This window comes from Alloalcanivorax mobilis (assembly GCF_002864685.1).
In the GTDB taxonomy this organism is placed as follows: domain Bacteria; phylum Pseudomonadota; class Gammaproteobacteria; order Pseudomonadales; family Alcanivoracaceae; genus Alloalcanivorax; species Alloalcanivorax mobilis.
In genome coordinates, this window is record NZ_NMQZ01000025.1 from 1 (window position 1) to 57,163 (window position 57,163).

General features: G+C 64.0%; 49 protein-coding genes and 1 other RNA gene. 33 read left to right on the forward strand and 17 right to left on the reverse strand.

Annotated features, from left to right (window positions below; genetic code table 11):
- Nucleotides 1-73 precede the first annotated feature (73 nt).
- The 7 genes from CGS25_RS12905 to CGS25_RS12935 all read left to right on the forward strand — a co-directional run bounded on the left by CGS25_RS12905 (nucleotide 74) and on the right by CGS25_RS12935 (nucleotide 7,415).
- Entirely contained in the window at nucleotides 74-1,054 is a 981-nt protein-coding gene (locus tag CGS25_RS12905; protein WP_101675732.1) for a calcium/sodium antiporter, read from the forward strand.
- Nucleotides 1,055-1,093: 39 nt separating this feature from the next.
- Nucleotides 1,094-2,206, forward strand: coding sequence for an AI-2E family transporter (locus CGS25_RS12910; protein WP_089034073.1), 1,113 nt, complete (start codon nucleotides 1,094-1,096; stop codon nucleotides 2,204-2,206).
- Between the two features lie 27 nt (nucleotides 2,207-2,233).
- Nucleotides 2,234-3,007 carry a hypothetical protein gene (locus CGS25_RS12915; RefSeq protein ID WP_101675733.1) on the forward strand — a complete coding sequence of 258 codons (774 nt, stop codon included), beginning with the start codon at nucleotides 2,234-2,236 and terminating at the stop codon, nucleotides 3,005-3,007.
- A 113-nt stretch (nucleotides 3,008-3,120) separates the two neighbouring features.
- Nucleotides 3,121-4,200: a hypothetical protein gene (locus tag CGS25_RS12920; RefSeq protein WP_101675734.1), complete on the forward strand. Its 1,080-nt coding sequence runs from the start codon at nucleotides 3,121-3,123 to the stop codon at nucleotides 4,198-4,200.
- Between the two features lie 66 nt (nucleotides 4,201-4,266).
- Nucleotides 4,267-4,566 (forward strand): YrhK family protein, encoded by a 300-nt coding sequence (locus CGS25_RS12925; RefSeq protein ID WP_101675735.1) that lies wholly within the window; start codon nucleotides 4,267-4,269, stop codon nucleotides 4,564-4,566.
- A gap of 118 nt (nucleotides 4,567-4,684) precedes the next feature.
- A complete protein-coding gene (locus CGS25_RS12930; RefSeq protein ID WP_101675768.1) occupies nucleotides 4,685-5,968 on the forward strand; it encodes an MATE family efflux transporter in 1,284 nt (427 codons plus the stop codon).
- A gap of 103 nt (nucleotides 5,969-6,071) precedes the next feature.
- Nucleotides 6,072-7,415, forward strand: coding sequence for an amidohydrolase (locus CGS25_RS12935; protein WP_101675736.1), 1,344 nt, complete (start codon nucleotides 6,072-6,074; stop codon nucleotides 7,413-7,415).
- A gap of 371 nt (nucleotides 7,416-7,786) precedes the next feature.
- On the opposite strand, the gene fghA is transcribed toward CGS25_RS12935, so the two are convergent.
- Together fghA and CGS25_RS12945 are read right to left on the reverse strand one after the other, a co-directional pair.
- On the reverse strand, nucleotides 7,787-8,644 hold the full coding sequence (gene fghA / locus CGS25_RS12940) for an S-formylglutathione hydrolase (protein ID WP_101675737.1): 858 nt from the start codon (nucleotides 8,642-8,644) through the stop codon (nucleotides 7,787-7,789).
- A gap of 128 nt (nucleotides 8,645-8,772) precedes the next feature.
- Nucleotides 8,773-9,882, reverse strand: coding sequence for an S-(hydroxymethyl)glutathione dehydrogenase/class III alcohol dehydrogenase (locus CGS25_RS12945; RefSeq protein ID WP_101675738.1), 1,110 nt, complete (start codon nucleotides 9,880-9,882; stop codon nucleotides 8,773-8,775).
- Nucleotides 9,883-10,178: 296 nt separating this feature from the next.
- Here CGS25_RS12945 and CGS25_RS12950 point away from each other — a divergent pair, with 296 nt between their 5' ends.
- From CGS25_RS12950 to CGS25_RS12960, 3 genes are all read left to right on the forward strand, one after another.
- Nucleotides 10,179-11,063, forward strand: a complete 885-nt coding sequence (locus CGS25_RS12950; protein WP_101675739.1) for a LysR family transcriptional regulator — start codon at nucleotides 10,179-10,181, stop codon at nucleotides 11,061-11,063.
- 99 nt (nucleotides 11,064-11,162) lie between these two features.
- A complete protein-coding gene (dkgB, locus tag CGS25_RS12955; RefSeq protein ID WP_101675740.1) occupies nucleotides 11,163-11,972 on the forward strand; it encodes a 2,5-didehydrogluconate reductase DkgB in 810 nt (269 codons plus the stop codon).
- 193 nt (nucleotides 11,973-12,165) lie between these two features.
- Complete coding sequence (locus CGS25_RS12960; RefSeq protein WP_101675741.1) at nucleotides 12,166-13,230, forward strand: helix-turn-helix domain-containing protein; 1,065 nt, start codon at nucleotides 12,166-12,168, stop codon at nucleotides 13,228-13,230.
- Between the two features lie 390 nt (nucleotides 13,231-13,620).
- Here CGS25_RS12960 and CGS25_RS12965 read toward each other — a convergent pair whose 3' ends face one another.
- The 7 genes from CGS25_RS12965 to CGS25_RS12995 form a co-directional block, all read right to left on the reverse strand.
- Nucleotides 13,621-14,517 carry an alpha/beta hydrolase gene (locus CGS25_RS12965; protein ID WP_101675742.1) on the reverse strand — a complete coding sequence of 299 codons (897 nt, stop codon included), beginning with the start codon at nucleotides 14,515-14,517 and terminating at the stop codon, nucleotides 13,621-13,623.
- Nucleotides 14,518-14,934: 417 nt separating this feature from the next.
- On the reverse strand, nucleotides 14,935-15,876 hold the full coding sequence (locus tag CGS25_RS12970; protein ID WP_101675743.1) for a DegV family protein: 942 nt from the start codon (nucleotides 15,874-15,876) through the stop codon (nucleotides 14,935-14,937).
- A gap of 283 nt (nucleotides 15,877-16,159) precedes the next feature.
- Nucleotides 16,160-16,927: a methylenetetrahydrofolate reductase gene (locus CGS25_RS12975; RefSeq protein ID WP_232802402.1), complete on the reverse strand. Its 768-nt coding sequence runs from the start codon at nucleotides 16,925-16,927 to the stop codon at nucleotides 16,160-16,162.
- Between the two features lie 165 nt (nucleotides 16,928-17,092).
- Nucleotides 17,093-18,481, reverse strand: a complete 1,389-nt coding sequence (gene ahcY / locus CGS25_RS12980; RefSeq protein ID WP_101675745.1) for an adenosylhomocysteinase — start codon at nucleotides 18,479-18,481, stop codon at nucleotides 17,093-17,095.
- Between the two features lie 10 nt (nucleotides 18,482-18,491).
- Nucleotides 18,492-18,887 carry a four helix bundle protein gene (locus CGS25_RS12985; RefSeq protein WP_089034088.1) on the reverse strand — a complete coding sequence of 132 codons (396 nt, stop codon included), beginning with the start codon at nucleotides 18,885-18,887 and terminating at the stop codon, nucleotides 18,492-18,494.
- A gap of 47 nt (nucleotides 18,888-18,934) precedes the next feature.
- On the reverse strand, nucleotides 18,935-20,083 hold the full coding sequence (gene metK / locus CGS25_RS12990; RefSeq protein WP_089034089.1) for a methionine adenosyltransferase: 1,149 nt from the start codon (nucleotides 20,081-20,083) through the stop codon (nucleotides 18,935-18,937).
- Nucleotides 20,084-20,235: 152 nt separating this feature from the next.
- Nucleotides 20,236-21,213, reverse strand: a complete 978-nt coding sequence (locus tag CGS25_RS12995; protein ID WP_089034090.1) for an ArsR/SmtB family transcription factor — start codon at nucleotides 21,211-21,213, stop codon at nucleotides 20,236-20,238.
- A 329-nt stretch (nucleotides 21,214-21,542) separates the two neighbouring features.
- Here CGS25_RS12995 and tkt point away from each other — a divergent pair, with 329 nt between their 5' ends.
- From tkt to CGS25_RS13040, 9 genes are all read left to right on the forward strand, one after another.
- On the forward strand, nucleotides 21,543-23,552 hold the full coding sequence (gene tkt / locus CGS25_RS13000; RefSeq protein ID WP_101675746.1) for a transketolase: 2,010 nt from the start codon (nucleotides 21,543-21,545) through the stop codon (nucleotides 23,550-23,552).
- A gap of 87 nt (nucleotides 23,553-23,639) precedes the next feature.
- A complete protein-coding gene (locus tag CGS25_RS13005; RefSeq protein ID WP_101675747.1) occupies nucleotides 23,640-24,671 on the forward strand; it encodes a type I glyceraldehyde-3-phosphate dehydrogenase in 1,032 nt (343 codons plus the stop codon).
- 66 nt (nucleotides 24,672-24,737) lie between these two features.
- Nucleotides 24,738-25,901 carry a phosphoglycerate kinase gene (locus tag CGS25_RS13010; RefSeq protein WP_101675748.1) on the forward strand — a complete coding sequence of 388 codons (1,164 nt, stop codon included), beginning with the start codon at nucleotides 24,738-24,740 and terminating at the stop codon, nucleotides 25,899-25,901.
- 206 nt (nucleotides 25,902-26,107) lie between these two features.
- A complete protein-coding gene (gene fba, locus CGS25_RS13015; RefSeq protein WP_089034094.1) occupies nucleotides 26,108-27,172 on the forward strand; it encodes a class II fructose-bisphosphate aldolase in 1,065 nt (354 codons plus the stop codon).
- Nucleotides 27,173-27,675: 503 nt separating this feature from the next.
- Nucleotides 27,676-28,299 carry a TetR/AcrR family transcriptional regulator gene (locus CGS25_RS13020; protein ID WP_101675749.1) on the forward strand — a complete coding sequence of 208 codons (624 nt, stop codon included), beginning with the start codon at nucleotides 27,676-27,678 and terminating at the stop codon, nucleotides 28,297-28,299.
- A 316-nt stretch (nucleotides 28,300-28,615) separates the two neighbouring features.
- Nucleotides 28,616-29,032, forward strand: a complete 417-nt coding sequence (locus CGS25_RS13025; protein WP_089034097.1) for a hypothetical protein — start codon at nucleotides 28,616-28,618, stop codon at nucleotides 29,030-29,032.
- A gap of 154 nt (nucleotides 29,033-29,186) precedes the next feature.
- Nucleotides 29,187-30,140 (forward strand): alpha/beta hydrolase, encoded by a 954-nt coding sequence (locus CGS25_RS13030; protein ID WP_101675750.1) that lies wholly within the window; start codon nucleotides 29,187-29,189, stop codon nucleotides 30,138-30,140.
- A 137-nt stretch (nucleotides 30,141-30,277) separates the two neighbouring features.
- Complete coding sequence (locus tag CGS25_RS13035; RefSeq protein WP_101675751.1) at nucleotides 30,278-30,607, forward strand: hypothetical protein; 330 nt, start codon at nucleotides 30,278-30,280, stop codon at nucleotides 30,605-30,607.
- A gap of 149 nt (nucleotides 30,608-30,756) precedes the next feature.
- Entirely contained in the window at nucleotides 30,757-31,149 is a 393-nt protein-coding gene (locus CGS25_RS13040) for a hypothetical protein (RefSeq protein ID WP_101675752.1), read from the forward strand.
- Between the two features lie 207 nt (nucleotides 31,150-31,356).
- On the opposite strand, the gene CGS25_RS13045 is transcribed toward CGS25_RS13040, so the two are convergent.
- On the reverse strand, nucleotides 31,357-34,593 hold the full coding sequence (locus tag CGS25_RS13045; RefSeq protein WP_101675753.1) for an Ig-like domain-containing protein: 3,237 nt from the start codon (nucleotides 34,591-34,593) through the stop codon (nucleotides 31,357-31,359).
- A 10-nt stretch (nucleotides 34,594-34,603) separates the two neighbouring features.
- Nucleotides 34,604-35,947, reverse strand: a complete 1,344-nt coding sequence (locus CGS25_RS13050) for an outer membrane protein transport protein (RefSeq protein ID WP_232802400.1) — start codon at nucleotides 35,945-35,947, stop codon at nucleotides 34,604-34,606.
- Nucleotides 35,948-36,142: 195 nt separating this feature from the next.
- On the opposite strand from CGS25_RS13050, the gene CGS25_RS19225 reads away from it, so the two are divergent.
- On the forward strand, nucleotides 36,143-36,283 hold the full coding sequence (locus tag CGS25_RS19225; protein ID WP_157933827.1) for a hypothetical protein: 141 nt from the start codon (nucleotides 36,143-36,145) through the stop codon (nucleotides 36,281-36,283).
- Between the two features lie 150 nt (nucleotides 36,284-36,433).
- Here CGS25_RS19225 and rpiA read toward each other — a convergent pair whose 3' ends face one another.
- The gene (gene rpiA, locus CGS25_RS13055; protein ID WP_101675755.1) at nucleotides 36,434-37,087 is read right to left on the reverse strand and encodes a ribose-5-phosphate isomerase RpiA; all 654 of its coding nucleotides are present in this window, start codon (nucleotides 37,085-37,087) and stop codon (nucleotides 36,434-36,436) included.
- Nucleotides 37,088-37,295: 208 nt separating this feature from the next.
- Between rpiA and ilvA the strand changes: the two genes are divergently transcribed.
- Together ilvA and CGS25_RS19040 are read left to right on the forward strand one after the other, a co-directional pair.
- Entirely contained in the window at nucleotides 37,296-38,813 is a 1,518-nt protein-coding gene (gene ilvA, locus CGS25_RS13060; protein ID WP_101675756.1) for a threonine ammonia-lyase, biosynthetic, read from the forward strand.
- A 377-nt stretch (nucleotides 38,814-39,190) separates the two neighbouring features.
- Nucleotides 39,191-39,343 (forward strand): hypothetical protein, encoded by a 153-nt coding sequence (locus CGS25_RS19040; RefSeq protein ID WP_157933828.1) that lies wholly within the window; start codon nucleotides 39,191-39,193, stop codon nucleotides 39,341-39,343.
- On the opposite strand, the gene CGS25_RS13065 is transcribed toward CGS25_RS19040, so the two are convergent.
- The 4 genes from CGS25_RS13065 to CGS25_RS13085 form a co-directional block, all read right to left on the reverse strand.
- Nucleotides 39,321-39,842 carry a 5-formyltetrahydrofolate cyclo-ligase gene (locus tag CGS25_RS13065; protein ID WP_232802401.1) on the reverse strand — a complete coding sequence of 174 codons (522 nt, stop codon included), beginning with the start codon at nucleotides 39,840-39,842 and terminating at the stop codon, nucleotides 39,321-39,323. The genes CGS25_RS19040 and CGS25_RS13065 overlap by 23 nt on opposite strands.
- 276 nt (nucleotides 39,843-40,118) lie before the next feature.
- Nucleotides 40,119-40,303, reverse strand: a non-coding RNA gene (gene ssrS, locus CGS25_RS13075) — 6S RNA.
- A 35-nt stretch (nucleotides 40,304-40,338) separates the two neighbouring features.
- A complete protein-coding gene (locus tag CGS25_RS13080) occupies nucleotides 40,339-40,662 on the reverse strand; it encodes a cell division protein ZapA (protein ID WP_089034106.1) in 324 nt (107 codons plus the stop codon).
- The gene (locus CGS25_RS13085; RefSeq protein ID WP_089034107.1) at nucleotides 40,659-40,874 is read right to left on the reverse strand and encodes a TIGR02449 family protein; all 216 of its coding nucleotides are present in this window, start codon (nucleotides 40,872-40,874) and stop codon (nucleotides 40,659-40,661) included. The genes CGS25_RS13080 and CGS25_RS13085 overlap by 4 nt, the downstream gene beginning before the upstream one ends.
- 238 nt (nucleotides 40,875-41,112) lie before the next feature.
- Between CGS25_RS13085 and CGS25_RS13090 the strand changes: the two genes are divergently transcribed.
- The 7 genes from CGS25_RS13090 (at nucleotide 41,113) to CGS25_RS13115 (ending at nucleotide 50,762) form a co-directional block, all read left to right on the forward strand.
- Entirely contained in the window at nucleotides 41,113-41,703 is a 591-nt protein-coding gene (locus CGS25_RS13090) for a UPF0149 family protein (RefSeq protein ID WP_101675758.1), read from the forward strand.
- Between the two features lie 45 nt (nucleotides 41,704-41,748).
- Complete coding sequence (gene pepP, locus CGS25_RS13095) at nucleotides 41,749-43,071, forward strand: Xaa-Pro aminopeptidase (RefSeq protein WP_101675759.1); 1,323 nt, start codon at nucleotides 41,749-41,751, stop codon at nucleotides 43,069-43,071.
- A gap of 126 nt (nucleotides 43,072-43,197) precedes the next feature.
- On the forward strand, nucleotides 43,198-44,403 hold the full coding sequence (locus CGS25_RS13100) for an FAD-dependent monooxygenase (RefSeq protein ID WP_101675760.1): 1,206 nt from the start codon (nucleotides 43,198-43,200) through the stop codon (nucleotides 44,401-44,403).
- A complete protein-coding gene (locus CGS25_RS19230) occupies nucleotides 44,400-44,573 on the forward strand; it encodes a hypothetical protein (RefSeq protein WP_157933829.1) in 174 nt (57 codons plus the stop codon). Before CGS25_RS13100 ends, CGS25_RS19230 begins: the two co-directional genes overlap by 4 nt.
- Nucleotides 44,570-45,838, forward strand: a complete 1,269-nt coding sequence (locus CGS25_RS13105; RefSeq protein ID WP_101675761.1) for an FAD-dependent monooxygenase — start codon at nucleotides 44,570-44,572, stop codon at nucleotides 45,836-45,838. The genes CGS25_RS19230 and CGS25_RS13105 overlap by 4 nt, the downstream gene beginning before the upstream one ends.
- Before the next feature lie 427 nt (nucleotides 45,839-46,265).
- Entirely contained in the window at nucleotides 46,266-47,627 is a 1,362-nt protein-coding gene (locus CGS25_RS13110) for an OmpP1/FadL family transporter (RefSeq protein WP_089034112.1), read from the forward strand.
- Between the two features lie 12 nt (nucleotides 47,628-47,639).
- Complete coding sequence (locus tag CGS25_RS13115; RefSeq protein WP_101675762.1) at nucleotides 47,640-50,762, forward strand: Ig-like domain-containing protein; 3,123 nt, start codon at nucleotides 47,640-47,642, stop codon at nucleotides 50,760-50,762.
- Between the two features lie 199 nt (nucleotides 50,763-50,961).
- Here CGS25_RS13115 and CGS25_RS13120 read toward each other — a convergent pair whose 3' ends face one another.
- Nucleotides 50,962-52,590 (reverse strand): L-lactate MFS transporter, encoded by a 1,629-nt coding sequence (locus tag CGS25_RS13120; RefSeq protein WP_101675763.1) that lies wholly within the window; start codon nucleotides 52,588-52,590, stop codon nucleotides 50,962-50,964.
- 335 nt (nucleotides 52,591-52,925) lie between these two features.
- Here CGS25_RS13120 and gcvT point away from each other — a divergent pair, with 335 nt between their 5' ends.
- The 4 genes from gcvT to gcvPB all read left to right on the forward strand — a co-directional run.
- Entirely contained in the window at nucleotides 52,926-54,020 is a 1,095-nt protein-coding gene (gcvT, locus tag CGS25_RS13125; RefSeq protein WP_101675764.1) for a glycine cleavage system aminomethyltransferase GcvT, read from the forward strand.
- Between the two features lie 95 nt (nucleotides 54,021-54,115).
- Entirely contained in the window at nucleotides 54,116-54,502 is a 387-nt protein-coding gene (gcvH, locus tag CGS25_RS13130; RefSeq protein ID WP_101675765.1) for a glycine cleavage system protein GcvH, read from the forward strand.
- A 176-nt stretch (nucleotides 54,503-54,678) separates the two neighbouring features.
- Complete coding sequence (gene gcvPA, locus CGS25_RS13135) at nucleotides 54,679-56,055, forward strand: aminomethyl-transferring glycine dehydrogenase subunit GcvPA (RefSeq protein ID WP_101675766.1); 1,377 nt, start codon at nucleotides 54,679-54,681, stop codon at nucleotides 56,053-56,055.
- Nucleotides 56,052-57,163, forward strand: a 1,112-nt coding sequence (gene gcvPB / locus CGS25_RS13140; protein ID WP_101675767.1) for an aminomethyl-transferring glycine dehydrogenase subunit GcvPB, incomplete at its 3' end; no start/stop codon positions are given. The genes gcvPA and gcvPB, both read left to right, overlap by 4 nt.

Here is a 57,163-nt window from a genome sequence, read left to right on the forward strand (position 1 = left end):
CCTCGGCGGCCAAGGCCCTGCCCGCGCTTTTCACTTTTAACTTTTCACTTTGAACTGGTTTTGGAGGTATGTTTTGGGACTTGCCATAGGGGCGGTGATCGCCGGGCTGGTTATTTTGGTGTGGAGTGCCGACCGCTTCGTGGACGGTGCTTCGGCGACCGCCCGTTACGCCGGCATGCCACCGTTGCTGATCGGCATGCTGGTGATTGGCTTTGGCACCTCGGCGCCGGAAATGGTGGTCTCGGCGCTGGCCGCCAGCGACGGCAACCCGGGGCTGGCATTGGGCAACGCCTACGGCTCCAACATCACCAACATCGCCTTGATTCTTGGCGTGGTGGCCTTGATCAGCCCGATCGCGGTGCACTCCTCGATTCTGCGCAAGGAGCTGCCGGTATTAAGCGTGGTCACGCTGCTGGCCGCCTGGCAGCTGCACGACGGCCTGATCAGCCGCAACGATGCGCTGGTCTTGCTGGGGGTGTTCGCGCTGCTGATCGGCTGGTCGGTGTGGCAGGGCATGCGTGGCCAGAGCGACACCCTCACCGGCGAGGTGGAGCAGCAACTCCAGGCCGACGCCCTGCCGTTGCGCCGCGCCCTGTTCTGGCTGGTGCTGGGGCTGGTTCTGCTGATCGCCAGTTCGCGGCTGCTGGTGTGGGGCGCGGTCAGTATCGCCCAGGACCTGGGTGTCAGTGATCTGATCATCGGCCTGACCGTGGTGGCGGTGGGCACGTCGCTGCCGGAGCTGGCCTCCAGCCTGGTGGCGGTGCGCAAGAACCAGCACGATCTGGCTCTGGGCAATGTGCTAGGCTCGAACCTGTTCAATACCCTGGCGGTGGTGGGCATCGCCGGCGTGATTCATCCGGTGACGGCGGAACCGCTGGTGCTGTGGCGGGACTGGGCGGTGATGGCCGCGCTCACCCTGGCGTTGTTCGTGGTGGGTTACGGTTTCCGGGGCGCCGGGACAGGACGCATCAATCGGGTCGAGGGCGGTGCTCTGGTGATCGCCTGGCTGGGTTACACCGGCTATCTGGTTTCCACCATGGTCACCGCCGGTTAACGGAACCGCCCGGCGATGTTGCCCAATTAAGGAGAGAGCATGCGCGCACCTTTGGAGCAAAACTCCTTTCTGGTCCTGCTGGTGGTGGTCACGCTGGCCTTTCTGATGCTGCTGCAGCCTTTCTACGCGCCGATCTTCTGGGCCGCGGCGGTGGCGCTGATCTTCTACCCCATGCATCTGCGCCTGCTGGCGCGCTGGCCGGGCAAGCCGACCCTGGTGGCGATTGCCTCGTTGCTGATCTGTACCGTGGTGGTGGTGATCCCGGTGCTGGCGGTGAGCGCATCGTTCATTACCGAAGGCGTGGCGGTGTATCAGAAAATTCAGGAGGGCCAGCTCAACCCCGGCGACTACCTGGAAAAATTCCGCACCGGCTTTCCCACCGCTTACCACGGCCTGGAGCGGCTGGGCGTGGACTTCTCCAATCTCGGCGATCAAATCATGGCCGGGCTGAAAAGCGCCGGTCAGTATCTGGGTAAGCGCGCGTTGGATGTGGGGCAGAACACCTTCCGGTTTTTCATTGACCTGGGTTTGATGCTTTATCTCACCTTCTTCCTGCTGCGTGACGGCCCCAAGCTGGTCAATATGCTGATCCGCGCCCTGCCCCTGGGCGATGACCGCGAGCGTCTGCTGTTCAATAAATTCGCCGAGGTCACCCGCGCCACCATCAAAGGCAACCTGGTGGTGGCGGCGGTGCAGGGTGCCCTGGGTGGCTTGATCTTCTGGATTCTGGGTATCCCCGCGGCGCTACTGTGGGGCGTGGTAATGGCGCTGTTGTCGCTGATTCCGGCGGTGGGCGCCGGGCTGATCTGGCTGCCGGTGGGGTTGTATCTGTACGCGGTCGGCGACACCGTCGAAGCCACGGTGCTGATTCTGTTCGGCGTGCTGGTGATTGGTCTGGTGGACAACCTGCTGCGACCGATTCTGGTGGGCCGGGACACCAAACTGCCCGATTATCTGGTGCTGTTCTCCACCCTGGGCGGGCTGGCTCTGTTCGGCATCACCGGCTTTGCCCTGGGGCCTTTGCTGGCCGGGCTGTTCGTGGCGTTCTGGCAGATTTTCATTGAAGAGTTCAACATGGAATCCGCGTCCCCGGAACCGGCAGCCCCCGAGGCCGGTCAACAAAGGCAGGGCCGACCGCGAAAGGCCGACTGAAATAACAAGCACAGTCAGGAGAGGGTCATGAAAACCGTATACATTTCCATGCTGGGTGTCGCCACCCTGCTGGGCGGTTGTGGCGGGGAAGACGGCGTCTTTGATTCGCTGAAACCGCGTGCCTCCGTGTTTTATTACAACCAGATCACCAGCAACGGCGCCGCCGATCAGAACGCCCTGACCGTGGATTTCTACGTGGAAGCGGACGACGACGACAGCGCCCTGAATCAAGGCTACTCCCGCGACGACGACGCCGATGAATTGGAAGTGCGCATCGACGACAACGAAGACAACAACAGCGTGAGCCTGCGTGGCGAAAGCCAGACCGGCGCCACCCTGTTCACGGAACGGGCCCGGTTCACCAACGAGAGCACCTACACCGCGGTCTCCTACGGCGACACCAGTGTGGGCGGCGTCAAGCTCGGGGTGTTCCAGCAGGATATCAGCGATGTGCCCACTGGCACGGCGCGATTCCGGGTGATCAACACCGTCGATCCGGTGCAGTACAACCGTTTTGGCATCGCCTTGCGGTACAACAGCGACCAGACGCCGTTCGCGGACGAACTGCGTGTGGGCGAGGCCACGGATTACCAGACCATGAACAGCGGTCTGCTTAATCTGGTGGTGGCGGACAGCGAAGAGGACCCCGAGGAAGTGCTGGATCGGGTCGACTGTACCCTCAGCGGCGGCAAGGCCTACGACGTGATTCTCGCCTTTGAAGACCCGCTCAATCTGCCCACCAACGCCGGCGATGTGGACGGGGAGTTGGTGTTGTACTGCCATGAACAGGATGAGCCTTGAGGTTTTCAGTTTTCAGTAAGAGCTTAGTGTTTTGGGGGCATGGCTGCTCCCGCTGTCTTTCCGTTGCGCCGCCACGGCGTTAGCATGCTCCGGTGCATACCGGGGGAAAACCATTGCCTGCCATTCATACTCGCGGTCCGGCGCTGACGTTGCGTGCCGGCGCGGACGCGCGCCGCCATCTTCTTGAGCACGGCCTTCGTGCCGGCGACATCAGCGTGATCCCCGGCGCCGCCGGTGGCCCCAAGGCGCTTGGCATCGCCGGGCTGGATCAGGCGGTGTTTGGCGAGTTCCTGCCCTCCGCGCCACGGCCGCGCACTCTGATCGGTGCGTCCATCGGCAGCTGGCGCTTTGCCGCCGTGGCGGGAGGCGACCCGGTGGCCGGGCTGGAACGTCTCGCCGACCTCTACAGCCGCCAGCGGTTTCCCAAGGGCATCACCGCCCGCGAGGTCACGCAACGCTGCGCGCGCATGCTGGCGGATCTGCTCGAAGACCGTGATGCCGCCATCCTGGATAACCCGCACTACCGGCTGGTGGTGGTGGTGATTCGCAGCCGCGCGCTGATCGCCGGTGAAGGCCGGTTCGGTCTGGGGCTCGGGCTGGCCGGGGTGATCGGCGGCAATCTGCTCAGCCGCCGGGCGCTGGGCGCCTTTATGGAACGCGGGCTGGTGCACGCCGGTGACGGGCCGCTGCCGTTGGGACCGCTCGACGATTTCGCCACCCATCACATTCCCCTGGATCGCGCCAACCTGCGCGCTGCCCTGCTGGCCAGTGCCGCCATTCCCATGGTGTTGGAAGGGGTGCGCGATCTGCCCGGCGCGCCGCCGGGCGTGTACCGCGACGGCGGCCTGCTCGATTATCATCTCGACCTGCCCTATCAGACCGACGATCTGGTGCTGTACCCGCACTTCACCGACCGGGTGATCCCGGGCTGGTTCGACAAACCGCTGCGTTGGCGCAACGGCAACGCCGGGCGCCTTTCGCGCACCGTGCTGTTGGCGCCGTCGGCGGACTATCTGGCCAGCCTGCCGCGCGGCAAATTGCCGGACCGCACCGATTTCAAGTACTACCAGAACGACGACGCCGGCCGGGAGCGCTATTGGCGTCAGGCCATCGGCGAGAGCCGGCGCCTCGGCGATGAGTTCCTGGAATTGGTGCACAGCGGCCGGTTCGCGCAGCGTGTGGCGGCCCTGTAGCGGCCCTGTAGCGGCATTGTAGCGGCGCTGGTAGGCTGGCCCACCGAGATTCTTCCAGGAGAGTGTATGGCCGACGCTGAACCCCTGCGCAGCCGTTCGCAGCGGGCCCATTCCGGGTGGGCGCTGACCCGCGCGCTGGTTCATCAGTACCAGTGGTTCCACGTCACCACCGGGCTGATTGGCAACACCACCTTCGTGATTGGCAGCGTGTTTTTCCTGTGGAAATCCTGGATGCTGCCCGGCACCTGGCTGTTCATTATCGGGTCGCTGGGCATGTTGATCGGCAGTCTTGGCAACGCCATCGTCACCTACGAACGTGCCAAGGGGCGGGTACCCGGCGACGTGCAGGAGCATCCCGAGCCTTGAGCCTTAACCCGAGGCCGTAGCCAACCAAAGGGCCTGACCAGGGCCGCAACCAAAGAGAGCCGCGTTGAAACAGTCTTCCCCCGCCCTGGGCCGGGACATCTGGCGCCAGACCTGGCCAATGACGGTGGGCGTCACCTCGCTGCTGGGCTTTAACCTGGTGGACAGTGTGTTCGTGGCCCGTCTTGGCACCGAGCCGCTGGCGGCGCAGTCGTTCAGCTTTCCCCTGGTGTTCCTCACCATCGGCATTCAGGTGGGCATGGGGATCGCCATCGCCGCGTTGATCTCCCGCGCCATCGGCGCCGGCCAGGGGCACCGCGCCGGGCGCCTGGGTGTGCTGGTGCTGGCCGGCGGCGGGGCCGTTATGGCGCTGCTGTTGATGCTGCTCTGGCTGCTGCAGGACAGCGCTTTCGCCCTGCTCGGCGCCAGCCCCGAGATTCGCGCGGTGATCCGGCCGTTCTGGGCGGTGCAGGTGTGCGCCGGCTGGGTCGGCGCCATGGTGTATTTCGGTTACAGCCTGTTCCGCGCCCATGGCAACACCCGCTTTCCTGGCACCATGATGCTGCTCACCAGCCTGATCAACCTGGTGCTGGACCCGATCCTGATCTTTGGCCTGGGGCCGGTGCCGGCGCTGGGGTTGCCCGGTGCCGCCTGGGCCACCCTGGCGGCGTTCTCCTGCGGCGGCCTGGTGCTGGCCTGGGCGCTGCGTGGGCGCGGCTGGCTGGAGCGCCAGGACGTGATGCAGGAAGCGCGGATGTCCGCCGGACCGTTTGCGCGCATCGCCGGCCCGGCCATGATCAGCCAACTGATGCCGCCACTGGCCGCCATGCTCGCCACCGGCCTGGTGGCCGGCATGGGCGAATCGGCGGTGGCCGCCTGGGGGCTGACCAGCCGCCTGGAAGGCTTTTCCATCGTGCTGGTGCTGGGCATGACCATGGCGCTGCCGCCGTGGTTGGGGCGCTGTTACGGCGCCGGCGACTGGCCGCAGGTGGAGCAATTGATGCGCACCGCCGCGCGCATGATCCTGATCTGGCAGGTACTGATCGGGCTGGTGCTCACGGTGCTGGCACGGCCGCTGGCGTCACTGCTGGTGGAAAGCCCGCAGGTGCGCGATCACCTGGCCACGCTGATCCATTTTCTGCCGCCCAGCTATGGCCTGCTCGGGGTGTGCATGCTGGTGGTGTCGGCCAGCAACGCGCTGGGCTGGCCGATGCGCGCCATGGCGATCTCGTTCCTGCGCCTGTTCGCCTGCTATTTGCCGTTTTTGTGGCTGGGGTCGCAACTGGCGGGGTTCACCGGCCTGGCGGCGGGCGCCGCCATCGGTAACCTGTTCGCTGGCGCCATGGCCTGGCGGGGGTACCGGCTTGCGCTGCGCGCACGAATGGCGCAAATCGCACCTGACTGAGCGTGGCCTGAGCCGACCAGCGGCGCTATCTTGTTGGTCATGGCGTTTTTCGAAGCCACCGGCTTCGGCAAAGGCCAGCAAAAAAACAACTCAGGGAGAGACCATGTCTTTATTGTCCACGCTTCGCGCACCGCTGGCCGGTGCTCTACTGGTGTCCGCCACTCTCGCGCAGGCCGCCGCCACCGACATCAACGAACGCATCGCCACGCTCGCCGAGGCCCAGCGCCCGGCGCTGCTGAAAGTCTTCAAGCAGTTGCACGCCCATCCGGAGCTGGGGTTTCAGGAAACCGAAACCTCGAAGATGATCGCGAAACACTTGAAGAAACTGGGCTACCAGGTGCACACCGGCATTGGCGGCACCGGCATCGCCGCGGTATTGAAAAACGGCGATGGCCCGACGGTGATGTTCCGCAGCGACATGGACGCGCTGCCGCTCAAGGAAGACACCGACCTGGATTACGCCAGCCACACCCAGGTGACCCTGCCCGACGGCAGCAAAACCTACGTGGCCCATGCCTGTGGTCATGACTCCCATGTGAGCTGGCTGTTGGGCATCGCCGATGTCATGAAACAGACCCGGGACGCCTGGTCCGGCACCCTGGTTCTGGTGGCCCAGCCCGCCGAGGAGCTGATCGAAGGGGCCCAGGCGATGGTCGATGATGGCCTCTACGATCAGGTTCCCGAGCCGGACATGCTGATCGCCGCCCACGTGTTCCCGGTGTGGCCCTCCGGCACGGTGGCGGTGCGCGCCGGGCGCCGCATGGCCGGCAGCGACGCCATGGATGTGACCCTGCATGGCATCGGCAGCCACGGTTCCGCGCCGCAAAATGGTATTGATCCAGTAGTGCTCGGCGCCCGTTCGATCATGGCCTACCAGACCATCGTCAGCCGCAACATCGACCCGCAACAACCTGCGGTGCTGACGGTCGGCGCGGTCGCCATTGGCGAGGCCAACAACGTGATCCCCGACAACGGGGCTCTGCGCCTCAATCTGCGCTGGTACCAGGAGCCGGTGCGCGAACAGATGCTCAAAGCGATCAAACGGGAAACCAACGGCATCGCCCAGGCCGCCGGCGTGCCCGAGGACCGCATGCCGGAATACACCATGAAAGGCCACGCCGAACCGGTCTACAACGATGAGGCCCTGGTTGAACAGGCGCAGCCGGCGCTGATCGCCGCCCTCGGCAAGGACAAGCTGATGCCCGGCTTCCCGCCGGTCATGGGCTCCGAGGACTTTCCGCTGCTGGTGTCCGGGGTCGAAAACGCCAAGACCCTGTTCGTGGAAGTGGGCGGCGGCCCGGCGGACGTGGTGAAAAAGTACATGGCCACCGGCGAATTGCCGCCGATCAACCACAACCCCAAATTCGAGATCGTCGACCCGGGCCTGGCCATCACCACCGCCATCAAAGCCAACAGCGCCTTGCTGATGACGTTTTTGAAGCAGTAAAAGAGTAGAGCGCGCCGGCGCGCGAGCGGAAGGGGAACAAGGAACAGGATGAAGGGAACAGGCGGCGTTGTAGCAGGCCGCGCCAGCGACGGTGTTGATTTGGTGTGTTTCGTCGCCTGCGAATATCCACAACGCCGCTGTGGGAGCAGTCCGTGGCCGCGAACCGAGCCTCAAAGGCGAGGCCGGTCTGACAAAGCCGATTCGCGGTCAAGGACCGCTCCCACAGGAAAATCCAAACCTGGCGCGAACCGGGCTGTTCCCTTTAATTCAGATCTCGTTCCCCGCTTTGCTACAACGCCGCGTGGGAGCGGTCCTTGACCGCGAACCGCCCGCAGGGCGGAGCTTTGAGTTCCGCCTCGCATTGAGCAAGCCTACCGCTGCCCCAAATGATGCGCGTGGTAGCGCAGGTGATCCTCGATAAAGCTGGCGATAAAGAAATAGGAATGGTCGTAGCCGGGGTGCAGCCGCAGGGTCAATGGCACGCCGGTCTGTTCGCAGACCTGTTGCAGCGCCTCCGGTTGGAGCTGGCCGTCCTGGTAAAAATTGTCCGCCTCGCCCTGGTCCACCATTAGCGCCTGGCTGCCGCCCTGAGCGCGGATCAGCTCACAGGCATCCCACTCCTTCCAGCTTTCCCGGTCTTCGCCCAGGTAACCGCTGAACGCCTTTTCCCCCCAGGGGCACTGGCTGGGGTGGGCAATCGGCGCGAACGCCGACACCGAGGTGTAGCGCCGTGGGTTTTTCAGCGCGCAAATCAGCGCGCCATGACCGCCCATGGAATGACCGCTGATCGCCTCGCGACCGTTAAGCGGAAAATGCGCCTGCACCAGCGCCGGCAATTCGGTGGTGACGTAATCGTACATCCGGTAATGCTGGCTCCAGGGTGCCTGTGTGGCATTGAGGTAGAAGCCGGCGCCGGAGCCGAAGTCGTAGCTGTCGTGCTCGCCGGGCAGGTCGGTGCCGCGTGGGCTGGTGTCCGGGCAAACGATGGCGATGCCCAGCTCCGCGGCCACCCGATGCGCGCCAGCTTTCTGCATGAAGTTTTCATCGGTGCAGGTCAGCCCCGACAACCACCACAGCAACGGCACCGGCTTCTCTTCCGCCGCCGGCGGCAGATAAATCGCGAACACCATCTCGCAATGCAGGCTGTCACTGCGGTGTTTATAGCGTTTCAACCAGCCGCCGAAGGATTTGGTGGCGGACAGGAGTTCCAGGTCGTGGGAGGCGGACATGGGGCGGGTCCTTTGGTCTGTTCAAAGTGTTAAAAGTTAAAAGTTAAAAGTTAAACGCGGTCCAGGCTTTACCGGTAGCACGGCCGAGCCCGCGCCTTTTAACGTTTAACCTTCAACTTTCAACTTGTTCAATAAAGAATCACCGAACGAATACTCTTACCTTCATGCAACAGATCGAAGGCGGTATTGATCTCGTCCAGACCCATGGTGTGGGTGACGAATTCGTCGATTTTGATGTGGCCGTTCATGTAGCGCTCCACGTAGCCGGGCAGCTCGGTGCGGCCCTTGACGCCGCCGAAGGCGGAGCCTTTCCAGACCCGGCCGGTGACCAGTTGAAACGGGCGGGTGGAAATTTCTTCGCCGGCACCGGCGACGCCGATGATGATCGACTCGCCCCAACCCTTATGGCAGCACTCCAGCGCCGAGCGCATCACGTTCACATTGCCGATGCACTCGAACGAATAATCCACGCCGCCGTCGGTGAGTTCGACGATCACGTCCTGGATCGCGTCGTTGTATTTCTTCGGGTTGATAAAGTCGGTGGCGCCGAACTGCCGGGCCAGGGCTTCTTTGCTGTCGTTGACGTCGATGGCGATGATGCGTTCCGCCTTGGCCATCACCGCGCCCTGAATCACCGACAGGCCGATGCCACCCAGGCCGAACACCGCCACCGTGGAGCCGGGCTCCACTTTCGCCGTGTTCAGCACCGCGCCGATGCCGGTGGTGACGCCACAGCCGAGCAGGCAGATCTTATCCAGCGGCGCTTCCTTGCTGACCTTGGCCAGCGACACCTCGGGCACCACGGTGAATTCCGAGAAGGTGCTGGTGCCCATGTAGTGGTTGATGTCCTGGCCGTTCAGCGAGAAGCGGCGGGTGCCATCGGGCATCAGGCCCTTGCCCTGGGTGGCGCGCACCGCGGAGCACAGGTTGGTTTTGCCGGACAGGCAGAACTTGCACTGGCGGCATTCGGCGGTGTACAGCGGAATCACATGGTCGCCGGGTTTGACGCTGGTCACCCCTTCGCCCACCTCCTGCACGATGCCGGCGCCCTCATGGCCGAAGATCGACGGAAACAGGCCTTCCGGGTCCTTGCCCGACAACGTGTAGGCGTCGGTGTGACAAACGCCGGTGGCAACGATCTGCACCAGCACTTCCCCGGCCTTGGGGCCGGCCACGTCCACTTCTTCGATGCTCAGGGGTTTGCCGGCCTCCCAGGCCACGGCGGCTCTTGATTTCATGCGTTGCTCCTTGGGGAAAATAGGGCGCCGGACGCTAGACGCTGGACGCCGGACGCCGGACGCCGGACGCCAGACGCTTAACCCTGACTCTGGAAGGTGCGGTGTGTTTGCTGCCAGGCGCAGCAGAAAACACGCCAACCATCTCAGCACCGGGTTTAGCGTCCGGCGTCCGGCGTCTGGCGTCTGGCGTCTGGCGCCCAGCGCCCAGCGCCGAGCCCTTTCTACCGCCAGTGTACTGGTGCCACGCCGCCCCCTTAAGGCATCATCCCACAATAGATTATTGCTCAGGAACAACAATGCAGCACTGGGACCGTATAGAAGCTTTTGTTGAGGTGGTGCGGCACCAATCCTTTGCCGGGGCGGCCCGCGATCTGGGCGTGTCCGGTTCCCATGTGAGCCGGCTGGTGGCGCGGCTGGAAACCCAGCTGGGCACCCAGCTTCTCTACCGCACCACCCGGCGGCTGCGGCTCACCGACGCCGGCGCCGTTTATTTCGAATACTGCTCCCAGCTGTTCGATGGCTTTCAAGAGGCACGCAACGCCATCGGCGACTATCAGCAGCAGCCCACCGGCGTGCTGAAACTGACCTGCGCCACCACCTTCGGCGAGCAATTCATCGCCCCGCTGGTGAACGATTTTCTGGCCCTGCACCCGCAGCTCTCGGTGCGCATGGAGTTCACCAATCGGCGGGTGGACATCGTTGACGAAGGCTTTGATGTGGCGATTCGCACCGGCGCCTTGCCGGATTCGTCGCTGATCGCCCGCAAGCTGTGCCCACGGCGCGAGTATCTGGTCGGCTCGGCGGCTTATTTCGAGCAGCACCCGCACCCGCACACCCTGGGTGAGCTGGCCAGCCACAACTGCCTGCTCGGCTCCATGGATCACTGGAGTTTTGATGTGCAGGGCCAGCATCGAACCTGGCGGGTTCAGGGGCGCTGGCGCGCCAACTCCGGGCTGGCGCTGCTGGACGCGGTGCGCAAGGGTCTGGGGCTGGCCCAATTGCCCGACTATTACGTGGAAACGCACCTGGCCAGCGGTGAGCTGGTGGCGGTGCTCGACCAATACGCCTGCACCCACACGGCGGTGTGGGTGGTTTACCCCCGTCACCGCCATTTGTCGCCGAAAGTGCGGCAGTTCGTGGATTTCCTGGTGGCCGGCATGCAGCGGCGCGGCCCGGGCTGAGCCGGTGGCGCGGCAATGGGCCCGAAACGCCCGGCCTTGAAAGCCCGCCCGGCTGGCATCAGGTAACAGGGTATTCGAGCACACCGACAAGGAGAGATCATGAGCACAGGGATCATTCCACCGCTCGGGCTGGGTACCTTCCGGCTTAAGGGCGAGCCGCTGATGGGCAGCATCCACAAGGCGTTGGACCTGGGTTACCGGCACATCGATACCGCCCAGATGTATGAAAACGAAGAGACCGTCGGGGCGGCGGTGGACGCGCACGGGTTACCCCGCGAAGAGATTTTCCTGACCACCAAAATCTGGCATGACCGGCTGCGCCACGATGATCTGCTGGAAAGCCTGCAGCAAAGCGTCAACCGCCTGCGTTCCGATTATGTGGATCTGGCCCTGATTCACTGGCCCAGCCCCAACGACGAAGTGCCCATGGAGGAATACATCGGCGCGCTGGTGGAAGCCAAACAGCAGGGCCTGGCGAAGCACGTCGGCGTTTCCAACTTCACCGTGGCGCAGTTGGAGCAGGCGCGCGCTCTGCCTGGCGGCGATCAGTTGATCACCAATCAGGTGGAAGTCCACCCGTTCCTCACCAACCGTAAGGTGGTCGAGGCGATCCGTAAGCAGGGGATGACGGTCACCGCCTATATGCCGTTGGCGGTGGGTAAGGTAATGGAAGACGCCACCTTGAAGGAGATCGCCGCCCGTCACGACGCCAGCCCCGCCCAGGTGGTGTTGGCATGGCTGCATCAACAGGAGGCGGTGGTGATTCCCTCCTCAACCAAAGAGGCACATCTGAAAGCCAATCTGCAAGCGCTGGATCTGACCCTGAGCGACGACGACGTGCGTGCCATCGAGAGCCTGGACCGGGGCGAACGCATCGCCGACCCGGATTTCTCGCCGCGCTGGGACTGACTTTTTACTGACGTTTTCCGATCCCTCCCCCGCGGGCGGCGCCAAGCCGCCCGCTTGTTCCTGACCGCCATTCCGTGATATTGGTCACATGAAAAAAGTGGCAGGGCCGTCGTTCCGTTGGCTTTCCTTCCTCAACCCTGCCGCACCAATAATCGACTGACGCCGCTGGCGTCCGGCCTTTCACGGAGGCTTTATGAGTGTTGACGTTCCGGCCCGTTGCCGGGTGCCCCACGAGGTGTTCCGTGCCGAGGTGTTCGCGGCCCACGAACGCTTCGATGTCTGGCGCGAAAGCGTCATGCCCCTGTTTGAATCACGCCTCGACGCGCAACCAGCGCCCGCCGGCTTCCAGGCCCATGTGGAGAGCTTCAACCTGCAGGCGTTGTTTTTCTGCATCAGCGGCTTTTCGCCGCTGAGTTTTCATCGCGCCGCCAATCACGCGGCGCGGCTGGACCCGGACGGTGGCGACCACCTGCTGGTGCAGCTTTATCTGAAAGGGGGCTACGCGGGTTACAACGGTGCCAGTGCGTTGCGCGTCGGCCCCGGCGACATCAGCCTGCTGGATCTGGGGCGGGCCCTGGAAACGCGGGCGCCGGCCTCCGAGGTGCTCTCGCTGGTAGTGCCACGGGACGCCCTGACGCCGCTGCTGGACCCGACGCGGCTGCGCCCGGGCACGGTGCTCAAGGCCGGCTCGCCGCTGGCGACCATTCTGAGCAGCCACCTGCGCACCGTGTGGCGCAGCCTGCCCTCGGTGACCATGGACGAAGTGCCCGCCATCAACGCCACCCTGCTGGGCACGCTGGCCGGTGCTTTCGGCGGCGCCCCCGGGCGCCGCGATGAGCTGGCCGACGCCATGGAAATGGCGACCCTGCAAGCGGTGCGCGACTACATTCACCATCACCTGGACGATGAAGGGCTTTCTCCGGCGGCCCTGTGCCGCCGCTTCGCCTGTTCGCGCAGCCGCCTGTACCGGTTATTCGAGCCCCTGGGCGGGATTGCCGCCTATATCCGCGAGCAGCGCCTGCGGCGTTGTTTCGAAGCGCTGACCCGGCCGGACGGCCCGCGCCCACGCATCATCGACGTGGCCATGCAGTGGGGGTTCGACAGCCAGAGCCACTTTTCCCGTCTGTTCCGGCAGCAATTCGGCATCACCCCCAGCGACGCCCACCAACGGGCCCGCGACCAATGGCGCCAGCAGGCCGCCCGGGAGCGCGCCGCCGACGCAACGCCCCAATTCCGCGACTGGCTGCGGCGGCTGTGAGCGCACATCCGGTGGGACGAATCGGCAACAAAACCGGGGACGCCACGGCAAGAGTGCTTTACGATGGATATGCACAATCTTTCCTGATGGCGGCATGCCATCAATCTTGTGCGTTGTGAGTGATGTAAGTGATGTAAGTGATGTAAGTGACATAAGCGACGTAAGCAAAGTCAGTGAAGTGAAAGCGTTACCGCAAGCCGCCGGCTGTGCCATCAAGCGAGTGCCCGATACGAGTGGGGGGCGTGCTGTTCGCCGGCGGTGGTAACCACCCGCATCGGGGTCCCCATCCGGTAAGTCGTTGGCGCGAAAGGGGGTTGCGCCGGCGGCTGGGGACTCCCGGTGAACGGGTGCCTGCCTATACCCTTCTCCCGCCGCCCCGTTAACCGGTTCTTACCGCGTACCCGCCTCCGGCAGCGCCAGCTCCCGGGCAAGAAATTCCATCGCGGCCCGTTCGGCGCTGCCGCCCAGCAGGAACGTGGCGATATGGCCACGGCCTCTTAGCAGGAACAATTCATTTCGCACGCCATTGGCTTGCAGCGCGGCGCGGAAATCCTCCGCGTGGTCCACCGGCACCACATGATCCAGGGTGCCGTGATAGAGGAAGAACGGCGGCGTAGCGGCGGTGACATGGGTAATCGGCGAGGCGCTGGCGTACACATCCGGGCGCTCCGCCTGGCTGCCACCGAGAAATTGCGGCACCAGCTTGCCGCCCTGAAATTTGCGCAAATCGGTGGGCGTGCCCCCGGCCACCACCGCCCGGGGAAGAGTGACCGGCCCGCCGTAAGGCTGGTTCAACGGGCTGCCGCCGTCGCTGGCCACGGTGGCCAGCAGCGCCACCAGATGCGCCCCGGAGGAATACCCCCACGCGCCCACCCGGCCGCGATCAATGCCGAATTCGGCGGCGTGCACGTGCAACCAGCGCATCGCCATTTGCAGGTCCTGCAATTGCGCCGGGAAGGTGTACTCCGGCGCGAACCGGTAACCGATGTTGACCGCCACGAAGCCGTGCTCCGCGAGAGCCCGGGCAATGCCTTCCATGTCCTGCGGCGAGCGCCGCTCCCAGCCGCCACCGTGTACCACTAGCACCGCTGGCCTTGGCCCCTGGGCGCGTGGCAGATAGACATCGGCTTGCAGCTCCTGGGGCCAGTCCGGCGGCGTATAAATTCGATGCTCCACGCCGCCAAGGGCGTAATCCGGCAACGCCGGCGCGGGCTCCGTGGGCGCGCCGAGGTGACGCACGCAGCCGCTGAGCAGGGCAGCGCACAGCAATAACAGGATAAAACGCATCCGGGGCTCCTTCAGGCGGAATCGCGACCCTACCTTATAGCCTGGATCGCATCAAAGCCGGGTGAGCGGTGATCAGGGAACGGCGATCAGGGAGCGGCGAACAGGTTGAAGGGAACAGGGAACAGCGCGGGTGGCGCCGGGGTTGGGTGGCTGGCCGTTGCTCCTGCAGATAAACACTCAACCCTGCTACAACGCCGCGTAGGAGAGGCTGGGCGGCACCCCGCCATGCCAGCGACGTCTTTCGGCCGAATGGCACAGAGCCGTTGCCCCGAACCTTACGAGGTCGGGGTGGTCAGCGCATGTGTTTGGCGTGCAGGCGTGCTGCGTGAAAGCGCGCCGGGCTATCGACAACGCCGCGGTGGGAGATTCCATGGTGTCTTGCGAGAGCCAGGACCGTGAGAAGGTATCTGTCCCCACCTATTCAAAATCCGGACGGTCCAGGATCATGCCGATGCTCAACGCGCCGGGGCCGATGTTGACCGCGCCGGTCAGGCCCATGCTGCTGATCAGCACCTCCACCTGGTGAGCGCGGGCGGCGGCGGCCAGTTTGTCGTAACCGGGCATCTGCGTGATGCGACTTTCGTCGCCGGCGTAACTGATGCACACCACCGGGGCCATCAGGCCCTTCTCAATGCTCAGGGTGGCGTGGCGGAACATGGCTTCCACGCCGGCGTCGTAGCCACGCACCTTGGCCACCGGAAAGGTCTCATCGCCGCGCGCGCACAGAATCGGTTTGATATCCAAGGCATTGCCCATGATCGCGCCCGCCCAGCTGACGCTTTTGTCGCCGCGCTTTTTGGCCCGTTTGTGCAGGTAGTAAATGTCCGGCACCACCGCGTAGCCGGTGGCCTGGGACGCCAGCACCTCGACGCTCTGCCGGATCTCGGTGATCTTCATGCCGCTGTTGATCAGACGAATGGTTTCCGCCGCCAGTGCCCCCTGGCCGGCGAACAGGGTCTGGCTGTCGGTGACGCGCAGGGCGAACGGGCCTTCCACGCCGGCGGCCTTACGGATCGGCTTGTACTCGCGCAGAATCGCGTGGGACGCATCGGTGGCGTTGCTGAAAATCGGGCTGCGGCTCTTGGGCACCGTCTGCACCAGCGCGTAATCGAAATCCACCACCACCCGCTCCAGAAACAGCGCCTTGATCTGCTCCACGGTGAACGGGATGGATTCGGAATCGTGGGCTTCCTTGACCGCGTCGCCGGCATAAAACTGCCGGGTGCGCTGCGGATCGCGCTGATCGACGATCACCTGATCGCCGAATCGGATGGAAACCGGAAGCACCAGAATGTTGTGTTGATCAATAAAGGATTTCGGCAGATCACAGCCGGAATCTACCACCAGGCCGATTCTCATAATTATTTTCCCCCCGCGGGTGATGGGCCCGTTCCTTGCCGTTCGATGAATGGCATTGCAGCACGCGGCGGCCCAATCGGGCCAAGGACGTGTCTACGAAGAAATCGGGAACCCTTCCTGGCAGTCTAGCGTAAAAAGTGTGAGCTGCAACACTGCGAAGAAAGGGGAAAGAGAGTGGCGCGACGCACGGAGGGAGCCGGGGTAGCACGCGCCCGCGAAAGATCCGCCGGGGCGTTTCCGTTCGCCTGTTCCGGGCGCGCGCCCGTGTTGCCAGGGAATCCGCTTATAAACCCAGGTTATCCAGAACCCGAATGACCGGCGCGGCCTGATTCATGGTGTAAAAATGCAGCCCCGGAGCGCCCATCGCCAAGAGCCGTTCGCATAAGCGCGTGACCACCTCTTCGCCAAACGCTTTCACCGTGGCCTCGTCGTCTTGCAGGTCAGTAAGGCGGCCGCGCAGCCAGCGAGGGATGTCGGCGCCACAGTTGTCGGAGAAGCGGAACAGGTTGGCCACATTGAGAATCGGCATGATGCCCGGGTACACCGGCGCGTCGCAGCCGCGTCGGCGCAATTCGTCCATGTAGTAACCGTAGGCGTCGGCGTTGTAGAAATACTGGGTCAGGCCGCTGTCCGCGCCGGCGTCGATCTTGCGCTGGAAGTGTGCGATGTCGTCGTCGAAGCTGCGCGACTGCGGGTGATTCTCGGGGTAGGCGGCCACTTCCAGGTGAAAATGGTCGCCGGTTTCCTCGCGAATCAGCGCCACCAGCTCATCGGCGTACTTCAGATCGCTTTGCGCGTAGCCCATGCCCGAAGGCAGATCGCCGCGCAGCGCGACAATGCGCTTCACGCCCTTGTCCTTGTAGCCGTTCACCAGCTCCATGATTTCCTCACGGCTCTGGCCCAGGCAACTCAGATGCGGCGCGGTATCCGCGAACTGTTCGCGCAGCAAATCCACCATGCTGCGAGTGTTATCCCGCGTCGATCCGCCCGCACCGAACGTGCAAGAAAAAAAAGCCGGCTTCTTCACCAGAAGTTTCTTCTGCGTCGCCAGCAACTTCTCCTGCCCTTGCTCGGTCTTGGGCGGAAAAAACTCAAAGCTGATTCGTTTCATTGGTGCCTCGCTTCGCGAGGCGCTCGACGCCTGACGCCTGACGCCTGACGCTGCTCGCGAAGCGAGCGAAAAGCGTCCAGCGTCCAGCGTCCAGCGTCCGGCGCCTCAGTATTTATAATGCTCCGGCTTATAAGGCCCGGCGACGTCGACGCCGATGTAGCCGGCCTGCTTGTCGGTGAGTTTGGTGATTACACCGCCGAAGCCTTGCACCATGTAGCGGGCGACTTCTTCGTCCAGGTGCTTGGGCAGCACTTCCACCTGCAGCATTTTTTCCTTGACCGCGTCAGCGCGGTTGGCATAGCCCTGGTCGAACAGGTACATCTGCGCCAGCACCTGGTTGGCGAACGAGCCGTCCATGATGCGGCTCGGGTGGCCGGTGGCGTTGCCCAGGTTGACCAGGCGGCCCTCGGAAAGCAGCAGCAAAAAGTCACCGTCTTTCTTGTTGCGCCACACTTTATGCACCTGGGGTTTCACTTCTTCCCATTCCCAGGTCTTGCGCATGAAGGCGGTATCCACTTCGTTGTCGAAGTGGCCGATGTTGCACACCACCGCGCCTTTCTTCAGCGCCTTGAGCATGTTGGCGTCGCACACGTTGAAGTTGCCGGTGGTGGTCACCAGCAGGTCGGTGTGGCCCAGCAGCGCTTTGTTGATGGAGCCTTCGCTGCCGTCGTTGACGCCATCGTTGTAGGCGCTCACCACCTCGTAGCCGTCCATGCAGGCCTGCATGGCGCAGATCGGATCGATCTCGGTGACCTTCACGATCATGCCTTCCTGACGCAACGACTGGGCGGAGCCCTTGCCCACGTCACCGTAGCCGATCACCAGCGCTTTCTTGCCGGAGAGCAAGTGGTCGGTGCCGCGTTTGATGGCGTCGTTGAGCGAATGGCGGCAACCGTATTTGTTGTCGTTCTTGCTCTTGGTCACCGAATCGTTGACGTTCACCGCTGGCACTTTCAGGGTGCCTTTCTTGAGCATGTCGTAAAGACGATGCACGCCGGTGGTGGTCTCTTCGGTGATGCCGTGGATGTTGTTCAGCATGTCCGGGTAGGTGTCATGGATGTAGCCGGTGAGATCGCCGCCGTCATCCAGAATCATGTTGGCGCCCCACAGCTCGCCGTTGCCATCGCGGCAGGTCTGCTCGATGCACCACATATATTCTTCCTCGGTTTCGCCCTTCCAGGCGAACACCGGCACGCCCGCCGCGGCAATCGCCGCCGCCGCGTGATCCTGGGTGGAGAAAATGTTGCAGCTCGACCAGCGCACTTCCGCGCCCAGCGCCACCAGCGTCTCGATCAGCACCGCGGTCTGAATGGTCATGTGAATACAGCCAATGATCTTCGCCCCCTTCAAAGGCTGCTCCGCGCGATACTTCTCACGAATCGTCATCAGCGCCGGCATCTCGGTTTCCGCGATATCAATCTCCGCGCGACCGTATTTGGCCAGGGAAATGTCGGCGACTTTGTAGTCGGTGGTGGGCTTTGCGTTGGCGTTCATGGGCAATTCCTCATTCGCTTGACGCCGGACGCTTGACGCCAGACGCTTTTCGGGGTGTCTCGGCCTGCACGCGGTGGAGCAGTGCTGCCAGTTGGGCAAAGACACGTTCATTTAGGCAGAGCAGCGCCTCAGGACGTACGTAACTCAGGCGAGCTGCAATCTGAATTTGCGTTTCCAGCTCGAATAGCGAGCCTCGAGCAATGTGGAGAAAGCGCAGAAACTCGGCGTCGCTATTGCGGCCGTACCCCTCTGCAATGTTGGAGGGAACGCTCACCGCAGCCCTGCGCATTTGTTGAGCGAGTCCATATAGCTCGAACTTCGGGAACGCGTTTGTTTCTTCATAAGTGGCAACCACCAAATCCATAGCGGACTGCCACACCCTCAACTTCTCATGCTTCCTGGCCATCTGCTCCTCCTTAAGCGTCAGGCGTCCAGCGTCAGGCGTCAGGCGCTCTAAAGAGCGGCCTTCAACACCTCCGCCTTATCCGTCTTCTCCCAGCTAAACCCATCCCGCCCAAAATGCCCGTAGCTGGCGGTGGGGCGGTAGATGGGTTTGCGCAGGTCGAGCATTTCGATGATGCCGCGCGGGCGCAGGTCGAAGTGTTCGCGGATCAGGGCGATGATCTGTTCGTCGCTGATCTTGCCGGTGCCGAAGGTGTTCACTGAAATCGAGGTCGGTTCGGCCACGCCGATGGCGTAGCTGACCTGGATTTCGCACTTGTCGGCGAGGCCGGCGGCGACGATGTTTTTGGCCACGTAGCGGCCGGCGTAGGCGGCGGAACGGTCCACTTTGGACGGGTCTTTCCCGGAGAAGGCGCCGCCGCCGTGGCGAGCCATGCCGCCGTAGGTGTCAACGATGATCTTGCGGCCGGTCAGGCCGCAGTCGCCCATCGGGCCGCCGATAATGAACTGGCCGGTGGGGTTGAGGTGATACTGGGTGCCTTCGTGCAGCCATTCGGCGGGCAGCACCGGCTTCACGATCTCTTCCATCACCGCTTCGCGCAGATCGGACTGAGTCACGTCCGGGCTGTGCTGGGTGGAGAGCACCACCGCGTCCACCGCCACCGGCTTGCCGTTTTCATAACGCAGCGTCACCTGGCTCTTGGCGTCCGGGCGCAACCAGGGCAGGGCGCCGCTTTTGCGCAGTTTGGCCTGGCGTTCCACCAGCCGGTGGGAAAAATAAATCGGTGCCGGCATCAGCACATCGGTTTCGTTGGTGGCGTAGCCGAACATCAGGCCCTGGTCGCCGGCGCCGAGGTCTTTGTTGTCGGCTTCGTCCACGCCCATGGCAATGTCGGCGGACTGCTTGCCGATGCCGTTGAGCACCGCGCAACTGGCGCCGTCGAAGCCGACGTCGGAACTGTCATAGCCGATTTCCAGAATCACCTTGCGGACGATGTCTTCCAGTTCCACGTAGGTGCTGGTGCGCACCTCACCGGCGACGATCGCCATGCCGGTCTTGACCATGGTCTCCACCGCCACCCGGGCATGCGGGTCATCGGCGATGATGGCATCCAGAACGGCGTCCGAAATCTGGTCGGCCATTTTATCGGGGTGGCCTTCGGAGACCGATTCGGAGGTAAAGATGGAATACTCACTCATAAGGGGGTCTCCCGTGATTCGATTGGGCGTGGGCCGCGTTGCGGCCACGAGTTACAAGTTGTAAGTCGCAAGTTAAAAGTTAAAACGCGGGCAACACCGTGCCACGTCACCGCCGTGCCCGCGTCCGAAGCCGCCCTTTTAACTTGTAACTTTCAACTACTCTTTTCAAAACTTCTCACCTGCACCTGAAAACCATTGCGCATCGCCAGAAACAGACTTTCACGAAGGCTCAGACCGGCGCGGCCGGCCCAGGCCACCAGATCGGCTTCTTCGAAGCCGAGCCAGAAGTCACCGCAGGCATCCACTGCCCAACGCTGATCGTGCCGGCATAAATCGGTGATCACCAGCACGCCGCGCGGCTTAAGCTGTTGCGCCGCCGCCGCCAGCGCGGTGGCCGGCGAGGGCAGGTGGTGCAGCACCATGTTCAGCACGATCGCGTCCACCTTCGGCAGGCGGTCGCTTTGCTGGGGCCACTCGCCGAGCACCAGCTCGACGTTGTTCAGGCCCTGCTCGCTGACCCGGCGGCGGGCCTGGGCCAGCATGGTTTCCGCGTTGTCCAGCGCCAGCACCCGCTCGAAGCGGGTCGACAAGGGCGCCAGAAAGCGGCCATCGCCGGGGCCGATCTCCAACGCCGTGCCCGGTTCGATCATCGCCCGGTCCAGCAGTTCACAGGCCTGCTCCGCGTATTGATCGTATTCGGCGATCAGATCCTGCTGGCGGGCCAGGTCGTCCGCGTGGCGCACGAAAAACGCCCGGCTCCGCGCCGCCCGCTGCGCCTGCACCCCGGCCAGCCGGCCGGCGGTGGTGGCGTCCAGGCGGGTTTCGTCGAGCTGCTCGAACAGGGCGCCGTGCAAGGCCTCGGTGGGCGCTTCCGGCGGCGGCAGGCGGCGCCGGTAGAAAATCGAGTTGCCCTCGCGGCGGCGCTCCACCAGCCCGCCCTGGGTCAGCACTTTCAGGTGATGGCTCATGCCCGATTGCTTGATCGCCATGATCTCGCACAGCTCCAGCACGCTGAAGCTGTTCTGGCCCAGCACCTGCAACACCTCCAGACGCAGGCCGTCCCCCGCCGCCTTCAAAAACGCCGCCAGCGTATCCAGATCCTCAGCTTGCTCCGCCAGATTCAATGCCATAACCCATGAGTCTAGCGCATCCCGAAAACTGCATCAAAGTTTATTGATATAGGTATGGCGGTCGGACGTCTGACGTCGGACGTCGGACGCTCAAACCCGGATCAGGACTGTTGGCAGTGTTTCCTGCCGGGGCCAGGACCGAGGTTGCAGAAAACACGCCGCCCCTCCCGGATCGGTGGTTTAGCGTCTGACGTCCGACGTCAGACGTCCGACCCCTCAAGGGTTTGCCCCCATCCCGGCCTTGGGCGACAATAGCGCCCCTTTTTCGGGAGACCCCGCGGCCAGCGCCGGTGGGGCCCCGGTGCCGAACCCAGAGCCAGGAGCCGTGCATGTCGTCTGCCCCCGCCGCCCGTGATCTTGCCAATGCCATCCGCGCGTTAAGCATGGACGCGGTCCAGAAAGCCAACTCCGGTCACCCGGGTGCCCCGATGGGCATGGCGGACATCGCCGAAGTGCTGTGGCGCGGCTTCCTGAAGCACAACCCGGCCAACCCGAACTGGGCCGACCGCGACCGCTTCGTGCTCTCCAATGGCCACGGCTCGATGCTGCTGTACAGCCTGCTGCACCTGACCGGCTACGGCGTCAGCCTGGATGACATCAAGAACTTCCGGCAGCTGGGCAGCCCCACCGCCGGCCACCCGGAGCACGGCGACGCGCCGGGCATCGAGACCACCACCGGGCCGCTTGGCCAGGGTTTCGCCAATGCCGTGGGCATGGCGCTGGCGGAAAAAATGCTGGCCGCGCACTTTAACCGTGAAGGCCACGCTATCGTCGATCACAACACCTTCTGCTTTCTCGGCGACGGCTGCATGATGGAGGGCATCTCCCACGAAGCGGCGTCGCTGGCCGGCACCCTGGGGCTGGGCAAGCTGGTGGCGTTCTACGACGACAACGGCATCTCCATCGACGGCGAAGTGGAAGGCTGGTTCACCGACGACACCGTGGAGCGCTTCCGCGCCTACGGCTGGCATGTGATTCCCAATGTGGACGGCCACAGCCCCGCCGAGATCAAGCTGGCGGTGGAAAACGCGGTCAAGAATCAAGGCCAGCCGACCCTGATCTGCTGCAAAACCATCATTGGCTTCGGCAGCCCCAACAAGCAGGGCAAAGAGGAATCCCACGGCAGCGCCCTGGGCAGCGACGAAGTGGCGCTGACCCGCGAAGCGCTGGGCTGGAACCACCCGCCCTTCGAAGTGCCCGCGGAGCTCCGCGACGCCTGGGACGCCCGCGAGGCCGGCGCCCGCCGCGAAGCCGATTGGCAAGCCCGTTTCGACGCCTACCAGGCGCAATTCCCCGAGCTGGCCGCCGAATTCCTGCGGCGCATGAAAGGCGACTTGCCGGCCGACTTCGAGGCCCAGGCGGACGCCTTTATCGCCGGCTGCCAGCAAAAGATGGAGAAAGTCGCCAGCCGCAAGGCCAGCCAGAACACCCTGGACGCCTTCGGCCCGCTGCTGCCGGAACTGACCGGCGGCTCCGCCGACCTGGGCGGCTCCAACAACACCGTCTGGAACGGCTGCAAATCGATCTCCGCCGGCGACGCCAGTGGCAACTACATTCATTACGGCGTGCGCGAATTCGGCATGACCGCGATCATGAACGGCATCACGCTGCACGGCGGCCTGCGCCCCTACGGCGGCACCTTCCTGACCTTTATGGAATACGCCCGCAACGCGGTGCGCATGGCGGCGCTGATGCACCAGCCCAACATTCTGGTCTACACCCACGATTCCATCGGCCTGGGTGAAGACGGCCCCACCCACCAGCCCATCGAGCAGATCGCCAACCTGCGCATGACCCCCAATATGAGCACCTGGCGGCCCTGCGACACGGTGGAATCGGCGGTCGCCTGGAAGCACGCGCTGGTGCGCACTGACGGCCCCACCGCGCTGATCTTGTCCCGCCAGGGCTTGGCCTGCATGGAACGCGACGCGCACACCCTGGCCCAGGTGAGCAAGGGCGGTTACACGCTGCTGCAAACCGGCGACGGCCAGCCCCAGGCGATCATCATCGCCACCGGCTCGGAAGTGGAGCTGGCGGTCACCGCCGCCCGCGCCCTGGGCGAGCAGGGCAGCAACGTGCGCGTGGTGTCGATGCCCTGCGTGGATGCGTTCCTGGCGCAAAGCGCCGAGTATCAGGAAGCGGTGCTGCCCGCCGCCGTGCGCGCCCGGGTCGCCGTGGAAGCGGCCATCGCCGATTACTGGTACCGCTTCACCGGCCTGGACGGCAAGATCGTCGGCATGACCAGCTACGGCGCCTCCGGCCCCGCCGGCGACCTCTACCAACACTTCGGCATCACCGCCGAGGCGGTACAAACCGCCGTGGAGAGTTTGATTGATTAAACGCCGGACGCCGGACGCCGGACGCCGGACGCTTAGAGCCGCGCTTTTCAGCGTCTGGCGTCCAGCGTCCGGCGTCGAGCGGTTTCTATGAACATCGCCATCAACGGCTATGGCCGTATTGGTCGTTCTTTTGTGCGCGCCCTGGCCGAGCGCGAGGCGGCGGGGTGGCGGGCGCCGTTCACGCTGGCGGCGATCAACGACCCCGGCCGCGCCGAGGATCTGCTCTATCTGACCCGTTACGACACCACGCACGGACGCCTGAACGCGCCGGTGGAACTGGCCGAAGGGCGTCTGCGCATCGGCAATCAGACGCCGCGCCTGTGCAGCGAAACCGAACCGGAGAACCTGCCCTGGGCGGAACTCGGCGTCGATCTGGTGCTCGAATGCTCAGGCCACTTTCGCGGCCACGCGGACGCCGCCCGCCATCTGAGCGCCGGCGCCCGCCGCGTGATTCTCGGCGCGGTGCCGTTCGACCACGCCGATCAGGTGATCGTCTTCGGCGTCAATCACCGTGACCTGGACGCCAGCAGCCGGGTGCTCTCCGCCGCGTCGTGCACCACCCATTGCATCGCGCCGCTGCTGGCCGGGCTGGACCGGGAATACGGCGTGCGCCAGGTGTTGATGAAAGAGATCCACGCCTACACCTCGGACCAGTCCCTGCTCGACCACGTGCACCGGGACCCGCGCCGGGGCCGGGCGGCGGCGCAGAACATCGTGCCCACCACCAGCAGTGCCATCGGCGCCGTGCAAAGTGTGCTGCCGGCCCTGGAAGGGCGCATCACCGGCCACTCGATCCGCGTGCCCACCCTCAATGTGGCGATGGTCGAGCTGACCCTGCTGCTGGAAAACACGCCCGACGCCGGCTCGCTCAACGGCTGGCTGAAGGCGCTTGCTGACGGCAGCCCGACGCTGATTGGGTACAATGACGAACCCTTGGTCAGCGCTGATTTCAACCGCCGCCCGGAATCCGCCATCGTCGACGCCACCCAGACCCGGGTGCAGGGCGACATGGTGCAGGTGGTGGCCTGGTACGACAACGAATGGGGCTACGCCAACCGACTGCTCGATTGGGTGGCTTATTTAGCGTCGGACGTCAGACGTCGGACGTCCGACGCTTAAAAGATCGCTATAACCTGAACGTTTGGACCATCCGGGCAGGATGGTAATGATGAGGTACCACAAGCCATGAACTTCAAACGCATGACCGACCTGGAACTGAGCGGGAAACGGGTGCTGATCCGCGAGGATCTCAACGTGCCGGTGAAGGACGGCAAAGTCACCAGCGACGCGCGGCTGCGCGCCTCGTTGCCGACCATCGAGCACGCCCTCAAGGCGGGCGCGCGCGTCATGCTGATGTCCCACCTGGGCCGGCCCACCGAAGGCGAATACGCCGAGGAATTTTCCCTCAAGCCGGTGGCCGAGCACCTCGGCCGGCTGCTTGGCCGTGAGGTGCCGCTGGTGAAAGACTGGCTCGACGGCGTCGACGTGGCCGAAGGCCAGGTGGTGTTGTGCGAAAACGTGCGCTTCAACAAAGGCGAAAAGAAAGACGACCAGGCGCTGTCACAAAAAATGGCGGCGCTGTGTGATATCTATGTGATGGACGCCTTCGGCACCGCCCACCGCGCCCAGGCCTCCACCCACGGCGTCGCCCGGTTCGCGCCGGTGGCCGCGGCAGGCCCGCTGCTCGCCAACGAACTGGACGCGCTCGGCAAGGCCCTGCTGCAACCGGCCAAACCGCTGGTCGCCATTGTTGGCGGCTCCAAGGTCTCCACCAAACTGGAAGTGCTGGAAGCGCTGGCCGACAAAGTGGACCAGTTGATCGTGGGCGGCGGCATCGCCAACACCTTCCTGGCCGCCGCCGGCCACCCGGTGGGCAAATCGCTGTGCGAGCACGACCTGATCCCGGCGGCGCGCAAGATCGCTGATAAAGTGCACATCCCGCTGCCCGTGGACGTGGTGGTCGCCAGCGAATTCGCCGAGACCGCCGAGGCGGTCACCAAGAAAGTCGAAGACGTCGGCGACAACGACATGATTCTCGACGTCGGCCCGCAAACCGCCCACGTGTTCGCCGCGCTGATGAAAGAAGCGCGTACCATTATCTGGAACGGCCCGCTGGGCGTGTTCGAATTCGACCAGTTCGGCGAAGGCACCAAGGAGCTCGCCGAAGCGATCGCCGACAGCGAGGCCTTCTCCATCGCCGGCGGCGGCGATACCCTGGCGGCAGTGGACAAATACGGCATCACCGACCGCGTCAGCTACATCTCCACCGGCGGCGGCGCCTTCCTCGAATTCGTCGAAGGCAAAACCCTGCCGGCGGTGGCGATGTTGGAACAGAGGGCGAAAGATTGAGAGCGCTGGACGCCAGACGCTCGACGCCGGACGCTAAACCCGGTTCTGCGGTCTTCGGTGTGTTTGCTGCTAGCAATTGCAGGAAACACACCGGGCTTCTCGGTCTACGAGTTTAGCGTCAAGCGTCTGGCGTCCAGCGTCCGGCCATTTAAGGACGAAGCACGGCGGTACAGAATACCGCTCACGGATAACTAAGGGGTAAACACATGGCACTCATCAGCATGCGTCAACTGCTGGACCACGCCGCCGAACACGGCTACGGCGTGCCGGCGTTCAACGTCAACAACCTGGAACAGATGCGCGCCATCATGGAGGCCGCCGACAAAACCGACTCCCCGGTGATCGTGCAAGCCAGCGCCGGCGCCCGCAAATACGCAGGCGCGCCGTTTCTGCGCCACCTGATCCTGGCCGCCATCGAAGAGTTCCCGCACATCCCGGTGGTCATGCACCAGGACCACGGCACCAGCCCCTCGGTGTGCCAGCGCTCCATCCAGCTCGGCTTCTCCTCGGTGATGATGGACGGCTCCCTCGGTGAAGACGGCAAAACCCCCACCGAATACGACTACAACGTGGACGTCACCCGCCGCACCGTGGACATGGCCCACGCCTGTGGCGTCTCCGTGGAAGGCGAACTGGGCTGCCTGGGCTCGCTGGAATCCGGCATGGCCGGCGAAGAAGACGGCATCGGCGCCGAAGGCACGCTCACCCACGAGCAAATGCTCACCGACCCCGAAGAAGCCGCCGACTTCGTCAAGCAAACCAAGGTCGACGCCCTTGCCATCGCCATCGGCACCAGCCACGGCGCCTACAAGTTCACCAAGCCGCCCACCGGCGACACCCTCGCCATCGAGCAGATCAAAGCCATCCACGCCCGCATCCCCGACACCCACCTGGTGATGCACGGCTCCTCATCGGTGCCCCAGGACTGGCTGGAAATCATCAATCAATACGGCGGTGAAATTCCTGAAACCTACGGCGTGCCCGTGGAAGAGATCCAGGAAGGCATCAAACACGGCGTCCGCAAGGTCAACATCGACACCGACCTGCGCCTCGCCTCCACCGGCTCCATCCGTCGCTTCCTGGCCAACAACACCGCCGAATTCGACCCACGCAAATACTTCAAAGAATCGATCACCGCCATGCGCGACATCTGCATCGCCCGCTACGAAGCCTTCGGCACCGCCGGCAACGCCGGCAAGATCAAGGCGATCAACCTGGAAGACATGTTCCAACGCTACGAAAGCGGCGAACTGGACCCGCGCGTCAAATAAACCCGCGTGTTTCCCCCGAAAAACCCCGGCCCCGCCGGGGTTTTTTTATGGCAGTATTTCGAGCAACCGAAGAAATTGAACGACCCAGCGCTTCAGCCTGCCCCGTTCAAACAATAAAGCGGCTGTAGGAGCAGGCCATGCCAGCGACGCTTTTGATCTTTTATAACTCTCACGTTGGGCGTAGGAAAAGCCGATTCAGAGGAAGGCCCGCATGCAGGTCTTGCCAATGGCTTTTGGAAGAAGAAGGCCTGTGGCTACGAATCCAGTATTGGGCGGGGCACGCGGCCGTGTTTTATGTGCCAGATATCATGCCTTGAGTCGTTGCATCGCCAACCTATTGTGTCTGTTCCTCTTCTTGTTGGTCGGGCTCCCCCATCCCTCCCCACCCCAATCCGCCAATCATTTGGCAGAAACGGGCAAGTAACGATATGATTAACCTGTTACGCAATGTTTACCGACGATATGTTTACCTCTAACAAAAGCAGCGATACGGGAGAGCAGTCATGAGCACGGACTGTACCGAGAACCTTCCCGGCCAGCGTGGGCCGGTGGACCATGAGCGCCGTGAGCAGATTCTGGAAGTGGCCGAGCAGCTGTTCGGGGCGCACGGGTTTCGCAAGACATCGGTCACCGACATCGGTAAGGCGGTGGGGGTGTCGAGCGCCTATATCTATCGTTTTTTTGATTCCAAGCAGGCGATTGGCGAGGCGGTGTGCGCCATGTGCCTGGCTAAGATCGATGTGGCGATCCGCGAGGTGGCGGAGCGCGATGCGCCGGCCACCCAGCGTTTGCGGGCGATGCTGCAGTGCCTGTTGGCGCAGTCTTTAAAGGTATTTCTGCGTGAGCGGCGGTTGCACGACATCATCGTGGCGGCGATCGAGAATGAGTGGCAGGTGACCGAGGCGCATGATCGGGCCATCTATGAGGTGATCGAGAAGATTGTGTCGGATGGGCGCGAGAGCGGTGAGTTCGAGCGCAAGACGCCGTTGGATGAGGTGTGCACGGCAATCCGCTCGACGGCGTCGGTGTACGCCCATCCGGTGCTGCTTAAGCTCACCGACCCGCGCGAGAAGGAGCGCCGGCTGGCGGCAGTGACCAATCTGATTCTGCGCAGCCTGGCGCCGTAGCGTCGGCGCCAAGCTGCGCCGGCGTCTTTGGCGATAAGGATAGAGTGCGCCTATGTGAGTTACAGGTTGACAATATCGTAACCTGTAACTAAGCTGGTCTCAGTTGAAGGGAGACCAGCCAGCTTCCAGAGCTGAATCGGAGGTCCCAAAAGGACTTTCGCGGCAAGGCCCCCTCACTGACCGGCGGCCGCCGGAGTTGCCCACAAGGCCCCGCGGCGCAGCCCGATACCGGAAGGCGTGATTCCCGACGGTATCTGTCCTTCGATCCCTGACGGTGTCTCCGCCACGGACCGGCAAACAAAGTGAGGAGAAGATCATGAAAAAGACTGCTATCGCGACTCTCGTTATCGCCGCACTCGGTACGTTCACCGCCCCGCTGGCCCTGGCCCAGAGCGGTGGCTATCTGAACCATCGCCAGAGCATCGACAGCCTGGAAAACATCAACAGTGTTTACCAGGGTGTGGAAAGCGCTCGCACTCAGGTCGGTGACGCCGCGCAAAGCCAGGATTACGTGGCCGAGCGTCAGAACATCGATCAGTTGAGCCACATCAACGCGGTGTACGATGCGGTGTCCCTGCAGCGCGAGCTGGCCGCCAACAGCGTCCCGACCGGCGAAGTCCGCGACTACCAGGCCGAGCGCAACAACCTGGATAGCCTCAGCCACATCAACGATGTGCTGAAGAGCATCTCCCGGCAGAGCGCCACCATTGGCGAGCGCACCGTCCAGCTGTAATCCGGCGCGGTTCGCCCGGCCCGACAAAAACGCCCCGGCAGACGGGGCGTTTTTGTGTGTGGGTGGTGGGCGGGTGACGGTGAGCAGGCTTGGTAACCTTCGCCGTGAGCGCCTATCATCGTGCCCTGCATGAGCGAACTGGAACCGCTTCAGAATGAGCCCCCCGTTTAACCGAGATCAGATCCTTGAGCATTGGCAGCCTCTTAACTGGGAGCGTTTCGATGCCCTGGACGAGACCAGCCAGCGTTACGCCGACTATTACGGCATCGATTTCAGCGAGGCGCTGCCCGAGTTGCAGCATGGCTTCGGGTTTTTCGAGGCGGCGGGTTTCACCATCAGTGTGCACGGCTGGCGGCCCGCCGAGCCGCGCGGCACGGTGTTCATCTGCCATGGCTATTTCGACCACGTGGGTCTGTATCGCCACGTTATTGGCCATGTGCTCAAGCTCGGCTACGCGGTGCTGGCCTACGATCTGCCGGGTCATGGACTGAGCTCCGGGCCGCGCGCGGCGATTGATGATTTCCGCGTTTATCGGGAGGTACTGGAGCAGTGCCTGAAGCTGGCGGACAACCATTTCCCCAAGCCTTGGCATGTGATCGCGCAGAGCACCGGTGGCGCCATCGTCATGGATTACTTGCTGCACCACGGTTTCGACGCGGACAGCAGCCCGTTCCGGCGGATCATTCTGCTGGCGCCGTTGGTGCGGCCGTTCAAATGGAACACGGCGCGCTGGCTGCATGCCCTGGTGCGACCGTTCAGAAAGTCGATTAAGCGGGTGTTCACGATCAACTCAGGCGACCCGGATTTTCTCGATTTCCTGGAGAATAAGGACCCTTTGCAGCCGCGCCGTCTGCCGGCGGGCTGGGTGAGCGCGTTGAAAAAGTGGCTGCCGGGCTTCGAGGCGGCACACCGGGTGAAGATCTCGCCGGTGGTGATCCAGGGTGACCACGATGAAACCGTGGACTGGCGTTACAACCTGGGGGTGATCCGTTCCAAGTTCGAAGACCCGCACATCCATATGCTGCCCGGTGCCCGCCACCAGCTCGCCAATGAGCAGAAGGATTACCGCGACCGCCTCTTCGCCATCATCGATCGCTATCTGGGTTGATTCACGCGCTCCTGTCGCGCCGCAGTGCAGGCTTTTATTTGTAAAAGCGTGTATCGGCTGTGATCGGCTTGGCGTATTGGGGCGTGCGTCCCTTTTAAGCTGGACTGCCGGGTGGCCCGATGTGCCAGGAGGACACTATGAAACGCAATGCATCGCCCCAGGGTTTGTCAGCCGCGCTGTTGTTGACGGTATTGTTGACGGCGGCGGCTTTGACGGTGCCTACGGTGGGCGTCGCCCAGAACAATTCGGTGGGCGCCGCCAGCCAGCAAATGCGCGACAACGCAGAGAACCGATCGGAGGCTTTGCGTGATGCCAACCGGGCTCGCGGCGAATTGATCCGTGAGCAGTCCAGGCAGTTGCGCGAAGAGACCCGCCAGCGCGTGCAGCAACAGAATCAGGAAGCGCGCGAACGCCAGCAGCGCGTGATGGAACGCACCCGCGGACCAATTGGCGAACTGGGCCATTGAGGCTTAAGATGGCTCAGTGGGGTTTGGCGAACCGCTGGCCCGCAAGGACATCGCCGGCTTAATCGTTTGGGCGGCGAGGCGCGGAGCGAAGGGCTCCGCGGGTAGTCCTTTGAGAGATAATAACCAGTAAAGGGAATCAGGAGAGCATAATGAAAAGATCAACGCTGTTAACTCTCGTCGTATCGGCTGCCGCCGTTGTCGCATCGCCGCTGGCGTACTCCGACAATGAGAACATCGACTCCCAGGAGCACATCCAGAAGGAGTATCAGAAGATCCAGGAGCAGCAGAAAAACGCCAAGGAAAACGTCGACCACGAGAACCCGAACTACTCCGGTGAGCGGGAAAACATCGACAGCCCCGAGCACATTAAGAAGGAATACAAGAAAGACATGGAGCGCCGCGAAGGGGCGAAGAAAAACGCCATGCCTTCCGAAGATTCCAACCCCAACTACTCCGAAGATCGCCGTAACATTGACGACCCGGACCAGATTCGCAAAGAGTACAACAAGATCCAGAAGGGTGAAGGTAAACCCCAGGAATAAGGCGTTCCGCCAGACTTCTGGACAAAAAAAACCGCCGGCTTCGACCGGCGGTTTTTTTTGTGGCTCGTCGGACATAGCACTGCCCATTCGCGGTCAAGGACCGACCCCACACCAGAATCAAAACCCCGAGCAAGACGTCTTCGTCCGGCCCAGGGTTTCGCGTCAGACGTCAGACGTCAGACGTCAGACATCTGACGCCCCCCCCCCCTATTTGATCGACGGGCTCTGGTAGCTCAGGTTGATCGCCCCCGGCGGAATGGTCAGCAGCACCTTGCCGCCGGGCAGGCCGGCCAGGGTGATTTCCAGGTCCACATCCAGCGCTTGCTGATTGACCAGCCCGATGAACAGACGGCCGTCCGGTTGGAAATCCACCGGCCCTTCCAGAATCAGGTTGTCGATCGGCAGGCTCTTGACGTTGTGCTGCAGCCCCAGCGGCAGGCTCAGCGACGGCGCGTCGAACAGCAGGTTCAGGGTAATGCGGAACACCGGGCCCTGCGGGGTGGAGACGATGTAGCCCACCGGCGGCATGGTGCGCTCGCCATTGCCGTCCGGTTCATAGCGGATGCGCATGATGTTGGGGCCGGTGCTGGTGGGGATCGGCACCAGGCCCAGATCCCCGAGCTGGCCGAGCAACACGTCTTCCAGGCCGACGATGTCGAGGATGTCACCGAGCGTTTGCACCACGCCGCCCAGCAAGCCACCGATGATCGGCAGGGTTTCCAGGGAGTTGTCGCCGTCGCTGGTGTTGATGTCCAGGCCGACCACGGCGGTGGCGTCCAGGTTGGTCAGTGCCACGGCGGTGGGGTAGATGACCACCGGCACGCCCTGGTTCTCGACGTCGAAATCCTTCAGCTCGGTGTTCAGCGAGCCAGCGATGTAGAGCAGTTTCTCCGCGTCGCATTCGATTTTGTCGTCGGCGGTGTAAGGCGGCGCGCCATCGAAGCCACAACCGGTGTTGGCCGAGGTCACCAGGCCTTCGCCGCCCTTGCCACGGGTAAAGATCTGGGTGGCGTTGGCGGGCACTTGCGGGTCCTGGGTGCCGCTGGGCACGCTCGGTTCGCCGTCATCCACTTGCAGATTGCTGTTCACATCCACCGAGGGCAGGTTGTTGAGCTCCTGGAACACGGTGTCCACGCCGGTGGCGCCCCGGAACAGGATCTGCGTATCAGGCCCGCCGTCTTCCTTGTCCGGGCCTTCCAGCAGCGCGGTTTGCAGCGGCAGGTTGTCCTCGGAACAGATCGCGGTGCCGTCGCAGGTGTCCGCCGAGGCCAGGGTGTAGCGGTACAAGGCATCCTGGCCCCAGGGCTGGTCCGGCAGGAAAGTCAGCGCGCGCGCCTCGCGCAGCAGCACGCCGTCCACCACGCCCTGGCAGGCGCCGTTGGCGTCCACCCGTTCCACGCGCACGGTGCCGGTGTCGCAGCTTTCACCCAGCACCAGGGTGGCGGGGTCGATGTTCTGCGAGAAGCGCACCCGGATCGGGCGGTTGGCGGGCAACGGGTCGATCGGCAGCCGGTCCAGTTCCACCTGTTCGCTTTCCGGGCTGGAGGACACGCACGAACCCTGGAAACCATCGCTGATGTCGCCGGCGGTGGCGGCCGAGCTGGCGCAGGGGAAACCGGGATAAACGGTGACCGCGAACGGGCCACGCACCACGCTTTCGTCGTCCGCCTCGCGCACGTACTCGGGCAGGCTGAAGGTCAGGGTGTTGTCGCCGTTGAGAGTGTCTAGTTCCATCAACGGGTTGCCGGCCAGGTCGGTGACGCCGGTGGTGGTGGTGACGTCATAGGCGACGCCGTAGTCCACCGGGTCGTCCGGGGTGATGATCAGCGCGTTGCCGTCCAGGCGCCATTCAAACGGTTCCGGCACGCCGGCGCGGGTCAGCCGCAGGCTGTCGCCGGCGACGATGCTGCGGGTGTCCAGCGCTTCGTCGAACAGCAGCACAATCGGTTCGCCGGGCACCATGCGGTCAGTAAAGTCGCCCGGCTGCCACGACAGTTGCGGGCCATTGTCGCCGGTGAAGCGCAGCAACGCGGGGCTCTGGGAATCCACCGGCGGTTGCGGCGCGTTCTCTTGATCCAGGTAGCTTTCCATGCGGAAGCTGAGCACGCCGTAGCTGTCATCCACGCCCAGCACCCGGGGTTCCACCACGGTCACCGCATCGGTGGTGAGAATGCCGTCGCGCACGATCGCCGTGCCCACCAGTTCCAAGTGCAGCAGGTTCTGGGTGAAGGCGCCGTTGGCGCGGGCGTCGGCGGTGGTGGTGGCCACGTCCATGAACAGGCGCAGATTCTTGGGCGCGTTGGGTGAATCCGAGTTGGGGTTGGGGAACAGATAACCGCTGGCGTCGGAAATGATCTGCACTTTCACCGCGCCGGAATCGAAGCCCACCGGCACCTGGCCGCCAATGATCACATCCAGGGCATCGCCATTGAGAATCGAGCCGCGCGCCACGCGCAGCGGCGTGACGTCCGGGAAGCTGGGCGGGAACGCCAGCTCGGCGAACACATTGCCGGATTGCTTGGAGGAGGTCTGATCCGCCAGCAGGGTGCCGATCACCGGCACGCAGTTGATCGGCTCGCCGGTCAGTTCGGACAACCGCACGCCCGGGTCCAGACAGCCGAGGGTGTCATCGGTGGGCGGCACCTTGGTGACCAGCGTCTCGCGTTTGCCGGTGGGCGACTTGGTGTCCAGCGGCGTCACCGTGCGTTCGAAATCCTCGATGGTTTCGCCGAAGCGGCTGGTCAGGCCGGTGACCGAGAGCTGGTATTGATCCCCGGGGGTCATGTCCACCAGCGGGTCCACGGTAATGGCGTTGCCCTTGGCGAGCAGCACCGCCGGCACCAGCTCGCCCTCATGGGTGAGGCTCACGGTCTCGCCGTACACCGCGGTCTGATCCGCCAGCGGGTGACTGGTGCGCAACCGGAAGCTGGAGAAATCCAGCGTTTTGAACTGGGTGTCGTCGTCCGGAAAAATCGAGGCGATTTTGAAATCCGGGTCGGTTTTTTGCAGATCCGCCGGGCCTTTGAACGCGGCGCGGGTGGTGAAATTCAGCGTGCCGTCGGGAAAGTCGACGGTGCCGCTGTCGGTTTCCACGTCGTTCATGGTCACCTGGTATTCGGTGACCACCTTCAGCGGCTGCGTGGGCCGCAGCACCACGCCCTGGCCGTCGTTCACTTCGCTCAGTTGGAACGGCACGTCGTTGCCGTCGCCGTCCTGAATCGTGAAATTGTCTTCGCTGAGCGAGATCGGATCACTGAAACTGAGCACCACCGGAGCGTCCGGAGCGATGTCGGCCTGGTTGTCCAACGGGTAGGAGTAATACAACGCCTCGCGGTCATACTGGGGCGTGTCGAAGCTCACCGAGCCACTGCCGCCCCCGCCGCACGCGACGAGAGTGGTCAGGGTGGCAAGGGGGGCGAGTGCGATAAGAATCCGTCCGCGCATGGCGCACCTCCTAGAATTTTAAAGTCAAAGAACCGCTGAACACATGCACCTCACCGCCGGCCGTCAGTGTTTCGTACGGATTGGCGGGCGCGCGGTCACTGGTCAGTTCAAAGTCGCGATCTTCCAGTTTTTGGAATTGGTAGCCGAAATCCAGACGCACCGGGTAAGCGAGGATCGGCGGGTTTTGTATCAACAGAGAGGTGCCCACCCCGACAATGAATTTGTCGCTGTCCAGGTAGTTCACGTCCTTGGTGCGAATGCTCTCCAGGGGGGATTCCTGGTAAGCGGCACCGGCGGTGAGAATCACGTTGTCGCGCACCGCCCACTCAAAGCCCACGCGCGGCACGGTAATATCCTTAAGGCGCACGTCGGCCTGATCCTTGACGGTGTCTTTTCGCAGTTTCGATTCCAGATCGGACCAGTTCTGCCGCTCCACGGTGATGCCGACCCGAAAGTTGTCGGTGAAATGATAAAGCACGCCGGCGGCGTAGATGTCTGGCTGGTAGGAGTCGAGGGTGTCCACCAGCAGCAGAATGCCCGGGTCGGGCACCGTGCCCGGAATCGTTATGTTGGACACCACCGAGGTGCGCGCCTCGGTGTGGCCACGGAAAGTGAACGCGGTTTCCAGACCGCCGATAAAGCAATCGTCGTTGTGGCCGCAAACAATCTTGCCCCACTCCTGGGTGGTGGAGAGCACCGGCCGCAACACCGGCTTGGCGGACACTTCCAGCCGCTCGTACTGAGTGTCACCGGCCAGGTTGGAGCTGGCGATCAACTCCGCTTCCGAGCGCAGGGAAATGTGCACCGAGGCGCCCACGCTGATGCCGTGCAGAAACTCGGTGCCGCCGCCCAGATTGAGGAACAGCGGCTGGCGGCCATATTGAAAATACTGGCCTTCCATGGAGGTGGTGGAATTGAACGCGAGCATTTCCTTGCCGTACTTTTCCAGCCCGGCGATAAACGCGAAATACAGTGGATGGTCGAAACGGGTAATGCTGGAAAGATCGGTCTTCAGCGCGATCAGTTGCTGCTGGGAACGGCTGTCATCAAGAATGTCGTTTTCGCGAATCGGCGGCGCCGCGCCGCCCTGGCTTTCGCCGCGCAACTGCTGCTCCGCATGCAGCACGCCCACGGTCAGTTCGCCGCGCGGGTCACGAATCAGATACGAGGGGTTGTAATAGAGCGCCGCCGCTTGCGGATTGAACATGGAAAGCGCTTGCGCGGACGCCACATCACCGGGAAACAAACCAAAGGTGCTGGCGGTATTGCCCATCGCCGCCAGAGCGGGCGCCGTGGAGGCCAGCAAACACGCCGCAAGCAGGCCCCGGGCAGGGGGGCGCATGGATCGATGCATACAGTTCACTCCGGATATTGTTCTTTGTTTATCGGTGAACCTGGAATGCCGCCTTGAATAACAACGCTCGCTTGGCCCGGGCCTGAAAAAGGGCATCGCCAAAGCACGGCTTCCGGATTCAGTGTCACTGGAAATGCCCGGTACGGCAACCGCCAGTGAGTCCTGAAACGGGCGAGCGCCGGATAAAGAGGCCAAATGGGTGCTCGCATCGCTTCATATGCAACGAGTAAAGCAAAAGGCCTTCAGGCCGCCAGTATGAAAAAGGTTGTGTTCGGTACCCGCGCCACGGGGATTTTTACCAAACGTAGCGTGGCGGTAGCGGAACGTTGGTTCTAAGTAAATCGAGAGAGTGAAGGGGGGAATAACAGGCGGGGGTTTTGTATAGGCGGATCGTAAGCTTCAAGCTTCAAGGGAGGAGAGGTTTGAAGCTTGCGGTTTGCAGCTTGCAGCTTGCAGCTTGGAGCTGGCGCGGGCCAGCAACCCGCCTCAATACACCGTCACGCCACCGCCTTCGCCGACCAGCACCACGTCCGCCGGGCGGCGGGCGAACAGGCCGTTGGTGACCACGCCGGTGATGTTGTTGAGGGTCTGTTCCAGTTCCAGGGGGTTGAGAATATCCAGGTTGTGCACGTCGAGAATCAGGTTGCCGTTATCGGTGACGAACCCTTCCCGGTAGTGCGGCTGGCCGCCCAGGGCCACCAGCTTGCGGGCCACGTGGGAGCGGGCCATGGGAATCACTTCCACCGGCAGCGGGAAACGCCCCAGCCGTTTGACCCGCTTGGAGCCGTCGACGATGCACACGAACTGACTGGCCACCGCCGCGACGATTTTTTCCCGGGTCAGAGCGCCGCCGCCGCCCTTGATCATCTCGCGGTGCTCGTTGACCTCGTCGGCGCCGTCCACGTACACCGGCAGCCGGTCCACGTTATTGAGTTCCAGCACCGCGATGCCATGCCCGCGCAAGCGTTCGGCGGTGGCCTCGGAGCTGGCCACCGCGCCGGCGATGCGATCCTTCAGCCCGGCCAGGCCGTCGATAAAGTAATTGGCGGTGGAGCCGGTGCCCACGCCGATCACCTCGCCCTCGGGCACATAGCGCAACGCCGCTTCAGCGACCTGTTTCTTCAAGGCGTCCTGATTCATCTGATTGATCCCCTTTGCGAGGGGCGGAATTATACGGTGCATGGCGGGGGGCTGACAGCTTATTGGGTGGGTTCGGCCTTTTCAGGAAACACGCCAAGGCTCTCCGGCCCGGGTTAAGCGTGCCAGCGTGTCGCGTGCAAGCGTGAAGCCGCCCCTGTAAACTACGCTTTTACGGCGCAATGCCGTTCCCTTGCTTCGCGGACACCCCATGCTGGATCAATACGTCAAACGGATTCTCCAATCCCGCGTCTACGACGTGGCCATTGAAACCCCGATTCATGCCGCTCCGCTGGTGTCGCGCCGCATCGGCAACCGCGTGCTGCTCAAGCGCGAGGATCTGCAGCCGGTGTTTTCGTTCAAGCTGCGTGGCGCCTACAACAAGCTGGCGCGGCTGAGTGAAGCGCAGCGCGAGCGCGGTGTGATCTGTGCCTCCGCCGGCAACCACGCCCAGGGCCTGGCCCTGGCCGCCAGCGCCATGGGCGCGCGCGCGGTGATCGTGATGCCGCGCACCACCCCCGAGATCAAGATCAAATCGGTGCGCGAACACGGTGGCAAGGTGGTGCTGCACGGCGACGGTTTCGACGACGCCCTGGCCCACGCCCGCAAGCTGCAGGAAAAAGAGGGGCTGACCTTCGTGCATCCCTATGACGATCCGGACGTGATCGCCGGCCAGGGCACCGTGGGCATGGAGATTCTGCGCCAGCAAAGCCGCGATCTGGACGCCATCTTTATCCCGGTGGGCGGCGGCGGCCTGGCCGCCGGCGTGGCCGCTTACGTGAAGTACGTACGGCCCGACGTAAAGATCATTGCCGTGGAACCCGAGGACGCCGCCTGTCTGAAAGCGGCCCTGGAGCGTAAGCGCCGGGTCACCCTGCCGGAGGTGGGCCTGTTCGCCGACGGCGTGGCGGTCAAGCAGATCGGCAAAGAGACTTTTCGGATTCTCAAGGACACCGTCGACGAGGTGATCACCGCCACCACCGACGAAATCTGCGCGGCGATCAAGGATTCCTTCGAAGACACCCGCGCGGTGTGCGAGCCGGCCGGTGCCCTGGCGTTGGCTGGCCTGAAAAAATGGGTCGCCAAGCACAAGGTGGAGAACAAGACGCTGGTGGCGATTCAAAGCGGCGCCAATGTCAATTTTGATCGCCTGCGTCACATCTCCGAGCGTGCCGAGCTGGGCGAGCAGCGCGAGGCGATTCTGGCCGTCACCATTCCTGAAAAGCCCGGCGCCTACCGCGACTTCCTGCAGGTGGTGGGGCGCCGCGCGATCACCGAATTCAATTACCGCTACGCCAGCGAGCACGAAGCCAATATCTTTGTTGGCATGCAGATCCGCCCCGGTGGCACGGACCTTGCTCCCTTACTGCAGGAACTGCGCGATGCCGGCTACCCGGTGGTCGACATGACCGGCAACGAGATGGCCAAGCTGCACATCCGCCATATGGTGGGCGGCCACACCTCGCGGCAGGACCTGGACGAAATGCTGTTCCGGGTGGAGTTTCCCGAGCGCCCCGGCGCGTTGCTCAAGTTTTTGATGTCCCTGGGGCAGAAGTGGAACATCAGCCTGTTCCACTACCGCAACCACGGCGCCGCCTACGGCCGGGTGCTGGTGGGTTTCCAGGTGCCTTACGCGGAGCGCGGCAAGCTGCGGGTGGACCTGAAAAAGGTCCCCTATCCGATGGTGGAAGAGAGCGATAACCCGGCGTACCGGCTGTTTTTGAACTAAACCGCCGCGGGCAGGGTCCACCTCGCTGGGCGCAATGGTGCTCCGGCCGTCACACCCTTGCCTGGCGTTACTCAGGAGCGTCTTAGACCGTACTTTTGTTAAGAAAGGTGAGCAGTGGGCCGTAACTGCTTGACTTCAGGTGTGAAAACGGCCAATTTTTGATCGTGTTCTCATTTTGTTACACACAGTATGACCTATCATCACGTGTCTTTCGCCCGATGTGGGTTTTGGCAAGCCAGTTTCCTTGCTGCAGAGTCCGGCCGGCGCCGCGAGCCTATCGCGGTGGCATTTTGGGCGGCCAAAGGTCCAAAGCAGGGAAAAAATGGCGATTCCAAGTTTGATTTGTACCGATATTTTATTTTGGGGATAAACAGGAAATGAAGAAAAAGCCGGACGCTCTGGTCGTTCTTGCGTTTGTATTTGCCCTCGGCGTGCTTGTCAGCACCATCACTCACGGCGGCAACGATGCCGACCTGGAACGCTACGCCAACACCGCGGGCGTGGCGGTCAATCTGGACGCCAATCGGTAATCACCTGATCCAGCGGCCGATCCCAGGCGGCATTCGCTAACCGGGGCAGACGCTGGAATTCATAAGCGACTCCGATCAACCTGGGGCGCCGGGGACGGCGCTCCAGGTCTTGCAGGGCCCGGTCGTAAAAGCCGCCGCCCATGCCCAGCCGATGGCCGCGATCATCAAACCCCACCAGCGGCACCAGAATCGCATCCAGCGCCCAGGCCGCGCGGGCTCGCTGCCGCCGTGGCGGCTCGCCAATGCCGAAGCGGTTGGCGCGCAGCCGCTGCTCCCGCCGCCACAGCCGGAAATGCATCTGGCCCCGCTGCACCCGGTCCAGGGCCGGCAGGTACAGCCGCGCGTTCTGGAAGCGCGCCTGCGCCATCGCCGGTAGCGGATCCAACTCCCCGTCCCCCGCCAGATACAGCGCCACATGCCGGAAGCGACGCGGCCCCAGCGTGCGCCCCAGATTATCCGCGAAGCGCCGCGCCGCCCGCCGCCGCTCCCCCGCGGGCACGGCACGGCGCCGCGCGCGAAGGCTTCGCCGCAGGGACCTTCTTGAAAGATCGGAATGGCTCATGGGGAAACAATCAATGCCAGAGGCCGGGCGCCCCTTTCAATTTTCAACTTTCAATTTTTAACTTTTAACGCGTTCTTGATTGGCACGGCATCGTCGCCGCGTAATCCTGGCTTGCAGCTTGCAGCTTGCAGCTTGCAGCTTGCAGCTTGCCGCTTGCAGCTTGCAGCTTGCAGCTTGCAGCTTGCAGCTTGCAGCTTGCAGCTCGAATAAAGCGTGCCCCCCGGTCTGCCGCTGCGGGTGTGGCCCTTGAACCGATAGGTTCAAGGCGGGAGCTGCAGGCTACGCCTTCAGGCTTTCCGCACAAGGCGGACATGCACACAGGCAAACCAATATAAGCCCCCATTGGGTTAAGCATCGGCTCAGGGACATAACCCGGCTGGCGAACAGCCCAGGGAACACTTGGCGACAGTATAGCAGGGACAAAGGCCGTGGGTCAGGACTTGACAGGGCGGCCCGGTTCGTGGGCCTGTTCGAAGGTTTGCAGCTCGCTGTCGAGGCGGTCCAGCAGCGCCTGAACACGGCCGTCGCTGTCGCCGCCGCTGGCCTGTTCGCGGGCCTCGAGCAGCTCATGGCTCATGTTCAGCGCCGCCATGATCGCGATGCGCTCCAGGCCAATCACATTGGCCTGCTTCACCTCACGCATCTGGTTGTCCAGATAGCGCGCGGCGCGCAGCAGGTTGTCCTGCTCGCCGGGCGGGCAAGCGACCCGGTATTCCTTATCCAGCAGATGGATCACCAGCGAGTGGCTGTCGTTCATGAGTCCTCCTGCTCGAGGGACTGCAGGCGGGTGATGATCGCCTCCACGCGGGCCTTGGCGAGATCGTTCTTGCGCACCAGTTGGGCGCGCTCGTCCAGCAGCCGGCTTTCGCGTTCACGAAGCTGGTGGTTGTCCTGCCGCAGCTGCGTGGCGATTCTCAGCAAGTCGTCCATGCGGGCTTCCAGTTGCCGCAGTTGGTGTTCCATCGTCATGGCAAATTGGCCGCTGTTCGCCTAAGGTTAGAGGGTACTGATGATGAACGATCTGATACCGGCTGATGCCGCTAAAACCCACGCTGGCGAATCAACGCAAGCACCGGTGGTTCAGTCGTGACGCCGCCGATTGGCGGCTTTTTGTACTATAGGTTCGGCCCGTTGGAGGGTCAACGGAATTCAAGACGCGTAAGCCACTTAGCGCGGCTTTGCAATACATCGCTTAAGTATGAGGCCCATGGTCAGACTGCCCGATTTCGATCAACTGGCGCGCGCCTTGAGCGCCGCCGGCATTGCCCACTCTCCCAGTGAACTGCACGGTGTGATCTGTGGCCTGCTGGCCACCGGCCACGGTGATGAGGACACCACCCTGCTGGGCGTGCTGGCCGCCCACGCGGAACAGCCCGAAGGGTTGCCCACGGCGGTGGCCGGCGACCTGGTGGATTGCCGCGACAACGCCCGCGAGGGGTTCGCCGGCACTGGCCTGGAGGTGGAGCTGCTGCTGCCCGCCGACGACGAGGACCTGGGGCTGCGGGTGGCCGCGCTGGGCCAATGGAGCGAGGGGTTCCTGGTCGGCTTCGGCACCGGCGCCGCCGGTATGGCGGACAACCAGCTCTCCCCCGGCGTGCAAGAGGCGCTCTCCGACCTCGCCGCGATCAGCCAGGTGGACACCCCGGAGCAAGAAGGCGAAGAGGAAGAGCGCCTGTTCGAGCAAGTGCTTGAGCACAGCCGCGTGGCCGCCCTGATGATCTACACCGATCTGGTCATGAAACCGGCCAACCCGAACGGCGATGCGTCCACGCCGGACGCCGCCCCCACCCGTCACTGACCGCGCCGCGATCACACTTTGCGTGAACAGGCCCCAGGAGAGTCCATGACCGTCCGTCGCCAGGAATTCCAGCGCCGTCGCCGCGAGCTGATGGCGCAGATGGAACCCAACAGCATCGCCATTCTGCCGGCCGCCCCGGAGCGCACCCGCAACCGCGACGTGGAGCACCCCTACCGCCAGGACAGTGACTTCTGGTATCTGAGCGGCTTCCCCGAACCGGACGCGGTGATGGTGCTGCTGCCCGGCCGCGAGCACGGCGAATACGTGATGTTCTGCCGCGAACGCGACCGCGCCCGGGAAATCTGGAACGGCTACCGCGCCGGCCCGGAAGGCGCCGTGGAACAGCACGACGCCGACGACGCCTTTCCCATTGGCGACATCGATGAAATCCTGCCCGGGCTGGTGGAAGGCCGCACCCGGGTCTATTACGACATCGGCCGCGACGCCGGCTTCGACCGCCAGCTGATGGGCTGGGTCAACACCCTCCGTGAGCGGGTGCGCACCGGCGCCCAGCCGCCCGGCGAATTCGTCGCCCTGTCGCACCTTCTGCACGACATGCGCCTGGTCAAAAGCGCCGCCGAAGTGCAGGTGATGCAACAGGCCGCCAGTATTTCCGCCGGCGCCCACGTGCGCGCCATGAAAACGGTGCGCCCGGGCATGTACGAATACCAGCTGGAAGCGGAATACCTGCACGAATTCATGCGCCATGGCGCGCGCAGCCCGGCCTACCCGAGCATCGTCGGCGGCGGCGCCAACGGCTGCATCCTGCACTACATCGAAAACAGCGCCAAACTGAAAGACGGCGATCTGGTGCTGATCGACGCCGGCTGCGAACTGGAGAACTACGCCTCCGACATCACCCGCACCTTCCCGGTGAACGGCACATTCAGCGGTGAGCAAAAAGCCCTTTACGAGCTGGTGCTGGCCTCGCAATACGCCGCCATCAAGGACACCCACCCGGACAACCACTGGAACGTGCCCCACGAAACCGTGGTGCGCATTCTCACCGAAGGTTTGCTGGACCTGGGCCTGCTGAAAGGCGAGCTGAATGAGCTGATTGAAACCCTCGCTTACCAGCGCTTCTACATGCACCGCACCGGCCATTGGCTGGGCCTGGACGTGCACGACGTGGGCGACTACCGCATCCAGGGCCAATGGCGCCAGCTCGAACCCGGCATGACCCTGACCGTGGAACCGGGCCTCTACATCGCCCCCGACGACGACACCGTGGACGAACGCTGGCGCGGCATCGGCATCCGCATCGAAGACGACGTGCTGGTCACCAAAGACGGCTGCGACGTGCTTACCCACGAAGTGCCCAAGGACATCGATGACATTGAAGCGTTGATGAAGGAAGTTAAAAGTTGAAAGTTAAAAGTTAAAACGCGGTTCAGGCCCGTGCCTTGGAAATCATCGTGCCCGCGCCGATTTCCCTTTCAACTTTTAACTTGTAACTTTCAACTCATTCTTTCCGGACACGAGATACGAGCCGCCATGACATTGCCTTTCGATAACCCTCGCGTTTCCGGCGCGCCGCTAATCATCGGCGGTGGCATGGCGGGGGCGTTGTTGGCGTTGCTGTTGCGCCACCATGGCGCGCCAGCGGTGACGCTGGTGGAGAGCCATGCGCTGGGCGGCGGCGAGGCGCCGGACACGCCCAGCTTCGACGCCCGCAGCACGGCGTTGTCCGCCGGCTCGCTGGCGGTGCTGGCGGAGCTGGGCCTGCTGGATACGCTACTGGAGCGCGCCGCCGCCATTGGCACCGTGCACGTGTCCCGGCAGCAGCGCCTGGGCCTGACCCGCATCCGCGCCGCCGAGCAAGGCGTGGCGCGCCTGGGCGCGGTGGTCGAGAATCGCTGGTTCGGCCACGTGCTGTTGAGCGCTCTTGGCCGCGACCCGGCGATCCGGGTGCGCGCCCCGGCCCGGCTGAGCGGCATCACGCGCACCGTGGACGGCTACACCGCCACTCTTGAAAGCGACGCCGGCGCCAGCGAAACCCTGCACACGCCGCTGCTGATCGCCGCCGACGGCGCCCACTCGCAAACCCGCGAATGGCTGGGCATCGGCGCCCGCCATCGCGATCTGGGCCACGACGCGGTGATCGCCAACCTGGCCCTGGCCACGCCGCATCAGGGCATTGCCTACGAGCGCTTTCTTGACGATGGCCCGCTGGCCCTGCTGCCGCTGCCGGATCAGCGCTTCGCCCTGGTCTGGACCGGCCCCCGCGAGCAGGCGGACGCCTGGATGGCGATGGACGAGGGCGCCTTTCTCGCCGCCCTGCGCCAGCGCGTCGGCGCCGGTGTGCCGGCGCTGACCCGGGTCGGCGAGCGCCAGCGTTACCCGCTGGTGCTCACCGAGGCTTGCGCCCAGGCGGTGCCGTTCGCCGCCGTGGTCGGCAACGCCGCCCACACCCTGCACCCGGTGGCCGGCCAGGGCTTCAACCTGACCGTGCGCGACCTCGCCCTGCTCGCCGAACGGGTCGGCGGCCAGCCCGACCCCGGCCGGCTCAGCCGCCTGCAACACTGGACCGCCGAGCGCCAACGGGACCAGGCGCTGATCCACCGCGCCTCGCACTGGCTGCCCGAATGGTTCCGCGTGCGCCAACCCCTGTTCGCCCACAGCCGCCAGCTCGGCCTGCTCGCCCTCGACCTCGCCCCCTCCCTGCGCAAAGGCTTCGCCCGCCGAGCGATGGGGTTATGAAAGTGTCAGTTGAAAGTTACAAGTTAAAAGTTAAAAGGAAAACCGGCGCGGGCACGATGATTTCCAAGGCGCGGGTGTTGCCCGCGTTTCAACTTTTAACTTTGAACTTTCAACTCCGCCCTTCGCTGACCGAGCACACCATTCCTTCCGCACAGGCGCACACGCCATGAAAGAACCCTCCCACACCGACATCCTCATCATCGGCGGCGGTATGGCCGGGGGGTTGATGGCGTTGTTGCTGGCGGAGCAGGGCATCGCGGTGCGGGTGTTGGATGGCGCGCCGATGCCGGTGTGTCCGGCCGGGGCGCCGGCGTTGCGGGTGTCCACGTTGAGCGAAGCGAGCCATTGGTTGTTGCGCCACGCCGGCGCCTGGGCGCATCTGGACGCGGCCCGGGTGCAGGCCTACCGGCACATGCGGGTGTGGGATCAGGACGGCACCGGCGAGGTGGCGTTCGACGCCGCCGAGTTGGGCGCGCCGGCGCTGGGCTGGCTGCTTGAGAACGACAACCTGACCGCGGCGCTGTACCGGGCCGCCGCCGCGCACGCCCATCTGGACTGGCGCTGTGACGTGGCCGTCACTGGCGTGCGCCGCGCCGGCCAGGGTTGGCAAGTGCTTACAGACAGTGAGGTATTGAGCGCTGATCTGGTGATTGGCGCGGACGGCGCCCGCTCGCTGGTGCGCGAGGCGGCCGGCATCCCCGCCGCCCCCCGCGACAGCGGCCACCACGCGCTGGTCGCCACCGTCGAAACCGACCGCCCCCACGGCGCCTGCGCCCGCCAGGTGTTCATGGAATCCGGCCCGCTGGCGTTGCTGCCGCTGTTTTCACCGCCGGATGGCGGCCAGGGGCACCGGTGCTCCATCGTCTGGTCCGCCTGGCCGCAGCGCATTGAAGAGCTGATGGCCCTGGACGACGCCGCCTTCGGCGCCGCGCTCACCCAGGCCACCGGCGAGGCCCTGGGCGCGGCCCGGCTGGTCAGCCGCCGCGCGGTGTTCGCGATTCAGGAGCGCCATGCCAGCAGCTACATTGGCCCCGGGCTGGCGCTGATTGGCGACGCCGCCCATGTGATCCATCCGCTGGCCGGGCAGGGCATCAACCTGGGGTTGCTGGACTCCGGCGTGCTGGCCGAAGAGCTGGTTCGCGCGCGCGCCGCCGGCTTGCCGCTGGCGCACCCTGGCGTACTGGCCCGCTACCAACGCCGCCGCCGCGCCGACAATCTGGTGATGCAAGGCGCCATGCGAGGCTTCAAGACGCTGTTCGAACGCCGTGAATTGCCAGTGCGCTGGTTGCGCAACAGCGGTCTGGATCTGGTCAATCGCCTGCCGCCGGCGCGCCACGCCTTTATGGTCCGGGCGCTGGGCCGTGCCGGTGATCTGCCGCTGCTCGCCGGCCCGTTGCCGTTGAGCAATGAGACGGTTGATCGTGGCGGAGAGTGAGTCGCAAAAATAGAAAAGCTGTCCCCTTTTATAAATCTTGACAACGCGCCCCTTCATCCATTTTCGATTTTTTTACATTCCCTTCGCCCAAAATAACCTGTCGTAAAATCACAATCGCCTGTTCGGGCCAGAAAATTGACCATGGCGCCGTAGCCCTTTGTTTCCGGGGCCTATGGCCGTTCTGGTACCTCCGCCCCGTATTCATCCGTGCCCATCTTGTACTTAATTATTAGCGTATTAATACGACGTCAGTAAAAGGGTTTGAATAGCAGAAGCAGTTAACAAAAGTGCACGGAATGTAGCATTGGCCGCTGTTTTGTTCTTATTCTGTTGAACATACTAAGAATTGCACTTGGGTACGACAGTGCCAGATTCAATAACAAACCCAACCCGTCCCCCTGACGGAAAAAACGCGGAGTAGTCCCCCATGAAGAACAAAAAGGCCTTTCAGGGCGCTGCCCTGGCGGTTGCCCTGGGTTCCGCCGGCGGCGCCGTGCACGCCAGCATGGGCAACATTGGCACCACCTACGGCGTATTGCCCACCGACGTGGCGTCCGCCCAGGCGTTGTCCCTGTTCAACACCCAGACCTCGGCGGTCTATTACAACCCGGCCTATCTGGCCAAGGACCCGCGCGGCGAGCTGACCCTGGGCATGCTGCACGCCGATCATGAATTGCGCGCCGACAGCCAGGGTGGCCTGGCGCCGCCGATCCGCAGCGGCGGCGATGTGCTGCAGGATTCGCCCTCCCAGCACGTGCTGGTGGGCCTGAAGACCGACCTATCCTCGATGACCAAATTCGACCATCCGCTCTACCTGGGCGTGATGCTGGGCGTGGAGAAATACGGCGAAGAGATGCTGGCGTTCAATTCCCAGACCTCCACCGCCGGGCAGTACTTCGAGTACGGCCGCCAGCCGCTGTTTCTGGTGCTCGGCGGCGCCACCCAATTGTGGCGCGGGCTCGACATCGGCGCCTCGGCGCGCATCACCCTGCAATCCGACGCCAAGCTGCGCGCCACCACCAACCTGGCCGGCGAGACCCAGTACGAAGAGTTGAACGTGTCCGCCAAGCCGTCGATCCGGCCGATTCTCAGCGCCACCATGGATTGGGGCGAAAGCTTCTGCCCCAACGGCGACTGCTGGTACAACGGCCTGGAAACCGCGTTCGCCTTCCGTGGTTACTCCAACACCAACACCACGGTGGACGCCAACACCATTATTCCCGGCACCATCGCCGACCCGGGCCTGAGCCTGAAAGTCACCACCCTGGATTCCTACCAGCCCAACATCTACTCCGCCGGCATGCTTTACGGCCAGGAACGTTTCCGCGTGGGCTTCACGGTGGAAATGCAGCAGTGGTCCGATCTGGAAGACGAACTGGACGGCGACACCATCAAGGACCAGGCGGTCAACGGTGACGTCGGGCGGCTGGAATTCCGCGACATCGTGGTGCCGCGCATTGGCGCCGAGTTCGACCTGAACGACAACTTCACCGTCACCGGTGGCGTTGCCTACAGCGAATCGCCGTTGGAATCGGATTCGTCGCTGGACGTGAACTACCTGGACGCGGACAAGTGGATCGTCGGCCTGGGCCTGACCGCCAAATACAATAAGACCCGCTTCCTGGCCTACCCGGTACGCTTCGACATCGCCTACCAGTATCAGAAACTGCAACCGCGTGATTTCGACCTCTACGCCACCAATTCGCCCAGCTACCCGGAACCCTACGAAACCGTGGAAGCCAGCGGCGACGTTCACGTGTTCACCGGGTCCGTGACCCTGAAATTCTAACGGAGGCAGACCATGAGCAAGCGCAATCTCGTCCTGATCGCCTGCGCCTCCGCGTTGGCCGCCTGTGGCGGCGGCGGTGGCAGCCAGAGCGTGGACAACAGCAACTGGCAACAAGCGGAAATCTCCTACAGCTACCCCTATGACAACCAGACCGGCGTGGCACCCAAAGCGCCGGTGGTGGTGCGCTTCACCGAAGCCATGGAGGTGGACGCCAGTAACTTCACCCTCACCGGTCCCGACGGCGACGTGCCGTTCTCGATCAATAAAGACGTGGACGAAGGCCGCAGCGTGATCCTGCAACCGCAAACGGCGCTCGCCGAAAAGAGCGACTACACGCTGACCGTCAACGGCCTGCAAACCGACAACGGTGAGGTCAACTTCCCCGACGGCGAGCTGAATTTCACCACACGCGCCGCCCTGGAAGGCGCCCCCCGGGACCAGCGCCGCCTCGACGACACCTTCGACGTGGCCAGCGTCAGCCCGGACGGCAGCGATCTGCCGTTCCTGGATTTCTCCAGCCTCGATCTGGTGCTGACCCAGCCGGTAAACCGCGCCAGCGTGGTCTACGGCGAGAGCGTCACGCTCACCCAGAACGGCAACCTGGTGCCCGCCACCGTGCTGGTGGACGGCAACCGCATCAGCATCGATCCCCGCGACACCGTCAACCAGCAGGGCGACAGCGTGGAGCCGCTCACCCCCGGCGAACCGGTGACTCTGGAACTGACCAGCGCCATCACCAACGAACAGGGCGAGGCGCTCCCCGGCCTGACCCGGGAGTTCACGCCGCTGGACACCGAGCCGCGCTCCACCCTGGTTCAGGAAGCCGCCCCCGCCGACCCGACCCTGGGCTGCCGCGACGACGGCGTGATCACCTCGCCGCTCACCGGCGACCCGATTAACTGCGTGCCGGTGATCGCCAACCTGCTCGGCGACACCACCGTCTCCAAGCAATCCGGTAATGTGTTCGCGCAACTGGCGTTCGCGCCCAACTTCCCGGACGTCACCCCGCTGCGCATTCCCAAGGGCTCCCTGCTCAAGGGCGATCCGCTGGCGGTGAAAATTGGTGGCCAGGTGGACGCCGGCTTTGATTCCGGGGCCGTCACCGTGACGTTCCTGTCCGACGCCAACGGCTACCTGATCCCCAACCCCTACACCGACGACGCCAACGCGCCCAAGCAACTGCGCCTGACCATGAACGTGGCCTTCGACACCGAAGACCCGCGCGCCAACGGCGCCTTTAACCAGAACCTGCTGCAGGTGGAGCTGGTCGGCACCGCCATCGCCGACACCGAAAAAGGCAGCCTGATCGTCGACGCCATCGGCGTGGTGGAACCCGAGGTGCTGGGCACCGAAACCGCCTTCGGCGTGCTCAGCTTCCACATGGAAAGCTACCCCGATCAGGAAAACGCGCCCGCCTTCCCCGACGACATGACCAGCCCGGAATTGCGCGCCTGGCTGCCCGGCGATCAGGTCAACAAACAGCGCCCCGGTGACCCGGTGATCCTCAGCTTCAGCGAACCGCTGGACCCCAACGCCATCGAACCCGGCACCAACCTGACCCTCACCGCCGACGGCTCACCGGTGGACTTTGATTGGTACCTGGACGGCGTGGACATCGTGCTGAAACCGGATCAACCGCTGCAATATGGCGCCAACTACGAAGTCGGCTACACCGACGGCATCACCGACGTCGCCGGCAACCCCGCCCTCGGCGCCACCCAGACCTTCATGCTGCCCGACTACGTGCAAGGCGATGAACAGTCCCCGCTGGTGCTCACCGCCTACCCGGGCTTCCCCTGCATCCCGGCGGATTTCGACCTGGCCAACAACGACGCCGGCCGCTGCCAGGGCGGCAAGGACGAAGACGACCACCTGCCGCTGGCGCAACTGCCCGCCAACCGGCCCATCGTGGTGACCTTCTCCCAGGTGATCGACCCGGCCACCGTCAACGACGCCACCTTCCTGGTGGAGCAAGTGGACGCCAGCGGCGCCGTCACCGGCACCGTTGAAGGCAAGCCCGAGGTCAGTGGCCGCAAGATCACGTTCGTGCCCAACACGCCCTGGCAGGTGGACAGCCTCTACCGCTACACCCTCAAATCCGTGGCCGAAGGCGCCAACTGTGGCAGCGACGCCATCTGCGACACCCGGGGCCTGCCCCTGCAAACCCAACTGCTGGCGCAAACCCCCGACGACGCCCCCGCCACCACCGACGGCGGCCCCAATCTGCCGGTCTTCTTCCGCGGCGCCGAGCGCACCCAGGATGTGCTCCAGGCCCTGCGCAACCTGCCCACCTCCGACGTCAACGCCAACTTCATGGCCGACAACGGCGAAGTGCCGCCTTCCATGGATGAGGAAGCGAAGAAGAACAGCGCTCGGATTGTCACCGCCGACCCGGCCGCCGAAGGCAGCGCACTCAAGGACGCCAATGTGGGTTGTGAGGTGGGAGAAGACTGCCCGGATCTCAAATACGCCTATCTGAGCGGCAATCTGGATGTGGATCTGGTCGGCTACAAAACCCGCGCCGAAGTGGCTGAACTGGTGGCGCAAGAGCAAGCGGCCAACGAAGACGGCGAAACCACCATTCCCCAGGAGGTTCAGGACAACGGCGGCGTGCTGGTCTACATCAACCCGACCCGCATCGCGCTCTCCAGCGTGACCGTTTACACCCAACTGGCCAACGGCGTGGGCCTGCTGGCCAGCGCCGACCCGGCGCCCACCGGGCCGCAATTGATGCGCATCCGTTACACCTGTGACGCCCTTGAAGGCAACTGCACCGCACCGGATTACGGCCGGGTGAAAGGGTGGATCGTCAACGGCGACGGCACGCCCCGCTTCCTCACCAAGCTCGATCTTTATCTGGATGCGCCGCGACTGTCGCCCACGGTCTATACACTGCATCTGATCCCAAGCTCACTGACTCACAATCTGCACAGCTACCCGTTGTCTCTGGAGCTGGCCGGCGACGTCACCTTCCTGGACGACGGCCGCCTGCAGATCGAGCAGATCAGCCAGAACGATCTGAACCTGGACGTGGAACTGGGCGGTATCCCCCTGGGCCTCAGCGGCACCATCCACGTGCAGATCCCCACCGGCGACACCTTCCTCAACTACCTGAGCGAGCCGATCAAGCATTAACGGCTCCCCCTCTCCCCAACCCCTCTCCCGCAAGGGGAGAGGGGCTCTATATCAAGGCAAGCAGGCTGGCTATGAATCTACCCGGTTGGGTCTGACGGCGCTGTCGGGCAGCAACAGCTTTTCTGGAGCGTCCCCTCTCCCCTTGCGGGAGAGGGACAGGGAGAGGGGTTGCCTCACGGCCAAAGGCAAAGTGCCCGCCCTAAAACAACGCCGCCGCTTTCGCCAAGGCAATGTACAAACCGATCAAAAACGGCACGCCCACCCCCAGCCAGCACAGCACGCCACCAATACCAAACTGGCCGCGCGCGGCGGTGTCCGCGTTGCTGGCGACCCGGTCTTCGTGTTGCAGGGCGCGTTCGCGGGCCACTTCCTCTTCGCTCATGTGCAGGCTGTGGTCCACCGGCCGCACCAGCGCATTGCAGATCAGCCCCACGAACAGCAACCCGGCCATGATGTAGAGCGTGCGGTCGTAGACCAGCGCCTGGTCCACGCCGGCTTCAAGCTGGGCGTCGCGCAGGGCGGCGATGATCAGCGGCCCGACCAGGCCGGCGGCGCTCCAGGCGGTGAGCAGGCGGCCATGAATGGCGCCCACCATCTGGGTGCCGAAGATGTCCGCCAGATACGCCGGCACCGTGGCGAAGCCGCCGCCGTACATGCTCAGAATCACGCAGATCGAGATCACGAACAGCCCGGCCATGCCCAGGTGGCCCCAGGTGGGCAGCAGGCAGTAAACGACAATGCCGATCACGAAGAAGCAGTAATAGGTGTTCTTGCGGCCGATCTTGTCCGACAGCGACGCCCAGAACAGCCGCCCGACGCTGTTGAACAGGCTGATCAGCCCCACCAGGCCGGCCGCCGCGGCCACCACCGCCGCCTTCTGCGCCGCGCTCAGCACCGCGTTGGGATCGTCGATGCCCACCAGCACCCCACCGAACACCTCCTGCAGCATCGGGCTGGCCATGGAAATCACGGCGATGCCGGCGGTCACGTTCAGAAACAGCACGCCCCAGATCAGCCAGAACTGTTTGGTCTTCCAGGCGCGGTTCAGATGCACATGGCCCTGGGTGATCATCGCGTTGGCGTTTTCGTTTTTGGGCACCCAGCCCTGGGGCCGCCAGCCGTTGGGCGGCACCCGGAAACCGATGGCGCCGCAGGCCATCACGATGGCGTAGAGAACGCCCATGGTGATCAGCGTGCGTGCCACGCCGGTGCCGCCGTCCGCCGAGAAGTGGCTCATCAGCAGCACCGCCAGCGGCGCGCCGATCATGGCGCCGCCGCCGTAACCCATGATCGCGAAGCCGGTGGCCATGCCGCGCCGGTCCGGGAACCACTTGATCAGCGTCGACACCGGAGTAATGTACCCCAGCCCCTGGCCCACGCCGCCCAGCACCCCGGCGCCCAAATACAGCAGCCACAGCTGGTGGGTCATCACGCCGATGCCGCCGACGATCATGCCGCCGCCCCAGCACAACGCCGCGATAAAGCCTGCCTTGCGCGGCCCGGCGTGCTCCAGCCAGGCGCCCCAGATCGCCGCCGACACCCCGAGCATGGCGATAAAGATGCCGAACACATACGTCACCTGCGACACGCTCCAGTTGCAGGTGGTGGTGAACAGCGCCTGCCACAGGCCGATGTCCGCGCAACTGGCCGGCGCATCCACGATTTCCCGGCTCATCGGCAGCCAGAACACCGAAAAGCCGTAGGCCATGCCGATGCACAAATGGATCGCCAGCGCCGCGGTGGGCACCAGCCAGCGGTTGAATTGCGGGCCCGCGATGGTGCGCTCGCGGGCGAAAAACCCGGCCGCGCTGGGAGTGGAATCGTTCATGGAGTGTCCCCTTGTTATTCGTTATGGCGGGCGCCGCCCGGCGCGACGCCCCGGCCCTGGGTATACTTTGGGAATCGCCTGCCTGGTCCTGTGTTGACGTTGAATAGCGAAACACGCTTGACCTGACGTTATACCGAAGAAAGCCGCGCAGATGAATCATCCGCGCTCACGGCGCGCCGAAAGTCGTAGAAGGCGGGCGAAAAGCCCGGCCGGCGTGACGCACCGGTAGGCGTTATCCGTCAGGTCCGTTATCCTTCACCTCTGACACGGGATCGCCCCGCCGCCTGCTGCCGGCGGTGCCACGACGGCCACAGTTTTCGGAGTGCTTCACCACCATGGGTCACCGCACACCCCTTTATCAGGCGCACCTCGCCGCCGGCGCCAAAATGGTCGATTTTGGCGGCTGGGACATGCCGATCCACTACGGCTCCCAGCTTGACGAGCATCACCAGGTGCGCCAGTACGCCGGCATGTTCGATGTCTCGCACATGACCGTGGTGGACATCACCGGCCAGGGCGCCCGCGATTACCTGCGCCACCTGCTCGCCAACGACGTGGACAAGATCGAGCCCGGCCACGCCCTCTACACCGGCATGCTCAACGAGCGCGGCGGCGTGATCGATGACCTGATCGTCTACAAGAACAGCAGCGACTTCCGGCTGGTGGTGAACTGCGCCACCCGCGAAAAAGACCTGGACTGGATGGAAAGCCAGGCCGGCGGCTTCGCCGTGGACATCCGCGAGCGCCCGGACCTGGCGATGATCGCCATCCAGGGCCCCCAGGCGCGGCCGATCCTGGAAAAAATTCTCTGTGGCGAAGGCGGCAACGCCATCGCCCGCCTGCCGGTGTTCGGCTTCGAGAACGTCGGCCGCTGGCTGATCGCCCGCACCGGCTACACCGGCGAAGACGGCGCCGAGATCATCCTGCCCGATGAACAGGCCGAAGAGTTCTGGCAGCGCCTGCTCGACGCCGGCGTCAAACCCACCGGCCTGGGTGCCCGCGACACCCTGCGCCTGGAAGCCGGCCTCAACCTCTACGGCAACGACATGGACGAAGACGTGACGCCCTGGGAAGCCAACATGGGCTGGACCGTCGACCTCAACGACCAGACCCGCCAGTTCGTCGGCCGCGAGTTGCTGGAAGAGCAAAAAGCCCGAGGCCACGCGCAACTGCTCGGCCTGGTGCTGGAAGGCAAGGGCGTGCTGCGCGCCCACCAGGGTGTGCACGTGCCCGGCGGCAGCGTCGGCCCGGATGGCGAGATCACCAGCGGCACCTTCTCGCCCACCCTCGGCCACTCGGTGGCCCTGGCCCGGCTGCCCGCCGGCACCACCGGCACCGTGGAAGTGGAGATTCGCAACAAACGCCTGCCCGCGCGAGTGGTCAGAGCGCCGTTCGTTCGCAACGGCAAAACCGTTTATAAACCGTTATGACAATTCGCTGGCACGCACCACGCTACACGCACCACGCTTTTTGCGTGCCAGCGTGAAGCGTGCAGCGTGTAAGCGCTTTTTTAGGAGCTAAAGACATGAGCGAGACCCCCGCCGAATTGCGTTACCGCGCCAGCCACGAATGGGTGCGTGTGGAAGACGACGTTGCCGTGGTCGGCATCAGCGACCACGCCCAGGACGCCATGGGCGACCTGGTCTATGTGGAATTGCCCGAAGTGGGCGTGGTGTTCGCCGCCGGCGACGAAGCCGGCGTGGTGGAATCGGTGAAAGCCGCCTCCGACATCTACGCCCCGGTCTCCGGTGAAGTGGTCGAAATCAACGAAGCCCTCGAAGACGAACCCGAGAAGGTCAACAACGAACCCTACGCTGGCGGCTGGCTGTTCAAAATCAAAATGGCCGACGACGGCGAGCTGAAAGAAATGCTCACGGCGGATCAGTATCAGGAGCAGATTGAAAGCGAGTAGACGGCGGAGAGCGCCGGGCGTTTGCCCGGGCTGGTCGGACGTCAGACGTCTGACGTCGGACGCAAAACCCTGAGGTCGGGGTCTTTTCTTTGCGTCGGACGTCCGACGTCAGGCGTCCGACCCCTCATTAACCGTCGTGACCATTCTATTGACACCTTCCTACCCGGAAACGCCCCATGCCCTACATTCCCCATACCCCGGACGACGTCCAGGCCATGCTCCAGGCGATTGGCGCCGACAGCATCGAGGCCCTGTTCGATGAAATCCCCGCCCACCTGAAAGCCGGCCACGGCCTGGACGCCCTGCCCGAAGGGCGCGGCGAGATGGAAGTGACGCGCCTGATGGCCGAGCGCGCCGAGCAGGACCGCTTCGCGCTCAGCTTTATCGGCGGCGGCGCCTACGCGCACCACATCCCGGCGGCGGTATGGGAAATCGCCACCCGCGGTGAGTTCTACACCGCCTACACGCCCTACCAGGCGGAGGCCAGCCAGGGCACCCTGCAGGTGATCTACGAATACCAGACCCTGATCGCCCGGCTCACCGCCATGGACGTCTCCAACGCCTCGGTCTACGACGGCGCATCGGGGCTGGCGGAAGCGGTGCTCATGGCCCTGCGCGCCAACCGCAAATCGAAAAGCAACCGGGTGCTGGTGCCCGAGGCGCTCAACCCTCGCTACCGCAGCGCCTGCGAAGCCATTGTCGGCAACCAGAACGTGGAGCTGGTGTCCGTGCCGTTCTGCACCGACGCCGGCCAGACCCTGGTGGACAGCCTCAGCCCGTTCGAAGGCGACGACTACGCCGCCCTGGTGATCAGCCAGCCCAACTACTTCGGCAGCCTGGAAGACGTGGACGCCCTCACCGACTGGGCCCACGCCAACGGCATGCTGGTGATCGCGGTCACCAACCCCACCTCGCTGGCGATCCTCACGCCCCCGGGCGAGTGGGGCGAGCAGGGTGCTGACGTGGTCGTAGGCGAAGGCCAGCCCCTCGGCGTGCCGCTCAGCTCCGGCGGCCCCTACTTCGGCTTCATGGCCTGCAAGAAAAAACACGTCCGTCAAATGCCCGGCCGCATCATCGGCCGCACCGTGGACATGGAAGGCAAGCAGGGCTTCACCCTCACCCTGCAAGCCCGCGAGCAGCACATCCGCCGCTCCAAGGCCACCAGCAACATCTGCACCAACCAGGGCCTGGCCATGACCGCCGCCACCATCTACGTGTCCCTGCTGGGCCCGGACGGCCTCGCCAGCGTCGCCGGCCACTGCCACGCCAACACCCAGAAACTGGCCGACAAACTCTGCGCCCTGGACGGCGTCGAGCGCGCCTTCAGCGCCCCGGTGTTCCACGAAGTGGCCCTCACGCTGCCCCAGGACGCCGACACCGTGCTCGCCCGCCTGGCGGAAAAAGACATCCTCGGCGGTCTCAGCCTCGCCAAGGACTATTCGATGAAGAACGCCATCCTGGTCAACAGCACCGAAGTACACACGGAAGGGGACCTGGACCTCTTCGTGGTCGCAATGAAAGACGTCCTCACCGAATTGAGGGAAATGGCATGAGCAACGAAACCACGCTGATCTTCCAACACTCCCGTCCCGGCCGCAGCGCCACCGCGCAAGCGCCCAAGCCCGTGAGTGAGGACCAACTGTCCGCCATCCCGGCGAACCTGCGCCGCAAGAACAAACCCGGCCTGCCGGAAGTGGGCGAGCTGGAAGTGGTGCGCCACTACACCAACCTGTCGACCAAGAACTTCGCCATCGACAAGCAGTTCTACCCGCTCGGCTCCTGCACCATGAAATACAACCCGCGCGGCGCCAACCGCGCGGCCATGCTGCCCGGCTTCCTCAACCGGCACCCGCTCGCCCCGGCCAGCCACAGCCAGGGCTACCTGGCCTGTATGTACGAGCTGCAGAACTTCCTCAAGGAAGTCACCGGCATGAAAGGCGTCTCCCTCGCCCCCATGGCCGGCGCCCAGGGTGAATTCGCCGGCGTCGCCATGATCCGCGCCTACCACGAAGCCCGCGGCGACGACGCCCGCACCGAAATCCTGATCCCCGAAGCCGCCCACGGCACCAACCCGGCCACCGCCGTCATGTGCGGCTACAAGGTCCGCGAAGTGCCCGTCGGCAAGGACGGCGACGTGGACCTGGAAGCCCTCAAGGAAGCCTGCGGCCCGCAAACCGCCGGCCTGATGATGACCAACCCGTCCACCTGCGGCGTGTTCGAACGGCAAATCGAAGCGATCTCCAAAGCCGTCCACGACGCCGGCGGCCTGCTCTACTACGACGGCGCCAACCTCAACGCCATCCTCGGCAAGGTGCGCCCCGGCGACATGGGCTTCGACGTCATCCACATGAACCTGCACAAAACCTTCGCCACCCCCCACGGCGGCGGCGGCCCCGGCGCCGGCCCGGTGGGCGTCTCCCAGCGCCTGCTGGACTACCTGCCCACCCCCATGGCGGGCCTGGATGAAGAAAGTGGCGACTACCACTGGATCGACACCGACACCCTGCCCACCAGCATCGGCCACCTCAGCGCCTTCATGGGCAACGCCGGCGTCCTGCTGCGCGCCTACTTCTACGCCATGGTGCTCGGCCGCGAAGGCATGATCCGCGTCGGCGAATACTCCACCCTCGCCGCCAACTACCTGCTCAAGCGCCTCGAAGC

What these genes read in the sequence shown, in the direction of transcription:
- CGS25_RS13025 (WP_089034097.1), top strand. Translation starts at nt 28,616, where the DNA reads ATGAAAAAGACTGCTATCGCGACTCTCGTTATCGCCGCACTCGGTACG.
- CGS25_RS13120 (WP_101675763.1), bottom strand. Translation starts at nt 52,590, where the DNA reads ATGAACGATTCCACTCCCAGCGCGGCCGGGTTTTTCGCCCGCGAGCGC.
- rpiA (WP_101675755.1), bottom strand. Translation starts at nt 37,087, where the DNA reads ATGAATCAGGACGCCTTGAAGAAACAGGTCGCTGAAGCGGCGTTGCGC.
- CGS25_RS13100 (WP_101675760.1), top strand. Translation starts at nt 43,198, where the DNA reads ATGACATTGCCTTTCGATAACCCTCGCGTTTCCGGCGCGCCGCTAATC.
- CGS25_RS13045 (WP_101675753.1), bottom strand. Translation starts at nt 34,593, where the DNA reads ATGCGCGGACGGATTCTTATCGCACTCGCCCCCCTTGCCACCCTGACC.
- CGS25_RS13005 (WP_101675747.1), top strand. Translation starts at nt 23,640, where the DNA reads ATGAACATCGCCATCAACGGCTATGGCCGTATTGGTCGTTCTTTTGTG.
- CGS25_RS12910 (WP_089034073.1), top strand. Translation starts at nt 1,094, where the DNA reads ATGCGCGCACCTTTGGAGCAAAACTCCTTTCTGGTCCTGCTGGTGGTG.
- CGS25_RS13105 (WP_101675761.1), top strand. Translation starts at nt 44,570, where the DNA reads ATGAAAGAACCCTCCCACACCGACATCCTCATCATCGGCGGCGGTATG.
- CGS25_RS13085 (WP_089034107.1), bottom strand. Translation starts at nt 40,874, where the DNA reads ATGACGATGGAACACCAACTGCGGCAACTGGAAGCCCGCATGGACGAC.
- CGS25_RS12985 (WP_089034088.1), bottom strand. Translation starts at nt 18,887, where the DNA reads ATGGCCAGGAAGCATGAGAAGTTGAGGGTGTGGCAGTCCGCTATGGAT.
- pepP (WP_101675759.1), top strand. Translation starts at nt 41,749, where the DNA reads ATGACCGTCCGTCGCCAGGAATTCCAGCGCCGTCGCCGCGAGCTGATG.
- CGS25_RS12945 (WP_101675738.1), bottom strand. Translation starts at nt 9,882, where the DNA reads ATGAAATCAAGAGCCGCCGTGGCCTGGGAGGCCGGCAAACCCCTGAGC.
- CGS25_RS13115 (WP_101675762.1), top strand. Translation starts at nt 47,640, where the DNA reads ATGAGCAAGCGCAATCTCGTCCTGATCGCCTGCGCCTCCGCGTTGGCC.
- gcvPA (WP_101675766.1), top strand. Translation starts at nt 54,679, where the DNA reads ATGCCCTACATTCCCCATACCCCGGACGACGTCCAGGCCATGCTCCAG.
- CGS25_RS12930 (WP_101675768.1), top strand. Translation starts at nt 4,685, where the DNA reads ATGACGGTGGGCGTCACCTCGCTGCTGGGCTTTAACCTGGTGGACAGT.
- gcvT (WP_101675764.1), top strand. Translation starts at nt 52,926, where the DNA reads ATGGGTCACCGCACACCCCTTTATCAGGCGCACCTCGCCGCCGGCGCC.
- dkgB (WP_101675740.1), top strand. Translation starts at nt 11,163, where the DNA reads ATGAGCACAGGGATCATTCCACCGCTCGGGCTGGGTACCTTCCGGCTT.
- CGS25_RS19225 (WP_157933827.1), top strand. Translation starts at nt 36,143, where the DNA reads ATGGGTGCTCGCATCGCTTCATATGCAACGAGTAAAGCAAAAGGCCTT.
- CGS25_RS13080 (WP_089034106.1), bottom strand. Translation starts at nt 40,662, where the DNA reads ATGAACGACAGCCACTCGCTGGTGATCCATCTGCTGGATAAGGAATAC.
- CGS25_RS13040 (WP_101675752.1), top strand. Translation starts at nt 30,757, where the DNA reads ATGAAAAGATCAACGCTGTTAACTCTCGTCGTATCGGCTGCCGCCGTT.
- CGS25_RS12970 (WP_101675743.1), bottom strand. Translation starts at nt 15,876, where the DNA reads ATGAGAATCGGCCTGGTGGTAGATTCCGGCTGTGATCTGCCGAAATCC.
- CGS25_RS12925 (WP_101675735.1), top strand. Translation starts at nt 4,267, where the DNA reads ATGGCCGACGCTGAACCCCTGCGCAGCCGTTCGCAGCGGGCCCATTCC.
- CGS25_RS13090 (WP_101675758.1), top strand. Translation starts at nt 41,113, where the DNA reads ATGGTCAGACTGCCCGATTTCGATCAACTGGCGCGCGCCTTGAGCGCC.
- CGS25_RS13010 (WP_101675748.1), top strand. Translation starts at nt 24,738, where the DNA reads ATGAACTTCAAACGCATGACCGACCTGGAACTGAGCGGGAAACGGGTG.
- fba (WP_089034094.1), top strand. Translation starts at nt 26,108, where the DNA reads ATGGCACTCATCAGCATGCGTCAACTGCTGGACCACGCCGCCGAACAC.
- metK (WP_089034089.1), bottom strand. Translation starts at nt 20,083, where the DNA reads ATGAGTGAGTATTCCATCTTTACCTCCGAATCGGTCTCCGAAGGCCAC.
- CGS25_RS12995 (WP_089034090.1), bottom strand. Translation starts at nt 21,213, where the DNA reads ATGGCATTGAATCTGGCGGAGCAAGCTGAGGATCTGGATACGCTGGCG.
- CGS25_RS19230 (WP_157933829.1), top strand. Translation starts at nt 44,400, where the DNA reads ATGAAAGTGTCAGTTGAAAGTTACAAGTTAAAAGTTAAAAGGAAAACC.
- CGS25_RS13035 (WP_101675751.1), top strand. Translation starts at nt 30,278, where the DNA reads ATGAAACGCAATGCATCGCCCCAGGGTTTGTCAGCCGCGCTGTTGTTG.
- CGS25_RS12935 (WP_101675736.1), top strand. Translation starts at nt 6,072, where the DNA reads ATGTCTTTATTGTCCACGCTTCGCGCACCGCTGGCCGGTGCTCTACTG.
- CGS25_RS13030 (WP_101675750.1), top strand. Translation starts at nt 29,187, where the DNA reads ATGAGCCCCCCGTTTAACCGAGATCAGATCCTTGAGCATTGGCAGCCT.
- CGS25_RS12950 (WP_101675739.1), top strand. Translation starts at nt 10,179, where the DNA reads ATGCAGCACTGGGACCGTATAGAAGCTTTTGTTGAGGTGGTGCGGCAC.
- ilvA (WP_101675756.1), top strand. Translation starts at nt 37,296, where the DNA reads ATGCTGGATCAATACGTCAAACGGATTCTCCAATCCCGCGTCTACGAC.
- gcvH (WP_101675765.1), top strand. Translation starts at nt 54,116, where the DNA reads ATGAGCGAGACCCCCGCCGAATTGCGTTACCGCGCCAGCCACGAATGG.
- CGS25_RS12915 (WP_101675733.1), top strand. Translation starts at nt 2,234, where the DNA reads ATGAAAACCGTATACATTTCCATGCTGGGTGTCGCCACCCTGCTGGGC.
- CGS25_RS12965 (WP_101675742.1), bottom strand. Translation starts at nt 14,517, where the DNA reads ATGCGTTTTATCCTGTTATTGCTGTGCGCTGCCCTGCTCAGCGGCTGC.
- CGS25_RS13110 (WP_089034112.1), top strand. Translation starts at nt 46,266, where the DNA reads ATGAAGAACAAAAAGGCCTTTCAGGGCGCTGCCCTGGCGGTTGCCCTG.
- CGS25_RS19040 (WP_157933828.1), top strand. Translation starts at nt 39,191, where the DNA reads ATGAAGAAAAAGCCGGACGCTCTGGTCGTTCTTGCGTTTGTATTTGCC.
- CGS25_RS12960 (WP_101675741.1), top strand. Translation starts at nt 12,166, where the DNA reads ATGAGTGTTGACGTTCCGGCCCGTTGCCGGGTGCCCCACGAGGTGTTC.
- tkt (WP_101675746.1), top strand. Translation starts at nt 21,543, where the DNA reads ATGTCGTCTGCCCCCGCCGCCCGTGATCTTGCCAATGCCATCCGCGCG.
- ahcY (WP_101675745.1), bottom strand. Translation starts at nt 18,481, where the DNA reads ATGAACGCCAACGCAAAGCCCACCACCGACTACAAAGTCGCCGACATT.
- CGS25_RS13050 (WP_232802400.1), bottom strand. Translation starts at nt 35,947, where the DNA reads ATGCATCGATCCATGCGCCCCCCTGCCCGGGGCCTGCTTGCGGCGTGT.
- CGS25_RS13020 (WP_101675749.1), top strand. Translation starts at nt 27,676, where the DNA reads ATGAGCACGGACTGTACCGAGAACCTTCCCGGCCAGCGTGGGCCGGTG.
- fghA (WP_101675737.1), bottom strand. Translation starts at nt 8,644, where the DNA reads ATGTCCGCCTCCCACGACCTGGAACTCCTGTCCGCCACCAAATCCTTC.